The organism is Carnobacterium iners (assembly GCF_900177385.1).
Lineage (GTDB): Bacteria > Bacillota > Bacilli > Lactobacillales > Carnobacteriaceae > Carnobacterium_A > Carnobacterium_A iners.
On record NZ_FXBJ01000002.1, the window covers coordinates 500001 to 557671 of the forward strand.

The 57671-nt window shown below is 34.4% G+C and carries 55 protein-coding genes, 2 pseudogenes and 1 other annotated feature (2 of these 58 cut by a window edge); of the genes and pseudogenes, 17 read left to right on the forward strand and 40 right to left on the reverse strand.

What is annotated here, in order from left to right; all coding sequences use genetic code 11:
- The 14 genes from lysS to pth form a co-directional block, all read right to left on the reverse strand.
- On the reverse strand, positions 1-799 hold the 5' portion of the coding sequence (lysS, locus tag B9Y54_RS02635; RefSeq protein WP_085558836.1) for a lysine--tRNA ligase. 698 nt of this gene lie to the left of the window's left edge; 799 of the gene's 1497 nt are visible here — the first part of the coding sequence; its start codon is at positions 797-799; its stop codon lies off the left edge, out of view.
- A gap of 222 nt (positions 800-1021) precedes the next feature.
- A complete protein-coding gene (cysK, locus tag B9Y54_RS02640; protein WP_085558837.1) occupies positions 1022-1954 on the reverse strand; it encodes a cysteine synthase A in 933 nt (310 codons plus the stop codon).
- Positions 1955-2166: 212 nt separating this feature from the next.
- Entirely contained in the window at positions 2167-3048 is an 882-nt protein-coding gene (gene hslO / locus B9Y54_RS02645) for an Hsp33 family molecular chaperone HslO (protein WP_085558838.1), read from the reverse strand.
- Positions 3049-3192: 144 nt separating this feature from the next.
- Positions 3193-5346 carry an ATP-dependent zinc metalloprotease FtsH gene (gene ftsH, locus B9Y54_RS02650; protein ID WP_085558839.1) on the reverse strand — a complete coding sequence of 718 codons (2154 nt, stop codon included), beginning with the start codon at positions 5344-5346 and terminating at the stop codon, positions 3193-3195.
- Between the two features lie 112 nt (positions 5347-5458).
- The gene (gene hpt / locus B9Y54_RS02655; RefSeq protein WP_085558840.1) at positions 5459-5995 is read right to left on the reverse strand and encodes a hypoxanthine phosphoribosyltransferase; all 537 of its coding nucleotides are present in this window, start codon (positions 5993-5995) and stop codon (positions 5459-5461) included.
- Between the two features lie 34 nt (positions 5996-6029).
- The gene (tilS, locus tag B9Y54_RS12685) at positions 6030-6848 is read right to left on the reverse strand and encodes a tRNA lysidine(34) synthetase TilS (RefSeq protein ID WP_234987795.1); all 819 of its coding nucleotides are present in this window, start codon (positions 6846-6848) and stop codon (positions 6030-6032) included.
- A 32-nt stretch (positions 6849-6880) separates the two neighbouring features.
- Complete coding sequence (gene tilS, locus B9Y54_RS12690; RefSeq protein WP_234987796.1) at positions 6881-7426, reverse strand: tRNA lysidine(34) synthetase TilS; 546 nt, start codon at positions 7424-7426, stop codon at positions 6881-6883.
- A 156-nt stretch (positions 7427-7582) separates the two neighbouring features.
- The gene (locus B9Y54_RS02665) at positions 7583-8071 is read right to left on the reverse strand and encodes a S1 domain-containing RNA-binding protein (protein WP_085558841.1); all 489 of its coding nucleotides are present in this window, start codon (positions 8069-8071) and stop codon (positions 7583-7585) included.
- A 145-nt stretch (positions 8072-8216) separates the two neighbouring features.
- A complete protein-coding gene (locus tag B9Y54_RS02670) occupies positions 8217-8651 on the reverse strand; it encodes an FtsB family cell division protein (RefSeq protein ID WP_085558842.1) in 435 nt (144 codons plus the stop codon).
- 96 nt (positions 8652-8747) lie between these two features.
- On the reverse strand, positions 8748-9017 hold the full coding sequence (locus B9Y54_RS02675; protein WP_085558843.1) for an RNA-binding S4 domain-containing protein: 270 nt from the start codon (positions 9015-9017) through the stop codon (positions 8748-8750).
- Positions 9014-10069, reverse strand: a complete 1056-nt coding sequence (locus B9Y54_RS02680; RefSeq protein ID WP_085558844.1) for a MazG nucleotide pyrophosphohydrolase domain-containing protein — start codon at positions 10067-10069, stop codon at positions 9014-9016. The genes B9Y54_RS02675 and B9Y54_RS02680 overlap by 4 nt, the downstream gene beginning before the upstream one ends.
- On the reverse strand, positions 10070-11665 hold the full coding sequence (locus tag B9Y54_RS02685) for a putative polysaccharide biosynthesis protein (RefSeq protein WP_085558845.1): 1596 nt from the start codon (positions 11663-11665) through the stop codon (positions 10070-10072). It abuts the gene before it with no gap.
- A 44-nt stretch (positions 11666-11709) separates the two neighbouring features.
- Entirely contained in the window at positions 11710-15234 is a 3525-nt protein-coding gene (gene mfd, locus B9Y54_RS02690) for a transcription-repair coupling factor (protein WP_085558846.1), read from the reverse strand.
- Positions 15235-15310: 76 nt separating this feature from the next.
- The gene (gene pth / locus B9Y54_RS02695; RefSeq protein ID WP_085558847.1) at positions 15311-15877 is read right to left on the reverse strand and encodes an aminoacyl-tRNA hydrolase; all 567 of its coding nucleotides are present in this window, start codon (positions 15875-15877) and stop codon (positions 15311-15313) included.
- Between the two features lie 1120 nt (positions 15878-16997).
- On the opposite strand from pth, the gene B9Y54_RS02700 reads away from it, so the two are divergent.
- Complete coding sequence (locus B9Y54_RS02700; RefSeq protein ID WP_085558848.1) at positions 16998-17975, forward strand: L-lactate dehydrogenase; 978 nt, start codon at positions 16998-17000, stop codon at positions 17973-17975.
- 102 nt (positions 17976-18077) lie between these two features.
- Here B9Y54_RS02700 and B9Y54_RS02705 read toward each other — a convergent pair whose 3' ends face one another.
- The 5 genes from B9Y54_RS02705 to glmU form a co-directional block, all read right to left on the reverse strand.
- Complete coding sequence (locus B9Y54_RS02705; RefSeq protein ID WP_085558849.1) at positions 18078-19415, reverse strand: M20 family metallopeptidase; 1338 nt, start codon at positions 19413-19415, stop codon at positions 18078-18080.
- 28 nt (positions 19416-19443) lie between these two features.
- Positions 19444-21093 (reverse strand): peptide ABC transporter substrate-binding protein, encoded by a 1650-nt coding sequence (locus tag B9Y54_RS02710; RefSeq protein WP_085558850.1) that lies wholly within the window; start codon positions 21091-21093, stop codon positions 19444-19446.
- A gap of 213 nt (positions 21094-21306) precedes the next feature.
- Positions 21307-21738 (reverse strand): NusG domain II-containing protein, encoded by a 432-nt coding sequence (locus tag B9Y54_RS02715; protein WP_085558851.1) that lies wholly within the window; start codon positions 21736-21738, stop codon positions 21307-21309.
- A gap of 171 nt (positions 21739-21909) precedes the next feature.
- On the reverse strand, positions 21910-22893 hold the full coding sequence (locus B9Y54_RS02720) for a ribose-phosphate diphosphokinase (RefSeq protein ID WP_085558852.1): 984 nt from the start codon (positions 22891-22893) through the stop codon (positions 21910-21912).
- 121 nt (positions 22894-23014) lie between these two features.
- Positions 23015-24382, reverse strand: a complete 1368-nt coding sequence (glmU, locus tag B9Y54_RS02725; protein ID WP_085558853.1) for a bifunctional UDP-N-acetylglucosamine diphosphorylase/glucosamine-1-phosphate N-acetyltransferase GlmU — start codon at positions 24380-24382, stop codon at positions 23015-23017.
- 275 nt (positions 24383-24657) lie between these two features.
- On the opposite strand from glmU, the gene B9Y54_RS02730 reads away from it, so the two are divergent.
- Positions 24658-25164 (forward strand): cupin domain-containing protein, encoded by a 507-nt coding sequence (locus tag B9Y54_RS02730; protein WP_085558854.1) that lies wholly within the window; start codon positions 24658-24660, stop codon positions 25162-25164.
- Positions 25165-25661: 497 nt separating this feature from the next.
- Here B9Y54_RS02730 and purR read toward each other — a convergent pair whose 3' ends face one another.
- The 10 genes and pseudogenes from purR to metG form a co-directional block, all read right to left on the reverse strand.
- Positions 25662-26492: a pur operon repressor gene (gene purR / locus B9Y54_RS02735; RefSeq protein ID WP_085558855.1), complete on the reverse strand. Its 831-nt coding sequence runs from the start codon at positions 26490-26492 to the stop codon at positions 25662-25664.
- A gap of 180 nt (positions 26493-26672) precedes the next feature.
- Positions 26673-27506, reverse strand: coding sequence for a metal ABC transporter permease (locus B9Y54_RS02740; protein WP_085558856.1), 834 nt, complete (start codon positions 27504-27506; stop codon positions 26673-26675).
- A complete protein-coding gene (locus B9Y54_RS02745; RefSeq protein WP_085558857.1) occupies positions 27452-28159 on the reverse strand; it encodes a metal ABC transporter ATP-binding protein in 708 nt (235 codons plus the stop codon). Before B9Y54_RS02745 ends, B9Y54_RS02740 begins: the two co-directional genes overlap by 55 nt.
- Before the next feature lie 216 nt (positions 28160-28375).
- Positions 28376-28714: pseudogene (locus tag B9Y54_RS13120) on the reverse strand (transposase); the annotation flags it as partial.
- A gap of 591 nt (positions 28715-29305) precedes the next feature.
- Entirely contained in the window at positions 29306-30163 is an 858-nt protein-coding gene (ispE, locus tag B9Y54_RS02755) for a 4-(cytidine 5'-diphospho)-2-C-methyl-D-erythritol kinase (protein ID WP_085558858.1), read from the reverse strand.
- A gap of 160 nt (positions 30164-30323) precedes the next feature.
- On the reverse strand, positions 30324-30581 hold the full coding sequence (locus tag B9Y54_RS02760; protein WP_085558859.1) for a Veg family protein: 258 nt from the start codon (positions 30579-30581) through the stop codon (positions 30324-30326).
- A gap of 159 nt (positions 30582-30740) precedes the next feature.
- A complete protein-coding gene (gene rsmA / locus B9Y54_RS02765) occupies positions 30741-31634 on the reverse strand; it encodes a 16S rRNA (adenine(1518)-N(6)/adenine(1519)-N(6))-dimethyltransferase RsmA (RefSeq protein WP_085558860.1) in 894 nt (297 codons plus the stop codon).
- Entirely contained in the window at positions 31621-32187 is a 567-nt protein-coding gene (gene rnmV / locus B9Y54_RS02770; protein ID WP_085558861.1) for a ribonuclease M5, read from the reverse strand. Before rnmV ends, rsmA begins: the two co-directional genes overlap by 14 nt.
- Positions 32175-32954 (reverse strand): TatD family hydrolase, encoded by a 780-nt coding sequence (locus B9Y54_RS02775; RefSeq protein WP_085560487.1) that lies wholly within the window; start codon positions 32952-32954, stop codon positions 32175-32177. The genes rnmV and B9Y54_RS02775 overlap by 13 nt, the downstream gene beginning before the upstream one ends.
- 91 nt (positions 32955-33045) lie before the next feature.
- Positions 33046-35070: a methionine--tRNA ligase gene (gene metG / locus B9Y54_RS02780; protein WP_085558862.1), complete on the reverse strand. Its 2025-nt coding sequence runs from the start codon at positions 35068-35070 to the stop codon at positions 33046-33048.
- Positions 35071-35438: 368 nt separating this feature from the next.
- On the opposite strand from metG, the gene B9Y54_RS02785 reads away from it, so the two are divergent.
- On the forward strand, positions 35439-36278 hold the full coding sequence (locus tag B9Y54_RS02785; RefSeq protein ID WP_085558863.1) for a DUF72 domain-containing protein: 840 nt from the start codon (positions 35439-35441) through the stop codon (positions 36276-36278).
- A 43-nt stretch (positions 36279-36321) separates the two neighbouring features.
- On the opposite strand, the gene B9Y54_RS02790 is transcribed toward B9Y54_RS02785, so the two are convergent.
- Both B9Y54_RS02790 and B9Y54_RS02795 read right to left on the reverse strand, forming a co-directional pair.
- Positions 36322-37314 (reverse strand): LLM class flavin-dependent oxidoreductase, encoded by a 993-nt coding sequence (locus B9Y54_RS02790; protein ID WP_085558864.1) that lies wholly within the window; start codon positions 37312-37314, stop codon positions 36322-36324.
- A gap of 313 nt (positions 37315-37627) precedes the next feature.
- Positions 37628-38734 (reverse strand): IS4 family transposase, encoded by a 1107-nt coding sequence (locus B9Y54_RS02795; protein ID WP_085558865.1) that lies wholly within the window; start codon positions 38732-38734, stop codon positions 37628-37630.
- 170 nt (positions 38735-38904) lie between these two features.
- On the opposite strand from B9Y54_RS02795, the gene B9Y54_RS02800 reads away from it, so the two are divergent.
- Positions 38905-39234: a hypothetical protein gene (locus B9Y54_RS02800; protein ID WP_085558866.1), complete on the forward strand. Its 330-nt coding sequence runs from the start codon at positions 38905-38907 to the stop codon at positions 39232-39234.
- Positions 39235-39380: 146 nt separating this feature from the next.
- Here the strand turns inward: B9Y54_RS02800 and B9Y54_RS13030 are convergent.
- The 4 genes and pseudogenes from B9Y54_RS13030 to B9Y54_RS02815 form a co-directional block, all read right to left on the reverse strand.
- Positions 39381-39476, reverse strand: a pseudogene (locus B9Y54_RS13030) (tyrosine-type recombinase/integrase); the annotation flags it as partial.
- 149 nt (positions 39477-39625) lie between these two features.
- The gene (locus tag B9Y54_RS02805) at positions 39626-39829 is read right to left on the reverse strand and encodes a hypothetical protein (RefSeq protein ID WP_085558867.1); all 204 of its coding nucleotides are present in this window, start codon (positions 39827-39829) and stop codon (positions 39626-39628) included.
- An 87-nt stretch (positions 39830-39916) separates the two neighbouring features.
- The gene (locus tag B9Y54_RS02810) at positions 39917-41092 is read right to left on the reverse strand and encodes a cation:proton antiporter domain-containing protein (RefSeq protein WP_085558868.1); all 1176 of its coding nucleotides are present in this window, start codon (positions 41090-41092) and stop codon (positions 39917-39919) included.
- A gap of 387 nt (positions 41093-41479) precedes the next feature.
- Positions 41480-41806, reverse strand: a complete 327-nt coding sequence (locus tag B9Y54_RS02815) for a hypothetical protein (protein WP_085558715.1) — start codon at positions 41804-41806, stop codon at positions 41480-41482.
- 468 nt (positions 41807-42274) lie between these two features.
- On the opposite strand from B9Y54_RS02815, the gene B9Y54_RS02820 reads away from it, so the two are divergent.
- The 3 genes from B9Y54_RS02820 to B9Y54_RS02825 all read left to right on the forward strand — a co-directional run bounded on the left by B9Y54_RS02820 (position 42275) and on the right by B9Y54_RS02825 (position 43481).
- Entirely contained in the window at positions 42275-42688 is a 414-nt protein-coding gene (locus B9Y54_RS02820) for a hypothetical protein (RefSeq protein WP_090005207.1), read from the forward strand.
- Positions 42689-42742: 54 nt separating this feature from the next.
- Complete coding sequence (locus B9Y54_RS12890) at positions 42743-42877, forward strand: hypothetical protein (RefSeq protein WP_256205887.1); 135 nt, start codon at positions 42743-42745, stop codon at positions 42875-42877.
- A 322-nt stretch (positions 42878-43199) separates the two neighbouring features.
- Positions 43200-43481 (forward strand): PepSY domain-containing protein, encoded by a 282-nt coding sequence (locus tag B9Y54_RS02825; RefSeq protein ID WP_085558869.1) that lies wholly within the window; start codon positions 43200-43202, stop codon positions 43479-43481.
- Positions 43482-43835: 354 nt separating this feature from the next.
- Here B9Y54_RS02825 and B9Y54_RS02830 read toward each other — a convergent pair whose 3' ends face one another.
- Positions 43836-44324 (reverse strand): transposase, encoded by a 489-nt coding sequence (locus tag B9Y54_RS02830; RefSeq protein ID WP_085558870.1) that lies wholly within the window; start codon positions 44322-44324, stop codon positions 43836-43838.
- 369 nt (positions 44325-44693) lie between these two features.
- Between B9Y54_RS02830 and B9Y54_RS12135 the strand changes: the two genes are divergently transcribed.
- Together B9Y54_RS12135 and B9Y54_RS02835 are read left to right on the forward strand one after the other, a co-directional pair.
- Positions 44694-44831, forward strand: a complete 138-nt coding sequence (locus tag B9Y54_RS12135) for a type II toxin-antitoxin system Phd/YefM family antitoxin (protein WP_143062528.1) — start codon at positions 44694-44696, stop codon at positions 44829-44831.
- A gap of 101 nt (positions 44832-44932) precedes the next feature.
- Complete coding sequence (locus B9Y54_RS02835; RefSeq protein WP_085558871.1) at positions 44933-45190, forward strand: Txe/YoeB family addiction module toxin; 258 nt, start codon at positions 44933-44935, stop codon at positions 45188-45190.
- A gap of 108 nt (positions 45191-45298) precedes the next feature.
- Here the strand turns inward: B9Y54_RS02835 and B9Y54_RS02840 are convergent, their stop codons facing one another.
- The gene (locus B9Y54_RS02840) at positions 45299-45628 is read right to left on the reverse strand and encodes a hypothetical protein (protein WP_085558872.1); all 330 of its coding nucleotides are present in this window, start codon (positions 45626-45628) and stop codon (positions 45299-45301) included.
- Positions 45629-45841: 213 nt separating this feature from the next.
- Here B9Y54_RS02840 and B9Y54_RS02845 point away from each other — a divergent pair, with 213 nt between their 5' ends.
- The 3 genes from B9Y54_RS02845 to B9Y54_RS02855 all read left to right on the forward strand — a co-directional run bounded on the left by B9Y54_RS02845 (position 45842) and on the right by B9Y54_RS02855 (position 49378).
- Positions 45842-47251, forward strand: a complete 1410-nt coding sequence (locus B9Y54_RS02845; protein ID WP_085558873.1) for an ISLre2 family transposase — start codon at positions 45842-45844, stop codon at positions 47249-47251.
- 240 nt (positions 47252-47491) lie between these two features.
- Positions 47492-48571 carry an IS30 family transposase gene (locus tag B9Y54_RS02850; RefSeq protein ID WP_085558874.1) on the forward strand — a complete coding sequence of 360 codons (1080 nt, stop codon included), beginning with the start codon at positions 47492-47494 and terminating at the stop codon, positions 48569-48571.
- A 453-nt stretch (positions 48572-49024) separates the two neighbouring features.
- Positions 49025-49378 carry a hypothetical protein gene (locus B9Y54_RS02855; RefSeq protein ID WP_085558875.1) on the forward strand — a complete coding sequence of 118 codons (354 nt, stop codon included), beginning with the start codon at positions 49025-49027 and terminating at the stop codon, positions 49376-49378.
- Positions 49379-49981: 603 nt separating this feature from the next.
- On the opposite strand, the gene B9Y54_RS12895 is transcribed toward B9Y54_RS02855, so the two are convergent.
- Together B9Y54_RS12895 and B9Y54_RS02870 are read right to left on the reverse strand one after the other, a co-directional pair.
- A complete protein-coding gene (locus tag B9Y54_RS12895) occupies positions 49982-50254 on the reverse strand; it encodes an RraA family protein (RefSeq protein WP_085558876.1) in 273 nt (90 codons plus the stop codon).
- A 463-nt stretch (positions 50255-50717) separates the two neighbouring features.
- Positions 50718-50963, reverse strand: coding sequence for a hypothetical protein (locus tag B9Y54_RS02870; protein WP_085558878.1), 246 nt, complete (start codon positions 50961-50963; stop codon positions 50718-50720).
- A gap of 280 nt (positions 50964-51243) precedes the next feature.
- Between B9Y54_RS02870 and B9Y54_RS02875 the strand changes: the two genes are divergently transcribed.
- Complete coding sequence (locus tag B9Y54_RS02875; protein ID WP_085558879.1) at positions 51244-52563, forward strand: IS1380 family transposase; 1320 nt, start codon at positions 51244-51246, stop codon at positions 52561-52563.
- 199 nt (positions 52564-52762) lie between these two features.
- Here B9Y54_RS02875 and B9Y54_RS12445 read toward each other — a convergent pair whose 3' ends face one another.
- A complete protein-coding gene (locus B9Y54_RS12445; protein ID WP_085558880.1) occupies positions 52763-52939 on the reverse strand; it encodes a carboxymuconolactone decarboxylase family protein in 177 nt (58 codons plus the stop codon).
- A 327-nt stretch (positions 52940-53266) separates the two neighbouring features.
- Between B9Y54_RS12445 and B9Y54_RS02885 the strand changes: the two genes are divergently transcribed.
- From B9Y54_RS02885 to B9Y54_RS02905, 4 genes are all read left to right on the forward strand, one after another.
- Positions 53267-53509 carry a hypothetical protein gene (locus B9Y54_RS02885; protein WP_085558881.1) on the forward strand — a complete coding sequence of 81 codons (243 nt, stop codon included), beginning with the start codon at positions 53267-53269 and terminating at the stop codon, positions 53507-53509.
- 734 nt (positions 53510-54243) lie between these two features.
- Positions 54244-54462, forward strand: a binding site (T-box leader).
- A 73-nt stretch (positions 54463-54535) separates the two neighbouring features.
- Positions 54536-55798 (forward strand): tyrosine--tRNA ligase, encoded by a 1263-nt coding sequence (gene tyrS, locus B9Y54_RS02895; protein WP_085558883.1) that lies wholly within the window; start codon positions 54536-54538, stop codon positions 55796-55798.
- Between the two features lie 89 nt (positions 55799-55887).
- Positions 55888-56379 (forward strand): GNAT family N-acetyltransferase, encoded by a 492-nt coding sequence (locus B9Y54_RS02900; RefSeq protein ID WP_085558884.1) that lies wholly within the window; start codon positions 55888-55890, stop codon positions 56377-56379.
- Between the two features lie 48 nt (positions 56380-56427).
- On the forward strand, positions 56428-57671 hold the 5' portion of the coding sequence (locus B9Y54_RS02905) for an amidase (RefSeq protein ID WP_085558885.1). 217 nt of this gene lie beyond the right edge of the window; 1244 of the gene's 1461 nt are visible here — the first part of the coding sequence; it begins with the start codon at positions 56428-56430; its stop codon lies off the right edge, out of view.

The following is a 57671-nucleotide window of genomic DNA, read 5'->3' on the forward strand; positions in this document are numbered from 1 at the left end:
TATGGGTTGTGTCTATCCCTTCGTTACGGAATACTCTACCAATTTCATAAACTTTTTCCATACCACCGACTATTAAACGTTTTAAATGTAATTCTAACGCAATACGGAGATACAATTCCATGTCCAAAGCATTGTGGTGCGTAATAAATGGTCGTGCAGCAGCTCCACCAGCAAGATTATGCAAAGTTGGTGTTTCTACTTCTAAGTAATCTTTTGCATTTAAAAAAGTACGAATTTCTCTAATAATCTCACTACGTTTAGTAAAGCGATCGAAACTTTCTTGATTGCTAATCAAATCTAAGTAACGTTGTCTGTAACGTTGTTCGATATTAGTTAATCCGTGATACTTATCTGGCAAAGGTCTTAAAGCTTTCGACAGTTGTACAATAGTCGTTGGTTTAATGGTTACTTCACCTGTATTTGTTTTCATAACTGTTCCTGTAACTCCAATAAAGTCACCTAAATCAGCACTATCAAATGTTTGATAGTCTTCGTCACCGACAGTATCTTTACGCACGTAAACCTGAATAGTCCCCTTGCAATCTTTCAGGTGTGCAAAACCAACTTTTCCTTTTCCACGCTTGGTCATTATCCGACCAGCAACCGTTACAACATCTTCTTTTTCGGCAATTTCTTCTTTTGTAAATTTATCATAGTTAGCATGTACTTCATTCGATAAATGTGTTCGATCAAAACGTCCACCAAAAGGATCAATTCCACGTTCACGTAGATGGGTCATCTTTTCTCGTCGGACTTGTAATTGATCATTCATTTCTTCATGTATTTCTTCGTGACTCATGTTTCCCACTCCATTTCTCTTATTCATCCATTTGTTACGTTGTCTCCTTAATAATGCCAAGACCGTACAAAAAAAGCAAGTGAATTAAAGAAGTTCTTATCTATTCTCTCACTTGCTTTCTTATCTATTTATATTTTCATGATTTTTCACGCTATTTTTTAGTTAATCTTTTTTCCACTTAAATTAGGGCGTGTTTGAAAACTATTTCTTTTTATCTTGTTCTCAATCTTCATTAGGAAATAAGGCTGTTGAAAGATAACGTTCTCCATTATCAGGAGCAATTGTAACAACTTTTTTACCTGAGCCTAATTTAATGGCTACATCTATCGCACCTTTAATAGCTGCACCTGAGGAAATACCAACTAATAATCCCTCCATTAAAGCTACTTTACGAGTCATTTCAAAAGCTTCTTCACTTGTAACGTGTAAAACTTCATCATAGACGAGCGTATCTAATACTATGGGTACGAATCCTGTTCCGATTCCTTGGATTTTATGAGGACTAGGTTTTCCGCCACTCAAAACGGGTGACTCCGTAGGCTCTAAGGCATATATTTTCGTATTCGGATTTGCCTGTTTTAAAACTTTCCCAACACCTGTTAATGTACCACCTGTTCCAACAGTAGCGACAAATGCATCTAACGATTCGCCATCGAAAGCTGCTAAGATTTCAGGACCTGTAGTTGCTACATGAACAGCAGGATTAGCCATATTTTCAAATTGTAGTGGCATAAAATAACCCGGTTGACTAGCTATCTCTCTAGCTTTTACGATAGATTCTTTAATTCCACCTACACCAGGTGTTAATACTAGTTCTGCACCATAAGCTTTTAATAATTTACGACGTTCAATGCTCATAGTATCAGGCATAACAAAGACAGCTTTATAACCTTTTGCTGCGGCAATCATCGCTATTCCGATACCTGTATTTCCACTAGTTGGTTCAATAATAGTATCTCCTACTTTTAACTTACCTTCTTGTTCGGCGACTTCAATCATATTCATTGCTATCCGATCTTTGATACTTCCACCGATGTTTGAAGATTCTATCTTAACATAAACATCTGCTGCACCCATTGGCACAATCTTGTTCGATAGCTTTAATAAAGGTGTATCTCCAATTAAATCTGTGACGCTTGTAACAACTTTTACCATTGGCTTATTCCTCCTCAATAGTTTCTTTATTAAATGATTTTAGAGTTTCTTGGGCTTAATAGCAAGTATAATCTATTTATCTACTGCTTTAGCAAGTATAAGAAAAAAGTTACTAAGCAACGGTAAAAAAGCGAATAAGTTCAGTCTAATTTAAACTATTCTGTACTTATTCCCTTTTTCTATATCTTTTATTTACTTTTCTAAATCTTTCCTTAACTAACGGCTTCCACTTTTAAACTTTCTAGGTCCGCAACATCAAAATGGTATTGATTACCACAAAAATGGCAACTCGCTTCAGCGCCTTGATCTTCTTCAATCATGCTAGTAATTTCTTCTACGCCAAGAGTAATTATTGCCGTTGCAAAACGTTCTTTTGAGCATTCACATTTAAAGGATACTGGTAATTTTTCTAAAATTTTAACATTTCCTTCGCCTACTAGACGATTTAAAATAGATTCTGGACTTTCTCCTTCTTCCATTAATTGAGAAATCATTGGAATAGAAGCTAAGCGGTTTTCAAGAGCTGTGATTGTTTCATCTGTAGCGCCTGGCATCACTTGAATCATAAAACCTCCAGCTGCCTTAATAGAATCATCGGTATCAACTAATACACTTAACCCAATTGCAGATGGAGTTTGTTCTGAGGTCGCCATATAATAGGTGAAATCTTCACCTAACTCTCCACTTACTAACGGAACTTGTCCAGAAAAAGCTTCTTTCATTCCTAAATCCTTAGTCACCGTTAACGTACCTTGCGTCCCTACTGCTGCACGAACATCAATTTTTCCAGCTTCATTTAATGCAAGACTAATTTTTGGATTAGCGATATAGCCTTTCACTTCGCCTTTTCCATTGCTATCAACAATAATGTGGCCTGCTGGACCGTCACCTTCAACTTTTATCGTCATTTTCTCTTCACCTTTTAAGGTAGCTCCAAGTAAAATCCCACCTATCATTGTTCGGCCTAAAGCTGCAGAAGCTGCACTCCAAGTTCCATGTCTACGTTGAGCCTCTGCAACAGTTTCTGTAGCATCAACAGCATACACACGGACCTCACCATTATAACCTAAACTTTTCAATAAATAGTCTGACATTTATTTAACTCCTTCGTCAATCGTTTTTAGTTTATTCTTACTTTAATTCAGAAAATTACTAAAGTAAAGTAAGTGTTCTTATTATTTAATAGTGAATAAAAAGAAGGAGCGCTAATACACGCATCCTTCTTTTTATAGTATGAATTAATGACTAGTTAAATCATCATCATTTTTATCTGGTGCATTTCTTTGTTTGTGATTATCTTCATCGACGCCTAATTCTTTTTTTACATCTTCTGCAATTTCTTCAGCGTCTTTTTGTGGTGTACGTTTTTTAAATTCGTTCTTTAAACGATCTGCTTCTTTTTTTTCTCTTGCACGTTTAATTTCTTCGAATGTTTTTCCTTCAGTTTCTTCATGAGGAAATTCATCTTGCGAAGAGTTTACTGGTTCAGGCATTTCGCCTGTTTCAAATAAGCTCTTGATAGTACGCTCGTCTAGAGTTTCTAGTTCAAGTAATTTTTCAGCAATCAGTTTATGCGCATCTTTATGCTCTTCAAGAATCTGACGAGCTTGATCGTGCGCTGCGACAACAATACTGCGAACTTCTTGATCGATTTCAAATGCTACTTGCTCAGAGTACGCTTTAGTTTGACCGAAATCGCGTCCAACAAAGACTTGATGATTTCCCTCATATTGAACTGGGCCTAATTTATCACTCATTCCATATTCGGTTACCATACTTCTAGCTATAGCAGTAGCTTGTTGGAAGTCGTTACTTGCACCTGATGATTGTGAGTCAAAAACTAATTCTTCTGCTACACGTCCACCTAGCAAGCCTACAATCTGTTCAGTCATTTCTTTTTTAGTCATTAAGAAACGATCTTCTTTAGGAAGCATAATGGCGTATCCGCCAGCTCTCCCACGAGGAACAATCGTTACTTTATGAACAACACGGGCATCACTTAAAACCATTCCACAAATTGTGTGACCTGCTTCATGATAGGCGATCATTGCTCGTTCAACTTTACTAATCACACGATTTCTCTTAGCTGGACCTGCAATTACTCGGTCTTGAGCTTCATCTAAATCTAATGCATCAATCGTTTTCTTATTGCGTCTTGCTGCTACTAGAGCTGCTTCATTCAATAGGTTTTCTAAATCGGCACCCGAAAAACCTGGTGTTTGAGTTGCAATAACTTTTAAGTCTACATTTTTACTAATCGGTTTATTTTTAGCGTGGACCTTCAAGATAGCTTCGCGTCCCTTAACATCTGGATGTCCCACTAAAATTTGACGGTCAAAACGACCTGGACGTAACAAAGCAGGATCTAAAACATCAGAGCGGTTTGTTGCAGCAATAACGATAACTCCTTCATTACCAGAGAAACCATCTAATTCAACCAATAATTGGTTCAACGTTTGCTCGCGCTCATCATGTCCGCCACCCATTCCTGCGCCACGTTGACGACCTACTGCATCAATTTCGTCGATAAAGATAATCGATGGTGCAGTTTTCTTCGCATTTTCAAATAAATCACGCACACGACTTGCTCCTACTCCGACAAACATCTCAACGAAATCTGAACCGGAAATAGAATAAAATGGTACGCCAGCTTCACCAGCAACAGCCTTAGCAAGCAATGTTTTACCCGTACCAGGAGGTCCTTCTAATAAAACACCTGCTGGGATACGTGCGCCAAGTTCAGAAAAACGTCTTGGATCCTTTAAGAATTCAACAACTTCAACAAGTTCTTCTTTTTCTTCATCTGCACCAGCAACGTCAGAAAAACGAACTTTATTAGCTTTATTATCAGATTCTTTTGCTTTTGATTTGCCAAAATTCATGACACCGCGTCCACCTTTACCGCCACCGCCGGCTTGTCCACTTTGCCCCATCATCATATAGATGAAGAATACAAAAATGACTAAAGGTAAAACAGAAACTAACAATGTTACCCAGATGCCTGTAGATTCCTCAGGAAGTGGTGCTACTTCTATTTTATTTTCTTTTGCAAGAGAATTAATTTCACTTACGGTTGAGTCATTTTGTAAAACAGATGTTGTGAAATTTTTGCTAGATGTTTCTGTTGAACCAAAAATACTGATTGCTGAATCAGACTCTTTTTTCAAAGGTTGAGCTTCGCGATATTCTCCAGTGATTTTATATACACCAGCATTAGGTTGGATTGTGTATTTTTTGATTTCATTTTCTTCTAATTGCGTTACGAATTCACTAGCTGGAATTTCAGTAGTTTGTTCACCAGATGAGCCACCTGTTGCCCAGGTCACGATTCCAATAATTCCTAGAAATACGATTGCATAGAAGACTCCATTTTTTAAGAGTCCTTTTTTCATTGTTGCCCTCCTTCTACAAATAAACCTTCATAGTTTTTTTCTGTATTTTTTATTTTCAACATATTAAATCCATGTCATCATATCACATTTGACCATCATTGACCATTTATTTCTACTGATAAATTTCCGGTTTTAAGATACCAATGTAAGGTAGGTTACGATACTTTTCATCATAATCTAAACCATAACCAACTACAAATTCATTGGGAACTAAGAAACCAACATAATCAGCTTTCATATCAACTACTCGTCCTTCAGGTTTGTCTAGCAACGTAACAATTTTAATTGATTTTGCTTTACGGTAACGAAACATTTCTATTAGGTAATTCAACGTTCGTCCACTATCAATGATATCTTCAACAATCAATAAATCTTTTCCTTCAACATTTGTATCTAAATCTTTAAGAATCTTTACTTCACCTGAAGAAGTGATACCCCCTCCATAACTTGAAACATCCATGAAGTCCATCTCAAGATAAATATCCATTTCTTTTATCAAGTCTGACAAGAAAGGTGTTGCCCCTTTTAAAATTCCAACAACTAACGGAGTCTTCCCTTTATAATCAATCGTCAGTTGTTTACCTAGTTCACTTGTTCTTTCTGCCAGTACTTCTCTTGAGAAAAGCACACGTTCAATATCATTTTTCATAGTTTTTAAGTTCTCCCTTTCAATACGGCCTCTTTTATCTTTGGTAAACGAGTATGTATTGTATTTTATCAGTTTCGCGTTGAATAGACAATCTAGATTCCTTATATTTTAACAACCAGATAATTTCATCTAAAGAATCGGTTAATATAAGCATTTCTTCTCGTGCTTTTAAAGGTATTTTTTGATCAATTAAAATAGTTTTAATTTTTTTATGGCCTATATCCATTCCTTTTAATGTCATTCGATCTCCAGGCTTACGATGTCGAATGAGTAGAGGTAAACTAACTTTACTTGGTTCAATCCAAATGTGCTCGTCTTTTTCAAAAGGTGAAGTAGTATTGGCTTCTATCTGAAATAAGCCAATACGCGCACCGTTCGTTATAGAAACCCATTGACCAAGCAAAAGCTTTCTTTCTTTTCGAAGAAGAAGGGATTCACTAAATTTATTTTTTTCTAAATAAAAGTGCTGATATTCACGTCTAGCCTTCCAGCCATCTGGCAAATCTAGTTGAGCATTAGACTTAGTCCCAGTCATTAAACCCAGTAATTCTTCTACTTGTTTTCTAAGCATTTCAACTGGATAAGCATGATAAACCTTTTCTATTAAAATATGCTTTAAGACTTGTCTTTGAGTTTCAGGTTCACAACTCAGTAATACACTTCTATCTAGTTCATAAAAATCAGATTTACTTTCCAATAATATCTGTTCAGATTTTTGTTGAATGACTTGGTTAGCTAAAAATAAGACATCCGATAAATCAGCTGAAAAATCTTTAAAATGAGTTAAAACTTGTCTGTTTTCAAGTTTTAACAGAGGGGCAATTTTTTGGCGGTAACGATTACGGGTATACAACAAATCTACGTTTGTCTCATCTTCGTAATAATCTAGATGACGAGCTTGCTATATGCGTAAATTTGTTCTTTAGAATAATGCAACAATGGTCGAACAAGTAAACCTATTCCAAAAGGACGTTGTGCCTGAATACCCGTCATACCTTCTAATTGTCCACCGCGTACTAATCGCATTAAAATGGTTTCTAATTGATCATCTGCGTGATGAGCTGTTAAAAGATGTGTGGCTTTAACTACTTGCATTGTCTCTTTGAAAAAAGCATACCTGAAATTACGAGCTGCTAGCTCTACTCCTGTTTCAGGATGTTTTTTACTATCCCAATGACGACTAAAATAAGGAACGTTTTTTAAACGACACTGCTCTTTCAAAAAACGTTCTTCTTCCATAGATACAGCGCGTAATTCATGATTTACATGAACAACACCGTACCAAGGACGCAAAGTATCTGGTAACCGCTGAATTAAATCTAATAAAACCATTGAATCAACTCCACCAGAAACAGCAATCAATAGTCGATCCGAGGACTTCCAAAGAAGATGTTGTTGACATTTTTCCGTAAAATCAGAAGACACTTCCATTTCCCTCTCACCCCGTATAATAAGTTTAATTCTCTTATACTTAACTATTTACCATTTTCCAGTTGCTTTTTCTATTATTTATTTAACTTCTTCCTATAATAACAAAGAACGATAAATATAAAAAAGGATAAGTCTCCTTATCCTTGGTTTTTCTTTTTAATTACGACGTCCGCCTCGACCGCCGCGTTTCCCTTCAGTACTTCGTTTTAATATAGTTAAGCGATCATCACTATCTTTTAAAAATGATGACATCAATGAATCAAAATCATCTTTTTTAGGTTCTACACTCTTCATTCCACGAGCGTTACCACGTTGGCTTTGGTATCCACCACTACGAGGAGCAGCACTTTCGCGACGTCCTTGGTAACCACCTGTTTTTTCTTGAGGACTTGAAGCAGGTTCAACTGGTTTATCGACTGCACGCCTAATAGAAAGACCGATTTTACCATCGTCTCCGATAGACATAACTTTTACAGTGACTTCTTCTCCAATTTTTAATACATCTTTGATATCTTTGATAAAACTATCGGATACTTCACTAATATGAACTAATCCAGTTTTTCTGTCTCCTAGATCGATGAATGCACCAAAATTTGTAATACCTGATACTTTTCCTGTAACTTTATTTCCCACTTCAATTGACATATAAAATTGTTTCCTCCTTAGAACTTGTATGCTTATTATAGCATGCTATCTGGTGACTTCAAACAGTTTATTGTTAATTAATCATTTCTTTAGAAATAATCGTATTTTTTCCAAAAAACTGTCTGTAGTTCTACTTTTAATGGCATTATGAATCACTTTTTTGTACTCTTTTTTCTTTTTCTTTTATTTCTTCTATAACTTTTGCAGCATTATCTTCCGGAAAACTAAAAATTATCTCGTTATCCTTAGATAAATAATATTGGCTCCTAGCCAACTTAGCAACATAATCTTCATCTTCTAAGCGTTTAACTTGGATTCGCAACAATTCTTGTTCTTTTTTGGTCCCTTTTAACGTAATTTTTTCTTGCTGTTTTTCAATTTCCATTTTTGAAATAGATTGCACATTCAAAAAGATTTTTAAGGAGAAAAAAATAATAACAAACGAACCTATCAATAAAATAATTGTCACTCTCATAAGCATCTTACGCTTTTTTTTCTGTTCACGATGAGCTTGAAGGGTCTTGGATTTTGTATAATCATTTTGTAGCCTAGCAATATTTTTCGGCTCTTTTTTCTTCATAAACTCCCCATCCTTTTGCTACACTATTAGCCTTTTTATTATAGCAAGAAAGCGGATGCGTTGTCTAATATATTGATAAATAGAGACCTTACTTACTTACTTGCTTTCATCACTTTTCGATTCTTCACTGATAACTGTATACATTTCTTTGGTTTCTTCTTTTTTGGTTGATTCAACAATTTTTTCTATTTTCACAACCATTGTTTTGTTTCCAAAACTAATCGTTAATTCATCTCCAACTTTGACATCAGATGAAGATTTAGCTATTAGCCCATTTATTTGAATCCGACCTTTATCTGCAACTTCCTTGGCGATCGTACGACGTTTAATGATACGTGAAATTTTTAAGAATTTATCTAATCTCATTCTTTTCTCCTCATTTCTTCTGATTTTATTTTTTGCCAAAGTATCTCTACTTCTTCAATACTTGCTGCTTCAACCTCATCAAATACATGCGGATGTCGTCTGCGTAACTTTTTGTTAAGCGTTTCTAGCACTTCTTCTAGAGAAAAATAGCCAGAGCGCTCTCCTAAATTAGTGTGGTATAAGACTTGCATTAGGATATCTCCTAATTCTTCGACCATATTTATGTCATCTTCTTTTTCAATCGCTTCGATAAATTCGGCTGTTTCTTCTTTTAGATAAGGAATTAAGCTTTCGTGTGTCTGTTTTTTAATCCAACTATCGCCAGTTTCTCCAGTGATTAAATCAATATAGTATTGGGCTGTTTGGAAAGACTTCGTTTGATCATCTCTTGCTAAAGGAGGGATATACATTGACGTTAAATTGTGAACACCTTGCATGCGATCGATTTCAACTAGAGGAAGCCATTCAACTTCTTCTGTTTTGCTCCCAGCCGCATGGACAAATGCTACAACATGATCATCTGGGTATTTCTCCGTTAAGATTAGTTTAACATCACTAGCAATATATTGATTAAATACTTGCATGATAATTATGTGTTGTCCCAATTCTAGTTCATCTTTTTTTAAATCTAACGCGTCAACTAATTGAAAACCTTCTATTGGATCAATTTGAACGGCTTGAAATAAATCATCTAAAAAGCTTTTCCCGCCTTTGATGTTAATCTCAATTCCTTGTTTGCTTGCTAATAATAGTTGAACAGATTTTTCTGCAACCATCGGATGTCCCGGAACAGCATAGATAATATCTTGGTTGTTTGCTAACTCAAGCAATTCTTTTGAAATTGTCTCATAGACTCCTTCAAATTGCCCATTGTTTTCGTATACCGCATCAAAAGAATGAAATTCAAATCCTTCTTCTTCTAATTCTGAAACAGCTGGATGCAACTTTGTACGCAAATAAACAGGCTGATCACTTTTCAACAAACGATAAACACCCATCGGTAGTTGTTCCAAGTCTCCTGGTCCTAAACCTACTACACTAATTCTCCCCATTCACTTCACCTGCTTTCTTAACATTTTTTTACCAAAAGGCAACGATAGCCATTCGCGAATAGTTAAAACATCTAAACGAAATAAGCCATAAGAGAATACGCCAATTCCTATCGTCACACCTATTATTGTTAGAGTAAAAGCCTCTAACCGGTTCCCACCATTTAAAAGCCAATTTTCCGCTACTTGCGTTGCTACTCCTACTACTATTGCCATCAGCAGACTGAGTAAAACTAATTTTAGAACTATCCTATTTTTAGCAGCTTCTTTTTTCAAAGTATGCGGCAAACCTAATTGAATAACAAATAAAATAAGTCCTAACGATAATACAGTCGCTAAACTTGCTCCTATTGTACCAAATTTTACAATCAGCCAATTATTTACGAACCATTTAGTCAACAAACCAACTAATAAAGCTCCTATCGTTAAATAATGATGGTTTTGACTTTGTAAAATAGCATTATACGTACCTATCAACGAAGCGAACAAAATTGCGACCATATAAATTCTTAAAACTCCGACTCCAGAACGATCTCCGAATAATAATTGATTGATATAAGGCATTAAAACAATGAGACCGGTTGTTGCAGCTAGTGAAAAAGTAGCTGTTATACGGACCATTGAACTAGCTGAGCGGATAAACTCTTTTTCTTTTTTTTCACTAAATGCTCGACTTAATACCGGAAGAAGTGTAGTTGAAAAAGCTGTTGCAACAATCATTCCTAGTTGAATCAAGGGTTGTCCTCGGTCATAAATCCCTTTTGCATTCTTAGCTAGTTGGGATGACATTCCTGAATACGTTAAACCTTTATATAGTGTAAAAGAATCAACTAATTGCAACAAAATCAATAACGCACTTAACAAACAAATAGCTATGCCTTCTGTCATAAAACGCTTGGTTAAAGTAGTGTAGGAGATGAGTTCTAGCGGAGCTTCTAGTCGAGAAGAGAACTTTTCATCTGTCTTCTTTTTTCTTAAAAAAGCTATTACTAAAATTAAACTAGCTGCTAGTCCAGCAATCCATGCACTACTCATGGCCACTGTCCCCATTTGATAGATATCCCATTCCAAAAATTGATACATCAACGCCGCAATTAAAATAACAGCCACACGAACAACTTGTTCCACAACTTGTGAGACAGCTGTCGGCATCATACGAAACGTTCCTTGAAAATAACCTCGCGTTGTCGTTAATAGCGGTATCAATAAAAACAACCACGAGACTGACTGGATAATCGGAATAAGTTGTACATCCCCCATCCCTTTTGCAATCCAGCCTGATCCAAAAAAGATTAAAGAAAATAAAAAGAGCGAAAAAATAGATAACAAGATAAAAACTTTTTTTATTGTATTCACTTGCTGTTCTTTATTTTTTTGTTCCGCAATGAGTTTAGATAAAAAAACCGGTAAACCGGTTAAAGCTATCGTCATCCCAACGCCATAGATAGGATAAACTTGTTGATAAACATAAAAACCGGTATTTCCTACGATATTTTGGAATGGTACCCGATAGACAGCACTCAGAATTTTTGCAATCAAAGCTGCTAAAGAAAGTAGGACTGCGCTATTCATCGTTTTTTTCATTTGTTGATTATCCAAATAGAAACCTCACCTTTCAAACTACAGTGTTTAGATTACTCTCATTAGTCTTCAGATTTTTTTCTTCGATATGTTGCAATAACTTTTGCAAACTTTTGAAGATAATCTAACCACTGGTAAGTGTGAATTTTTTCAATTTGTATCGTTACATGGAATTTATTCTTTTTCATTGTCATATTGGCTCCTAATGGTACTTCACCAAGCGCTCTAAAGATTTCTTCTGCTGGTAAAGCAGTTGAACCAGACTCAGAGAATGTTATCTCGAGCTCTTGTTCCAAGCGTCTGATTGTCTCAATCAATGCACGTTCGCTATACAACTTAATTAAACCAATTACTAACAGATCCGAAACTTCGTCTGGATACTCGCCAAAGCGATCGATAACTTCATCTTGTAACTGCACGTATGTTTCTTCATCACGTAATTCACGTATTCGTTTGTACACTTCAATTTTTTGACGCTCATCTTCAATATACGTACCAGGCAGATACGCATTGATGCCTAAATCAATTTCTACTTGTGTCGTTTCTTCTTTTTCTCCTAAACCGCGCTTGCGGGCAACTGCTTCACTTAGCATCTCTGAATACAAATCGAATCCAACAGAATCAATAAAGCCATGTTGTTGAGACCCTAACAGATTACCGGCTCCACGAATAGACAAATCACGCATAGCAATTTTAAATCCTGATCCTAATTCTGTAAAGTCTTTAATCGCTTGTAATCTTTTTTCACTGATTTCATTCAAGACTTTATCGGCTTTATACAAGAAATAAGCATAAGCTACACGATTGCTCCGCCCAACTCGACCTCTTAATTGATAGAGTTGAGATAGTCCCATATGATCAGCATTTTCTACAAATAAAGTATTCACATTGGGAATATCCACACCTGTTTCAATAATAGTCGTCGTAACAAGTACATCGTATTCTCCTTCGATAAATTGGAAAAGCATATTTTCCAATTGATTTTCAGTCATCTGTCCATGGGCAAATCCAATACGAGCTTCAGGAATCAATTGCTTTAATTCTTCAACTTTTTTTTCAATCGTAGCTACACGATTGTGTAAATAAAATACTTGCCCACCTCTTGCCATTTCTCGCTCAACAGCTTCGCGAACAGCCCCGAGATTTTGCTCCATAACATAAGTTTGAACCGGATAACGGTTAGCTGGCGGCGTTTCAATAATGGATAAATCACGAACACCTAGCATCGACATGTGCAACGTCCTCGGTATTGGTGTTGCTGTCAAGGTCAAGACGTCCACTTGGGATTTTAACTGTTTTAATTTTTCTTTGTGTTTTACACCAAATCGTTGTTCTTCATCTACAATCAATAATCCGATATCTTGAAATTCAATGTCCTTAGATAAAATTCGATGGGTTCCTATTACGATATCAACTTGCCCTTTTTTTATTCCTTCAATCGTTGCAATTTGTTGTTTTTTTGTTCTGAATCGACTTAATAAACCGATCTCAATAGGAAATTCTGCAAAGCGTTGCTTAAGTGTTTCATAATGTTGTTGAGCTAAAATAGTAGTGGGTACTAAGAATGCCGCTTGTTTGCCTTCTTGAATAGCTTTAAAAATAGCACGCATCGCGACTTCCGTTTTCCCATAACCAACATCACCTACTAACAAACGATCCATGGGCTTTTTACCTTCCATATCATGCTTGATTTCAATTGTACTACGTAATTGATCAGGTGTTTCTGTATAAGGGAAAGCATCTTCAAATTCTTGTTGATAATCATTGTCTGCAGGGTACGCGTAACCGACTTCTTGCTCACGAGCAGCATATAGTTCGATTAATTCATCTGCGATGTCTTCAATTTTACTCGCTACTTTGCTCTTAGTTTTAGCCCATTCAGTCCCACCTAATTTATTAATTTTAGGTGTTTTAGCTTCTGAAGAAACATATTTTTGCAGTAAGTTTAATTGAGTTACAGGAATAAATAACTTTGCATCATTTTTATAAATAATAGACAGATAATCTTGATGAATACCATCTATCGTCAAGGTTTCCATTCCTGTATATTTACCAATCCCATGATTTACATGGACGACAAAATCACCCGGATTGAGTTCGCTGTAACTCTTTAACCGTTCAGCATTAGATAAAGATTGGCGTCTGGGTATTTTCTTTGTTACTTTATTGAACAACTCACGTTCAGTTAACAGCACTAACTTATCCGTTGGCAGTTCAAAACCATTTTGAATGGTACCTTTTAAAATCTGAACTTTTCCTACTTCAATTTTCTTTGGTTTAACAACTTTACTGGTGATTTCAAAATCCTTAAAGATTTGCTGAACTTTATTTGCTCGCTCATCACTAGGCACTATAACGATAACCGTATTATTTTGCTTGATCCACCTATCCAATTCTGTTTTTAACAGGGGCATTTGCCCAAAGAATTGTTGCATATTTCGATAGGAAAAAGGATGGATTTCTGAAAAACGTAAATTCCCCATCCCTTTTTGGAAAAGTGAAAAGTATAAAATATCTTGTTTAATTGTTTTTATTTTATTACGAAAATCATTAGAAAAAACTTGTTTTTGTAAAATACGATGCTCTGAAAGTTTTTCTATGACCCACTCAGATTCCTCTTTTATCAATTGGCGATCTGTTTCCATAATTCGTGGATATTCATCTAGAATAACGATGCTTTTTTTACTAATGTAGTCTAAAATACTGACAGGTTCAGGATAAACGTAATCTGTAAACATCGCCAGTTGATCCATTGGCTCTCCCTTATCAAAAGCATCTATAATTGGAGTAATGTATTGTGTGAAAGTTTGTTTTGCGTCAGCTTCTTTTAACAATGCTAAGTTATGTTCTACAGCTTTTGAAAATCGTGGGGCAGCACTTTGAAGCAAACCATGTGTGTAGAGTGTATCAATAGCCGGCAAGATGGTTATCGATTCGATAGTTTCAATTGAACGCTGATTATCTGCATTAAAATAGCGTAAAGAATCAACTTCTACATCGAATAAATCAATGCGAATAGGATGTTTTTCTGTTAAAGGATAGATATCGATAATCCCGCCACGTATACTGAATTCCCCTGGACTGCCAACTAGTTGTTGTCTGACATAGCCCATATCTACTAGTCTGCGAGCCATTCCTGTTGCATCTAACTCGCCTCCTTGTTGCACTTCGAAACGAGCATTCTCCCATATTTTCTTAGGCGGCAATAATTTACGAACTCCGGCTAGCGGAACAACAATAATTCCTGGTTTTCCAGAAAGTAAAAAATCTAAAGTCGCTACTCTCTCAGTTCTAGCTTCTGGGGATGAGATAGACATTTCAGCATGAAGCATTTCTTCAACTGGAAATAAATGCAAGTTTTCTTCAGCAACAAAACCTGAAAAATCTTCTACTAATTGTCGAGCATGAAATAAATTATGCGTGATTAAAACAATTGGTCGTTTCTTTTTTTCTAAAATCGCATTTGTTACTAAAGTTCTAGCTGAACCAGCTAATCCTGTAACCAATTGAACCTTTTGCTCGCCAATTCCTGCTAATAAACCTTTTACATCAGGCGAATCAGCTAATATTTTATTGATATCTCCCACTAGATAAGCTCCTTTTTTTGTTTTTTCAGATGATAAAAGAAGCTCATTTTCTTACTGAGCTTCCTTTTGAGCTACTTTATTTTTTGTTGTATTGATTCATTGCGTCGCTAAATGGATGCCCACTGACCCAATAGTCAATCGCAGATGCGCCGTCTTTAACAGCAAACGAAATTATTTCTTCTTTCTCTTTTGAAAATCCACCTAAGACATGGTTTACTACAGTTTGATCGAAAAATGGACGGTCAATACCGATACGAATGCGGTTAAAATTAGCTGTTCCTAGGTGTTGAATCAAACTTTTTATTCCGTTATGGCCTCCAGCGCTTCCTTTTTGTCGAAGACGAATTTTTCCAGCAGGTAAATCTAAGTCATCGTAAACAATAAGAATATCATCGATCGTTACATTAAAATAATCCATTAGAGGTCTTACTGCTCGTCCGGAATCATTCATAAATGTTTGTGGTTTTACCAATATGATTTTTTCTTTTCCTATAAAAGTTTCTGTATACAGAGCTTCAAATTTACTTTTATTGAACGTTAAATCGTGTTGTGCAGCGTACTCATCCAATACCATAAATCCTATATTATGCTTAGTATGTGCATATTTCGTGCCGGGATTTCCCAGGCCAATAATCATTTTCATATCAGTTATTCTCCAATTTCAGTTATTTCTTTTCCAATAATTTTTATTTAGTATAAGCCTATCGAGAACTGCACGCAAAAAAATGCCGCACGAAATTCTCTTCGTCCAGTAGTATTTTTTACAGTATACCATATTTTAAATTACAATAGAAAAAACTTGCTTTTTTCTATTTTTTTAGTCTGTTTTTTCAGTAGTTTAATTGATATTTTTGCTATTCCAAGCATTTTTTTCTTTTATCATAGGAGAGACTAACCATATTTTTATCCTTCATGCCTTAGAGCTATACCTTTAACTAGAATAAGTTCTTGGATTGATTACGTAATTTTGATCAAAACAATGTCTTTAAAAAAGTATCCACAATAATCTTCAACTTGTTTTGAAGTCATCAGGATAAAGCATAAACAGGTAAAAATATAGTTTCTCTTCATTCGAACAACCCTTTACTTACCCTTTCAATTCTACTACAAAGGGTTTTCTATTTGGAACTCCAGCAAGTTAATCTGTATTAGATAGTTTAATGAACTATTCATTCACTTTCAATAGTCCTTGCTGTTTGTTCTTTATTTCTTAATAGACACCTCCTAGTTTTATTAGTATTGCTTCTTTTTCTAGATAAGCTTCTGCGATTTGAATGCTTGTATTTCTTGATTTTAAAGCATAACCTACTCATTACTCACTGGAAAAAGAATATAAGCAATCAGTTTATTTTCTTCAAACTTACGTATACTTATTAAAGACAGAATTTTTATTCTGTTCTTAGTTTTTTATTAAGTTAACTTTTATTTATTCGCTTTAAATTATTCGTTATTTCTACCATTCTAGTATGTTACATCATTTCTTGCTCCATTAATCAATTTTCTATCTGTTTTATGAATTTATTATTTAATTACTTAAATTAAAATTACGTTCATTTTCATTGGTTTATTATTCTATTTTAGTTGATAATTTTTTTAAAAATGACCATAAGGTTAGAAAAAGAGCAAACTCAGTGAAAATTTACTGCTAAATCAAATGAATGTGTTTTCATTTTCAATAAATTGTCTTCGTTCTATTTCAACTTCTTATCTTTGAGTGTTATAATTGAAGGGTAACTTAAAGCTTATGAGGAGGACTAGACATTATGTATAATATTAAAATAAAAAGTCACCAAAAAGTTATCATCGTAGGGGACGGCGCAGTAGGTTCTAGCTATGCTTTTTCTTTAGTAACACAAAATATCGCTCAAGAAATCGGTATTATTGACATCGATACGAAAAAGGCAGAAGGCGATGCAATGGATCTCTCACACGCATTAGCTTTTACCTCTCCTAAAAAAATTTATGCGGCTACCTATGAAGATTGCAGCGATGCAGATATCGTTGTTATCACTGCTGGAGCAGCTCAAAAACCAGGTGAAACTCGCTTAGACTTAGTTCAAAAGAATTTAAAAATATTTAAAGGTATTGTTGGGAGTATTATGGGAAATGGTTTTGATGGTATTATTATTGTTGCAACTAACCCAGTAGATATTTTAACTTATGCCACTTGGAAATTCTCAGGCCTTCCTCAGCATCGGATTATCGGCTCAGGTACTTCTTTAGATAGTGCTCGTTTCCGTCAAGCTATTGCTGATTTGACAGGCGTAGACTCACGTAATGTTCACGGGTATATTTTAGGTGAACATGGAGATACAGAATTCCCTGTATGGTCACACGCTAACGTAGCAGGTCTTCAAATTTATGAATGGATCAAAGATAACCCTGGCGTAGATGAGCAAGCTTTAGTTGATATGTTCTTTAAAGTTCGTGATGCTGCCTATGATATCATCGAACGAAAAGGAGCTACTTTTTACGGTATCGCTGTTTCATTAACGCGCATTACTAAAGCAATCTTATCTGATGAGAATGCTATCTTGCCTCTTTCAGTTTACCTGGATGGCGAATACAATCAAAAAGATATTTTTATTGGAGCACCTGCGATTATAAACCGTCAAGGTGTCAAAAGTGTTATTCAAATTCCTCTAAACGATTCTGAACAAGAAAAAATGAATCATTCTGCTGATACACTCAGAAAAATTACACTAGAAGCAATGAGAACACTAGAAGAAGAATCAAACTAATTTAAAATTGCTAGAAAAGAAACGCGTCTTTATTATGAAATAAACTAAAAAAACACATTTTTACTTATTACGTAATAAGCAAAAATGTGTTTTTTGGTTTGATTATTCACAACACAATTGAAAAATTGTTTCTGCATAGATATCCATTGCTTGAAATAGTTCATCCAAGGATATCCCCTCATTGCTTTGATGAGCTAAACTTTCTGATGTTGGAAAACGGGACCCAAAGGCAACCATATTTTGCATAGTTCTTGCATAAGTAGCTCCACCCGATGTGAGTGGCTGAGTTAAATCATTTGTTTTGCTTTGATAAATAGCCATTAGCGTCTGAACTAACTCATCTTCTTTTGGAACATATAAACCAGCTACACGATCAAACTCACAGTACTCTAAACCATAAGGCTCTATTACTTCTTTAAGTATTTTCACTAAATCTTCTATTGGAAAGCTAACTGGGATGCGTAAGTCTAACTCTATCTCTGATTTTTTTTCATTAATAGAAAGAGAAGCCACATTAAAGGTTAATTCTCCGGTCATCTCATCTTTTATTTCACCAAATATACTCAATCCATTGGTTTCATCACCTACCTTTTCAGCTAAAAAATTCACCGTTGGATGTGGATGAATATGAACTAATCCTTTTGCTAATTGATTAATTGCGTTGACTCCTTGGTCTGCTACACTCGCATGAACGGCCTTACCGTTTACCGTAATTAGATTTCCGTCAAATGTCTGAGCAACTCCTATTTTGGTCAATTTTTCATGTACTAAGTTTGCATCTTTACCTTGAAACTCAGCACGACCAGGAACGATATTAAATGCATCGCCACAAGCTAATGTGATATCTGAGCTTCCTGGACCAATTAATTTCACCTGTAATAATCCTTTTTCGGCATAGGTTACAGGAAAAGAACTATCTGGAACAAACCCCATAGTTGGCTGCTCTTCTTTAGCGTTATAATGCTCCATGCACCGCCAAAGTGTTTCTTCGTCTGTTCCAAAAACGAAGCGAATGCGTTTCTTAAAAATAGCTCCTTCATCAACTACTGCCTTAAACCCATATAAAGCTGCAATGGTTGGTCCTTTGTCATCTTGCGAACCACGTCCTATCAACTTTTCGTCTTTAATAACTGCACCAAATGGAGGAGTATCCCATAGATTCACATCTCCCTCAGGTACAACGTCTAAATGGCATAATACGGCTACTAACTCTTCACCTTGTCCGTAATCAGCATAGCCATAAAATCCTTCTGGGTCCGAATAAGTTTTCATTCCCAGTGTTTCGCAAATACTCAGTGCTTCTGCTAGACAATCAGCAATAGCTTGTCCAAAAGGCGGATAAGTTTTTCCATTCCCAGTATTAATAGAAGGAATACTGACTAATTTTTTTAATGCGGTTATACTTTCATCTTGGTGTGCTTCCGTTACCCAATTTTTCATAAAATAACTACATCTCCCTTTTAAAATTTTACTCTCTAATAGAAACATATTTTAGATTGACACTATTAATTTGGCTCAAGTAATAGTCTTCTACGTTCTCCCTCAATAACATTGCTTGGGCTTGTTGGTAAAGTGGCACAATTGCTACGTCATCCATCAGAATTTTTTCAGCAGCTAAATTATTTGCCCATTTTTTTTCTGGATTGTTACTATCTACATCCATAGATGCTTGAACGAATTTATCGTATTCTTCGCTTGAATATTTCCCACCATTAAAAACAGAACCAGATAGAAATAAACTCAAGAAATTATTTGTATCGTTCGTATCTGCACCCCAACCGGATAATAATAAATCAAAATCACCATTATCGCCTAATTCAATTCTATTTTTGAAAGGGACATTTTTTATAGTCACCATTACACCGGGTAAATTTTTCTCGATTTTGTTTTGTAAATATTGGCTTACTTTTTTTGTTACCTCATCATCATCAGCAACTAACTCTAACTCAACATCCGTTAGGCCCAATTCTTTTTGTGCTATCGCCCATAACTGGGAAGCTTTTTCTGGTTGATACTCTAGATAATCTCCAGCTGCTTTTCTAAAATCTTCGCCTGTTTCAGGATTTTCTACTAAACCACTTGTTACCAAACCACCTAAAGCTTTAGAGCCGTTAGCCATAATGTTATCTGCTAGTTCCTCACGTGATATTGCCAATGCTAAGGCTGTCCTCATATTTTTATTTTTTAATGCTGGGTTATTTAGGTGATTTAGTTCTAAATAAACAGATTTTGCCATCAAAGGTGCCATAAATTCAGAATCTTGATTATATTGTTGAGCAAATTCTCCAGTCAACGCAATCGAATCAATTTCGCCATTATTGTATAAATTTAGACCCGTAGATGTTTCTTTAATCACTTGATTCGTAACTTTTGTTAAAGCAACATTCTCTTTATCCCAGTATTGCTCATTTTTTTCATACGTCCACGATAAACCTGTTCCATCCCATTCTTTTAAGATAAACGGACCATTATACAATGCTGCTTCACTACTCGTTCCAAATTTTGAACCTTGAGTACTGATAAATGATTCCTTTTGAGGAAAGAACGTTGGTTTAGTAATCAACTTCAAAAAGTTTTCTACTGGTCTTTCCAAAGTAATTGCTAACTCTAATTCATTTAGCGCTTTTATCCCCAGTTCATCAACCTTAGTTTCTCCCGCTAAAATAGCTTCAGCATTTTTTATATCTGTCATTACAAATGAATAGTTAGCAGCTGTTTCAGGATTAACAATTCGCTGCCAACCATATTCAAAATCCGCTGCCGTCAAAGGTTCACCATTAGACCATTTTAAATCAGGTTTCAATGTAAACAGATACGTTAACTGGTCCTCACTTACTTCGGGTGCTCCTTCAACTAAAGCTGGAATGGCTTTTTCGTTAGTATCTAAGCGGTAAAGACCTTCCATCACTTGGTTTAAAGTACTAAAACTAATGGTGTCTTGTGATAAAGCTGGGTCAATTGTCGGCAATTCCGAGGCAACACTTAGATTAAGTAATTGTTCTGTCTTATCTTTTTCTGAAGCATTCGAAGCAGAATTTCCATTAGCTGCTTGACTATCAGACAATCCACATCCACTCATAACGACCATTCCTATAGCAAAGTAAATAAGTTTTTTCATTTTCATATCTCTCCTTTTTTTTATAGTTTATTTTCTTATCATATTCTAACCTGTTAAAGCTTTTTCCTATCATACAAGATTAAACATAATTATACAACATTAATCCCCATTTTTAACAAAAAAAGATAAAATATGCATTATAAATGCATATATCAGCTATAGATTTTTTTGTGTACAAAAAATAAAGCTGAAAGAAAACATTTCAGCTTTATTCTAAAGAGGTATAATGAGATCATCTTCAGAATCTTTATTTGAATTGATTGCTTTTATTTCAATAATTAATTTGTGAGGCAAACAGATACTCGTCTCACCAGGTCTACTTATCCAACCCGTTTTCACAGCAATTTGGTCAGGACTATTGTCTTCTTTGTTTCGGATTTTTTTTCCATCTACTTCAATAATATTGTATTGTCCATCTGCTGGATAGAAAGTAAACTTCTCGTTTTTTGTTTGATCCGATAGCTCTACTTGTTTAACTTCTTTGCCATTGATTGAAACAATTGCAATGATTGTGCTATTTTGGTCTATCAAGAAATTCTGTCGATTAAATACAATATATGGAATAAATGAACCAATTAGTAATAAAATAATAATAGCCACATCAAGTGGTTTAACTAATTTCTTATACTGTTTAAATTTAGTCATAAAAATTGGCTCCGTCCATTCTAATCTGTTAAGTAAATTTTCTACTAGCCTTATTGTAACAAGCAATAGCTAACTCAACAAGAGCAACATTACTTCTTAATCATTATTTTAGCTTACAAAAAAACACAAGAAAAGCTCATGAGCTTCTCTTGTGTTTTTTTAATTTTAGGATTATTTACGACTTTCCTTAAATTTTCTTTCAAAAAGTGGACTAACAGACTTATTTTCATGAATCCGTTTGATCGCATCTGCCATTAATGCACTAACGCTTATTCCGATAATTTTATCAATTTTTTTATCTTCAGGAAGATAGATAGAATCCGTTACAATCAATTGTTTGATTCCAGAATTTTGAATACGTTCAATTGCAGGGCCGGATAAAACTGGATGTGTGCAACAAGCATAAACTTCAGTAGCACCCGCTTCTTCTAAAGCTTTTGCAGCTAAAGTAATGGTTCCTGCTGTATCAATCATGTCATCGATTAAAATACACGTTTTACCTTCAACAGACCCGATAATATTCATTACTTCTGCTACATTAGCTTTTGGACGACGTTTATCAATGATTGCAATTGGCGACTTTAAGAATTCAGCTAATTTACGGGCACGGGTAACTCCGCCATGATCAGGTGAAACAACTACAACACCTTCACCTTCAAGACCACAGTCTAAAAAATGATTTGCTAAAAGAGAAGCTCCTAATAAATGATCCACTGGCATATCAAAGAATCCTTGAATTTGTGAAGCATGTAAATCTAATGTCAGAATACGGTCTGCTCCTGCAGCTGTAATCATATTAGCAACTAATTTTGCAGTAATAGGCTCTCTTGAGCGTGCTTTACGGTCTTGTCTAGCATATCCATAATAAGGAATAACTAAGTTTACTGTTTTTGCACTAGCTCGCTTTAATGCATCAATCATAATCAACATTTCCATTATATTATCATTTACTGGACTAGAAGTTGATTGGATAATATAAACATGATCTCCACGAATACTTTCTTCAATATTGATTCGAATTTCTCCATCGCTGAACTGATCCACTGAGAGTTTCCCTAATTCTACTCCTACATCATTAGCAATTTTCTCTGCTAATGGCTTGTTAGAGTTTAACGCAAAAATCTTTAACTTTGGATCAAAATAGTGTCCTGACATAGTGACCTCCACTTTCTTTATTTTCAAGAATATCCTTTGTTTACCATTCAACTCAATACTAGTCATTTTAACCATATAAATCAAGATAATTCTTACCATTACTTAAATTTCACGAGTTATCTTAATGTGGCAAATTGTTATAATAGCCTAGTTTATTTTCTTGGCGTGCTCTAGCGATTGCCAAAGCTTCTGTCGGAACATCTTTCGTAATAGTCGACCCTGCAGCAATATAAACATTCTCTTCAATCGTTAATGGTGCAACTAAGTTTGCATTACAACCCACAAAAACATTATTTCCTATTGTTGTGCGGAATTTATTTTTGCCATCATAGTTTACAAAAATTGTGCCACAGCCAATATTAATGTTCTCGCCTAAGTCGGCATCGCCAATATAAGTCAGATGACCAACCTTTGTTGTCGCTCCAATACTAGCATTCTTGATTTCAACAAAATTCCCAATATGCACGGCTTCACCAATTTTACTATTTGGGCGAAGATGACTATAAGGTCCAATATTGCTATTTTTCCCCATTATGGAATCCTTAATGGTTGAGTTAGCAACACGTACACCATCAGCGATAGTACTATTTGACAGTTCAGAATGTGCTCCAATAAAGCAATCTTCTCCTATCGTAGTGTTGCCCTTCAATAAAACATTAGGCTCAATCACTGTATCTGATCCAATAACAACACCGCTATCAATGTAAGTTGTTGCTGGGTCAATCATTGTTACGCCGTTTTTCATATGCATTTTATTGATTCGTTCACGCATTAATTGTGAAGCCTCAGATAATGCAACGCGATCATTGACTCCTAGTCCATCATGTTCGCTTACCATCTTATAAGCGTCAACAATTTCATTTTGCTTCTTAAGTATTTCGATAACATCTGGTAAGTAGTACTCACCTTGGGAATTTTGATTCCCTACTTGTGAGAGAGTTTCAAATAGTAAGCGATTATCAAAGCAGTAAGTTCCAGTGTTCACTTCCTGAACAAGTTGCTCGGCTTCATTCGCATCTTTTTGTTCAACGATTTTCTCTACAGAATTTTTATCATTGCGAATAATACGACCATAGCCTGTTGGATTTTGAGCATGCGCAGTCAAAATTGTCGCTTTTGCTCCTTTTTCCTGATGGTAATCAAATAGATTGTTTAATGTTTCTGCTGTTAATAATGGTGTATCTCCGCAGATAACCAAGGTAATTCCTTCTCTATCTTTCAAATGGGTTTCAGCTTGTATGACTGCATGACCTGTACCTAGTTGTTCTTCTTGTACAGCGTAACTTGTTCGATTACCTAAGTATTCTTTAACCTTCTCAGCACCAAATCCAACGATTGTTACAATTTCATTTACACCTGTCGCTTCTACTTGGTCAATGACATGACCCACCATTGGTTTGCCTGCAACGAGATGTAAGACCTTATATAATTTCGACTTCATACGTGAGCCTTGTCCTGCCGCTAATACGACTGCGTATCTTTGCATCATTTCAGTAACCTCCATTCATTATTTTAATCATCAACTGTTTTTATTTTGTTTACTCTAATTTTATAGGTTTATTTATTTCTTGTTTTTAGCTCCAACTATTCAATAATAGCTTAAAAAACGTTAATTTTCAAGGAAAACTCCTATTCTTTAGGGTCCTTTTAGAATTTTATTCCAAACTATTTAGGTAAGTTGAATCATTCTTACTTTTAAAACTATTGTCTTAGTATCTATTCTTGTATACTTAGAGAAATCATACTAAAAGGAGGATTATAAATATGAATCAAAAATCAGAACATTATTGGGTAGAACAACTAGAATTGATTCCTCACCCTGAAGGAGGTTTCTTCAAATCTGTTTCTCAACCCGCTGAAATCTATCACATTAAAGAAGGTTATGAAAGGCCTTTGTATACGAGTATTTACTTTTTGTTAAACGATGAAAGTCCCTCGCACTTTCATCGTTTAAAATCAGATGAGGTCTGGTATTTCCATGCTGGTGATCCTTTGACTGTCCATATGCTTCATCATAATGGGCATTACAATCAAGTAAAATTAGGTGATACACTTGAAAACAATGAAACTTTGCAATTTACTGTTCCTAAAGGTGTTATTTTTGGCTCAAGTGTTGAAGATCAAGGTAGCTACTCCTTAGTTAGTTGTATGGTTTCTCCAGGTTTCGATTACGAAGATTTCGAATTATTTACACAAGCAGAATTGCTTAAAGACTACCCACAGCACGAATTGATCATTAAAAAATTAGCTTTTGAAATCTTACCTGACTAGACATAGAAGTAGCGGCTGAGACTTTTGTCATAGACGCTATTTCTATGTTATTTAATCTACTTAAAGTTTCATTTTAGAACGTACCACAAAAAAACCAACATCTACTATTTTTCAAATAATTTAATTAGTAAACTTTTTATACTTCTTTTATTTCTTTTGTTTTTCTTTTATTTTAAACTTAGCCACCTAGTAATCTAACGTTAAATGATGAACAGGGTGTCTATAATTTATTTTTCTTTTTTTGAATCTCTCTTTGGCTATATTTTAATACTGCTGTAGAACTCCAAGAAGCTTATTATTTTTATCTTTCGGGATCAACTGAAATACGAAGTGCTCCTATCAGCCATAGAACTAGGATACAACAGGCTAGAATAATTTATATAGATAAAAAAACAAGTTAAAAAAACGCAGATTTGCATTTTTAGATGCAAATCTGCGTTTCTTAACAGTCATTTAATAAAGCAATAGGAATCCTTTTCAAGTTACCTGTTGCTTTATCAGTCTATCTCTTTTTTATTAAAATAATTTCCAGGAGTTACATGAATTGTTTTATCCCGAATATCTACTTCATCTACACATAATAAGGATGTATAATCCTCAATCATTCTATCACCATTAAAGGTTGATTCTGCAAATACTGTCACACCGACTAATTGCGCCTCAAACTCCTCAATCAAACTCTTCATTCCATTGACGGTTCCGCCGCCTTTCATGAAGTCATCTACGATTAAGACACGTGATCCCCTTTTTAAACTACGTTTAGATAACTCCATTTTTTCTATTCTTTCAGAAGATCCTGAAACATAATTAATACTAACAGTTGATCCTTCTGTAATCTTAGAATCTCGTCGCACCATTACGAACGGAACATTTAAGTAACTCGACACTGCTTGAGCAATCGGTACACCTTTTGTTGCTACCGTCATAACCGCATCAATCGAATTATGAAGATACTGAGAAGCAATAATTTTGCCAATCTGACGCAATATTTGTGGTTCTCCTAGCAAATCTGATAAATAAACATAGCCACCTGGTAATAAGCGATTAGCCTCTGACAAACGTTCGCACATGTCCTCAACGAATTCTCGCGCTTCTTCTTTACCTATCTCAGGAATGTAACGTACGCCACCTGCTGCTCCAGGTACTGTTTCTAATGTACCTGTACCACGCTCTTTAAACGTTTTTTTGACGATAGATAAATCTTCACTGATAGAAGACTTAGCAGAATCATAACGCTTTGCAAAATAAGTTAACGAAACTAACTTATGTGGTTTTTCCAATAGATAACGAGTCATATCAATTAATCGTTCACTTCTTTTTACTTTCAACCCTTTCACCTCATCATAATGTACTTTTAAATTTTATTTTTAAAATGGTTGTGTTCATTATAATCATATTTAACGAAAAAAGGTAGTCATTTCTGCTAAATATAGTGAAAATGTTCGTTTTTATTATTATTTTCTCATAAAAAAAAAGCGAACTTTCGGATTCGCAATTTTTTTATCCGATTAGATGTGTTGATTTTTTTTATATCTTAATTGATTGACTAGTTTCTTTACAATCGTCGTGACAATAAAGATAACAATAAAGACTAAAGTTATTGTCGCTCCCGGAGGTGTTCCAAACTGATAAGAAGCGGTTAAACCAGTGAACATACCCACAAGACCAACAATGATTCCTATCAAGATAACTAAGTTAAAACTTTTACTTAATCTCATCGCAATCGCGGCAGGTAATATAATAATTGCTGAGACTAGTAACGCTCCAACAATAGGCATAATAACAGCTATGGTAACACCGGTAATCACATTAAAGATAATCGACATCAGCTTTACGGGTAAGCCTGCGGTGTAAGCCGTATCTTCATCAAAAGTCAAAACATACATTGGCTTACGAAAGACTAAAAATAGTCCTACTACTAGTAGGAAAAGAAAGAACAACAAATGCACTTGAGAAAGGTTAATGGTTACAATTGAACCAAATAAGTATTGTTGAATACTTGTATTTGTTCCACCTTCATTTAAACTCATCAAAACTAAAGCAATTGCCATCCCTGCTGACATCAAAATAGCTATAGAAATTTCTGAATAAGATTTATAAAGTATTCGGATATAATCTATTGATACAGCTGCTATAACAACAACAACTAATGTCATCAGTGTTGGATTAATATTTAACAATAATCCTAAAGCAATACCCGCTAAAGAAATATGTGACAATGTATCGGCCATCAGAGATTGGCGTCTAAGGATTAAAAATAATCCTAGAATAGGAGCAATAACGGCTATTAAGAATGAGGATTGGAAGGCTCTTTGCATGAATCCATAGAAAAACATCTCCACGGTGAATCCTCCTTTCTAACAAGTTGAATATGACGGTCTGCATATTGTTTGATATCTTCGTGATCATGAGTGACCATTAAGATGCCTTTGCTGTGAACTTTACTATTGTGTTTTAGTAACTCATAGAATTCTCGACGTGAATCAAGATCCATCCCTGTTGTTGGTTCATCTAATACAAAAAGATCTGGATCTGTAGCAAAAATACGAGCTAGTGAGATACGCTGTTTTTGTCCTCCTGAAAGTTCACCAATTTTTTTGTATCTCATCTCCCACATTCCAACTGATTTTAATGCGCGTTCAACGTGTTCTTTATCTTCTACATCTAGTTTTTTAAACCATTTATTTCTTTGGTAGCGGCCAGAACGCACTAATTCCAAAACTGTACTGGGGAATCCCGCATTAAACGAAGCTACTTGTTGGGGAATGTATCCAATAGCTAACTTTTCATTTCTCTCATTTACTGGAGAGATAAAAGCTGTGCCTTTATTTGGTGTCAATAAGCCTAATATATTGCGGAGTAAAGTTGATTTGGCCGCACCATTTTCACCTGTCAGCATAACGAATTCGCCAGGATCAACTGTGAAACAAATGTTTTCTAAGACTGGTTCTTCGTCATAATAAAAGGATAAGTCTTTAACTTCAATATAATGCATCGTTATCATCCTTTCTTATCTTGAGTTCTACTACAAAATAGTATAAGTCATTAGTGTTGCATAAATATAGTCTGACTGACTTAATTTTTTATTTTTCCGGAAAAAGGCAAAAAAAGGGGGTGCTCGCGCAAAAGATGACTATTTTCCAAAAAATTTTACTTATTCGACTGATTCCATTATCTACTTCAACCCTTTCTTTAAGGGTTGAAGTAGATATCAAAAGGGTAAACCATTCTTTTGCCGATTGAGATAACGGAAAAAGCGTTTGATTTGGAAAACAGACTGTTTACTTTTTGTTTTTAACTTAATAAAATAGATTAATAAGCTGGTAATCATGGTTAAAATTAATTGATTGTCAACTCCTTTTCCACTTCTCGAAAAAAACTTTTTAATCGTCATATGTTGTTTAATAGATTTGAAGAACAGCATTATTTGCTAACGTACTTTATACGTTTCTGCAATTTCAGTAGACGAGTAGTCAAAACGATTTGTAATAAACTGGATAGTTTCCCCCTTTTTATCTTGAACGGTTACTAAACGAAATCTGGACGTTAGAGAGTTTTAAAGAGTTGGAAATGACGAATACTAGTCATTCCCATTTCTTTTTGACGTTCTTTCGAAACAAAGGCCTCATCCATCTCTATGAGACTTTCTTTTTTGTCATTGATTCCATGAAGAAAAAAGTTGAAGAGCTAAAAAGAAACTAAGTTTATTGTGGTATTTATCAAAATCAACAATCTTTTTTTGACTAGGGCTCGGTAAACAATCTAACTTAATGGAAGAAAACCCTTTATTAAAAGCAGAATTTGTTTTCTGCTTACCCATGAGTTTGGTCCTTTTTATTGGTTTTGGATGAGCCATTTAAGTTCAGTATAAAGGACTTTTTTATCTATTGAAATAATATAAATAAGTTTATAAAACATATAATGTTTCATACATTATTAGCGAATATGAGTGTAAATACACTATCAGTATCCGCTTTTTCTTACTATCTTACGCCATTTACAAGTCGTAATGATTACTTTTTAGAATCACTTTAGTAGCTTAGCACTACTCTTATTATTCGTCAAGAAAAATATCTTGAACAAATAAATAGTTGTTTTTGAAAAATAATGAGGCTAGAACTCATGTCCTAACCTCGTTTTCTTATTTTAGTGTTCTTACGAGATAAACTTCATTACAAAAACCTTTTAGACCATTATAAACTCTTTGCGCTCTAGAGTACTTACGACAAAGAGCAAAAATAGTTGGCCCACTGCCGCTCATCAAAGCAGCATCTGCTCCAAAAGAAATCATTTTTTGTTTGATTTTTTCAATCGAAGGTTGTCGAATAGTAGATGCTTCTTCCAATGAATTACCTATTAAATTTGTCATTTTTGAGTAGTCTTGCTCTTGAATAGCGGCTACCATTAATCGGGTAGAAGGGTGTATAAGTGTCTCATAAGAAAGTGCGCTAAAGACTGTTCCTGTTGAGATACCTTTTTTAGGCTTAACTAGAACAACCCAGCACTGAGGGACAGCTTCTAAGTGTTCTATCTTTTCGCCTCGTCCACTTACAAAGGCTGTCCCTCCATAAATACAATAAGGGACATCCGAACCTACCTCAGCACCCAATTCAGCTAATTCAGCTAATGATAAATTTAAATTCCATAATTGGTTTAAGCCTCTTAATGTTGCTGCTGCATCACTGCTTCCACCACCTAAACCCGCTGCGATTGGAATATTTTTTCTAATCATCATTTCTACACCTAGTTGAATATTAAATTTATCTTTTATTAATCTAGCTGCCTTATATGCATGGTTCCTTTGATCTAAAGGTAAAAAACCATTATTAGATTGAATAATAATCGTATCTTTTTTAAGTGTTTTCAATGTTATATAGTCTGCTAAATCAACAGAAGTCATAACCATCTCAAGTTCATGGTAACCATCTTCACGCTTATGCAAGACATCTAACGTCAAGTTGATTTTAGCAGGAGCTTTTTCTGTTACTTCTGTATTCATCATTTGCCTCCTTTCGTTTTTAAAAAGTCTTTTGTCTGTTAAACATACTAGCTTAAAAAAAAGGATTTGCAAATAAAGAACAAGCAATTTTAACGGAATTATTAGAAAAGTTTTTTTGTAAAAAAAAAACGAGCTCATGTTTCAGCTCGTGGTCTTACGATTAAGCATATTGTAGACTTTCTTCATCTAGAAATTGAATTTCCACCGATTGGGTCAAAACATCTGTATAACTATAAGAAACACGTTCAAAAGCATTTTCATCTTGATCTAATTCCACAACAAAAACGGAAGGATATGTTTCAGTCAAAATACCTTTGCGCTCTGTCTTTTTCTTACGACCTACTTGTGCGGTCAACATAATTTTTTTACCTAATTTGAGATCTAGTTTCTCTTTGATACTGGATAATGTAATTGGCATCAGTTTCACCTCTCTCATCTGGTGATAATTATACCACACTTAGACAAATTTTACAAGTGTAACATATGAGAAAGAAGGAATCAACTATTTTCTCTCTAATAAAACAACTACCGAAAATCCTATCTATTAAAGAGTTTCGGTAGTCATTCTTATTGTTTTCTAATTTAATTTTAATAGTTTTAAGTAGATTCCATCTGATAATTTACCAAATTCCACTAAACTCAGTGTTTCTCCTCGTCGTTTTGGATCAATTCCAGCATAGTCAAGTGCTTCAATTAATTTTTCTTTCACACCTTCATTTTTTCCATATCTACCAGAAAGATTATTCCAAAGAGTTTTTCTTCGTTGAACAAATGCAGCTCGCACAACTTCAAAGAAAATTTTCTCATTTAGTACCTCAACAGCAGGTGTTTCTCTTCTAGTTAGTTTGATAATTGCTGAATCAACATTGGGCTGTGGCACGAAAACTGTTTTAGGTACAATAAAAGCTATTTCTGCATCCATATAGTATTGAACTGCAATGGATAATGAACCATATGCTTTGCTACCGGGCGCTGATGTAACTCTTTCTGCAACTTCTTTTTGCATCATCACAACTAACGTATCAATTCGAACAGTTGATTCCAGAAAATACATAATGATTGGCGTCGTTATATAGTAAGGTAAATTTGCTACAACCATTAGTGGTTCGGTTAAATCTAGTTTATTTGATAAGATTTCTTTCAAATTTGCCTGTAAAACATCTTTGTTTATGATCGTTACATTATTATAAGGACTTAACGTATCCTCTAATACAGGCAGCAAGCGATCATCTATTTCAAACGCAATAACTTCTTTGCTCGAACGAGCTAAGTGCTCTGTTAAGGCTCCAATACCGGGTCCTACTTCAACAACATTTGTTTGTTTGTTTAGTCCTGCCGTATCAACAATTTTTGTTAAGATATTTGAATCAATGATAAAATTCTGGCCTAAACTTTTTTTAAGGGAAAACCCATGTTTTTTTAATATTTCTTTCGTTCTAATAGGTGTTGCAATATCCTTATTCGTTGTCATTTTCTTCCTCCAAAATCTGTTGCATAGCTTGAATAACTTCGTCCGGCGAGATTTGGAACATGTTTAATCTCTTTTGAAGCTGTTTTCCATTAGTATAACCAATGTTCAATCGGTCACCCAATTTTTCTCGTCTTTTTCGTGCATACGCTCCAGCAATTAAACCTGTATCTATTAATAATTGTCTAGGAATCACTGTTTTTTGCTCTAATACTTGCGTATAACTTTTTGATAACGCTCTTCGAATTGCTTCTGGACAAGCGTGCTCAATACCTAGACTGCCTTTATGCTTTGGTTTAGCCTCATCAATCGTTAAAAAAGCATGTTTTACACCTGGTACAGCTCTTGAGATTATTTTCCTTATTTTTTCTCCTGGAAAATCAGGATCAGTAAAAACAATGACACCTCTTGTTGCTTGTGCTTTTTCAATTAACTTTAGTGTCTCAGTATTGATAGCTGAACCATTAGTCTCAATCGTGTCAGCCTCAAGTGACTCTTTAATTCTTCTCGTATCATCTCGTCCTTCGACGACAATAATTTCTTTTATTTTTTCCATTCGTCTAACCTAAACAATCTGTTGGCATTCTCCAATGTTTGAGTAGCTACTGCTTCATAAGAACAGCCTCTTAACTCGGCAACTTTTTCTGCTACATATTTAACATAAGCTGGCTCATTTCGCTTGCCTCTGTAAGGAACAGGAGCTAAATAAGGAGCGTCTGTTTCAATTAATAATTTATCAAAAGGAACAACTTTTGCTATATCTTTAGGCTCTCGTGCGTTTTTAAATGTCACTACGCCGCTTAAAGAGATATGCATACCTAAGTCCAAAAAACGCTCCATCCATTGTGTATTGCCACTAAAACTATGCATGATGCCGCCTATATCTTCAACGTGCTCTTCTTTTAGAATCTGATACGTATCTTCTATCGCATCACGCATATGGATACTAACAGGCAAGTTTAATTCTTTCGAGATTTGAAGTTGTCTTCTAAAAACATCTTGTTGTTTTTGTTTGGGAGAAGTATCCCAGTGATAATCTAAGCCCATTTCACCCATAGCCACTACTTTAGGTAATTGCAATTGTTGGTAAAGTTGTTCTTCAATTTTTTCAGTATACAAATAACTTTCAGTTGGATGCCAACCGATAATACTAAAGACTTCTGGATATTTTTCGCTTAAAGTTAGTGTTTTTTCAATGGTTAATAAATCAAAACCAACCACTGCCATACGAGAAACATCGTGTTCTTTCGCACGTTGAAGCGTTTCTGGAATTTCTTCATCAAATTCTTCTGCGTTTAAATGGGTATGTGTATCGAATAACATAAGCGCCATTCATTCCTTTCTCTATTTATCCTTTTTCTAATTCAATACCCTGCCAAAGATTCTTCAGCAGGGTATTCCTTTATTTAAACCGTTAAGCTACTTCAGAACCATTTGGTGCCTCTTTAGGCGCTTCAATAATCTGTAATACTCCATCTTTTTCTGAAGATAAAATCATTCCTTGACTAATTTCGCCACGCATCTTGCGCGGTTTTAAATTAGCAACAATAATAACTTTTTTGCCAATCAAATCTGCTGGATTAAGGTACCATTCAGCAATTCCTGAAAGAATTTGACGGTGATTTTCATCGCCAGCATCTAATCGAAATTTCAATAGCTTATCTGCTCCTTCAACTTTTCCACAATCGATTACTTCAGCGACTTTCAATTCTACTTTATCAAAATCTTCATATTTGATTTGTTTTTCTTTAACAGAAACTAATTTTGTCTCTGTCGGATCCCATTCTTCTAAAACAACCTCTTCTTCGTCATTCACTGTTAAATCACCATCCATTTGGGTTTTTATATAGGCCACTTCTTCTTCCATATCTAAACGTGGGAAGATTGGTGTACCTTTTGCAACAGCTTGAGAATCTTGTGGGAATTGACCAAAACTTATACTCTCCCAGTTTTTTGATGCTTCATCTTCAATGCCTAATTGTCTGAATAATTCTTTTGGTGCTTGAGTTAAGAAAGGTTGCAGTAAAACACCAGAAATTCTCAAACTTTCTGCTAAATGAGTCATAATACTTTCTAGAGACTCTTTTTTTTCTTCATCTTTGGCTAGTTTCCAAGGCTCAGTTTCATCGATGTATTTATTTGCTCTAGAAATTAGTACCCAAATATTACTCAAAGCACTACTAAATTGCATTTTTTCCATCTCAACCTGATAATTAGCGATAACCGTTTCGGCTGTTTCTTTCATTGACCCATCAAAATCCGTCACATTACCCTTATAAGCTGGAATCTTACCATCGAAGTATTTGTTAATCATCGCAATGGTTCTATTTAAGAGATTTCCTAAATCATTCGCTAAATCATAATTTACTCTTGAAACAAAATCTTCCGGTGTAAATACGCCATCACTACCAAATGAAACTTCTCTCATTAGATAATAACGTAAAGCATCTAAACTATAGCGTTCAACTAACATCTCGGGATAAACAACATTGCCTTTTGATTTTGACATTTTGCCGTCTTTCATCAATAACCAGCCGTGACCGAATATTTTTTTCGGTAAAGGTAAGTCTAAAGCCATCAACATAATCGGCCAATAAATCGTATGGAAACGAATAATCTCTTTCCCAACCATATGCACGTCAGCTGGCCAAAACTTATCAAATAAAGTTGTGTCATCTGTACCGTAACCTAAAGCCGTAATATAATTCGCCAAAGCGTCAATCCAAACATAAATAACATGTTTTGGATTGCTTGGCACCTTAACACCCCAAGAGAACGTTGTTCGAGAGACCGCCAAATCTTCTAGGCCTGGTTTAATAAAATTATTAATCATTTCATTTTTACGTGATTCTGGTTGAATAAAGTCAGGATGCGCATTGTAATACTCTAACAACCGATCAGCATATTTACTCATCTTAAAGAAATACGATTCTTCTTTTATCAGTTCTACAGGATGACCACTATCTGGTGACTTCCCACTAATAATTTCTCCAGCAGCACTACGCTCAATATCAACTAACTGGGTCTCTGTATAAAAGGTTTCATCCGGTACAGAATACCAGCCTTCATACTCATCTAAATAAATATCTCCTTGTGCTAAAAATTGTTCGAAGATATCAGCTACTACCTTTTCATGAACCGGATCCGTTGTCCGAATAAACTTGTCGTTACTAATTTCTAATAACTTCCATAAGCTTTGCATATCATCAGCCATCTTATCCACGTATTGTTGAGGGGTAATAGCTAACTCTTCTGCCTTATTTTCAATTTTTTGGCCATGTTCATCACTACCTGTTAAATAAAATACATCAAAACCAATCATTCTTTTATAACGTGCCATTACGTCACAGGCGATGGTAGAATAAGCATTTCCTATATGTAATTTTCCGCTCGGATAGTAAATTGGGGTTGTAATATAAAATGGTTTTTTCTCAGTCAAAATAAGCGTCTCCTTTATCAGTTCCTAAATTTTTTCGTTCACACGTTTTATCCCTAGTCTTCTTCTTTGTCTTTTTCATTATTCAACTAAGACTGTCCTACAATAGTATACCACACAAAGATAGTAGAATAAGGACTTGTCTCTCTAATTTTACTTGCTTTTATTCTTTTAAACTTCTTTTTCTAGCAAGTATTTAAGTTCCTTTAATTAAAAACTTTTCTACAAATAGTTTACTGTCTTTATCTTTACTTGTAAATGTTTCATATAAAATTATTCCAAGTAAAGTCTCAGCTTTTTATTCTTTTTAATAAATAAGGTAAACTACTCATACTAGTAGAAACTAATATAGAAAAGAGGCTTTTTAATAAATGATTACAATAGGTTTAACCGGTTGGAGCGACCACGAATTATTGATGACAAACAAAGCTCACAAATTGGAGGAGTATGCTTCTCATTTTCCTTTTGTTGAGTTAGATACGAGCTTTTATGCCATTCCATCCGAAAAAAATATTTTAAGTTGGCTTGATAAAACACCTAAAAATTTCCAGTTTATTCCTAAAGCTTTTCAAGCAATGACTCAACACAAAGAATGGATTGATTTCTTCCCCTCTCAACAAGCTATGTTTCAAACCTATCTTGTAGCTTTTGGGCCCATGATAGAAGCGAATAAGATAAAAGCCTTTTTATTTCAATTTCCACCATTCTTTCACTACACGAAAGAACACTTAGTAGATTTAAAGAATATGCGAACTTGGATGGGTAATTTGCCAGTAGCCATTGAATTTCGCCACTCTAGTTGGTTTACTAAAGAAAATAGTCCCCATACACTAGCTTTTCTAGCGGAGCACCAATTTATTCATGCCGTTATTGATCAACCCCAAACTCCTGGAAATAGCATCCCATTGGTCGCAGCAGCGACTAACAAAAAATTGTCGCTCTTGCGATTGCACGGTCGTAATTACGAAGGATGGCTAAACTCAAGTGGACCAAACTGGCGTGAAAAAAGAACCTTACATGATTATAGTGAAAAAGAATTAACTCTTTTTATCCCAATTATTCAATCACTAGAAACTAAATCCGAGGAAGTTATTATTATTTTTAATAACAATTCAGGTGGTCATGCTGCTCGTAACGCAAAACACTTGCAAAAGTTATTGCGTTTAACCTTTGATCAATTAGGACCTCAACAACTCAGTCTATTTGATTAAAAGAAGCCAGGCTGCAATCATGATGATTACGGCCTGGCTTTTTTTATAGCAACTCTTTTGCCAATAAACGATAAACGTCTAAGCGCTTTTCTTGTGAGTGTGGAATACTACAAATCATTGCTTCATCAAATCCGTAATATTCTTGTTCTTCTTTCAAACGATCAGCCACTTCTTTAGCTGTGCCTACAAGATGCAATTGACGGTTATCTGCTATCATTCTTTTATCGCTTTCCGTTAATGGATACTGTCGCGCTTCTTCTGGTGATAACAAGTTACTAGGTTTACCTTGCATCAACCATAATCTGCCAATATCTTGTGGCAATGCTTCAAATTCAGCTTCTTCTTTTGTCTCAGCAACCGTAACTAAATAGGCCACACTAATTTCTGGTTTTTCCATAAAATAAGACGGCACAAAATGATTTTTATATTGGTCCATTATTTCTTTTGTCATCCCCCCCATGAAAAATTGTGCGAACGAATAACCTAAGCCCATGCGTGCTGCTTCTAAGGCACTGCTTCCGCTTGAACCTAATAACCAAGCTTGTGGCAAATTGACGTCTGAAGGTGTCGCAATTGTTTTGTCGTAGAGTCTATCATTCGGGGTTTTATCATTGATTAATTTTAATGTTGTATCTAGCTTCTCATACAGATTATCTAAGAGGGGTTGTCGACCTTCTGATAAAGCATACATCGCATTTCTATCCCCGCCTGGTGCTCTGCCAACTCCAAAATCTATTCTATCTGGCGAGAATGCACTTAATGTCTTAAATATTTCAGCCATTTTTAAAGGCGAATAATGCATCATCATAATCCCACCAGTTCCAACTCGAATGCGTTTAGTTTTCGATGCGATATGAGCAACCACAATCTCGGGAGCTGAGCTTGCATACCCATCTGTTCCATGGTGCTCCGCTAACCAAAAACGACTATATCCTAGCTCATCTGCTAGAATAGCTAATTCTTCTGATTTCCTTAAAGCTTCCACCGCAGTATTTCCATTAGTAATCGGTGCTTGATCCAATACACTTAATTTCATTTTTTATTATCTTCCTTCCTAAGTGACACTCTTTTATCTACGTAAAGTAGTATATCAGTTTCTATTTAGAATAAAAGATATCACCCTTTTGAGTTCTTTTCACCCTCATAAAAGACAAATAAAATGATAAAATCAAAAAAATAATTTATACTAAATCACTAGTGTTGCATAAACATAGCTTAATTTGACCTCATTTCTTGTTTTTCTGAAAAAAGGCAAAAAAAGGGAGTGCTTACGCAAAAGATGACTATTTCCAGAAAATTTTGCTTATTCAACTGATTCCATTACCAACGGACACCCTTTCTTTAAGGGTCTAAGTCGGTATCAAAAGATTAAACCATTCTTCTGCCGGTTGAAATAACAGATAACGAAAAAATCGTTTGATTTGGAAAACAGACTGTTTACTTTTTGTTTTTAACTTAATCAAATAGGTTAATAAACTGGCAATCATGGCTAAAATCAGCTGATTGACAACCCCTTTTTCACTTCTCGAAAAAAACTTTTTAATCGTCATATGTTGTTTAATATGCTTGAAAAACAGCTCTATTTGCCAACGTGCTTTGTACATTTCTGCAATGTCAGTAGAGGAGCAGTCAAAACGATTGGTAATAAACTGGAGAGTTTTCCCCTTTTTGTCTTGAACGGTTACTAAACGAAATCTGGACGTTAGATGGTTCTGAGCACCTAATGCGACCATTTGGTCGCTGATAACGGACTCACTCTTGAAAGCTACTAATGGTTCTAAAACATGAACTTTTGTATTCTTTTTGATTCTTGTCACAAAGAAGTAGCCCTGCGAGTGCATCGTATCTAATCGTTCAAAATCAAGGTAACCGCGATCAAACACATAAGTCGCTTCAGGTTGATTAACCAATACTTCTAACTGATTTGTATCGTGCTCGACGGCGTTAGTCAGTGTAAATTCATCTGGGTAAAGATGGTCATTATCCATAAAGCAGAGTTTTAAGTGAAGCTTAACTCCTGATTTTGTTTTACGAAAATCAGCCCATTGATAAAGGTTTTGGTTAAGTGAAAACGTCGAAGAATCAATTAGGTAGAGACTATTTCGTTTCGTTACGGGCCTTTTATTTTTAGCCTGACTAACTAGCTGACTAAAAATGGCTAAAAGAATCTCTGAATCTATTTTTGAGAGAGTTCTAGAGAGCTGAGAATAACTGATACTAGTCATACCCATTTCTTTTTGAAGTTCTTTCGAAACAAAAGCCGCATCCATCTCTCTAAGACTTTCTTTTTCGTCATTGATTCCATGAAGAAAAAGTTGAAGAGCTTGGAAGAAACTAAGTTTCTTATGGTATTTATCAAAGTCAACAATCTTTTTTTGAATAGGGCTTGGTAAAAGATTTAGCTTAATGGAAGAAAACCATTTATTAAAAGCAGAATTTGTTTTATACTTATCCATGTGTTAGGTCCTTTTTATTGGTCTTGGATGAGTCATCTGAGTTCAGTATAAAGGACTTTTTTGCATATTGGAATAATATAAACAAATTTGTGAAATACATAATGTTTCATGCAACACTAGTGATACTAAATGAATTCATCATAAATAAATAGAGTGTGAGGAGATTATCAATGAATAAAAAAAATTCTGATGCTTTAATTATTATTACTCATCTTTCTTATATCCTGTTATCTTTTGTCATTGCTATTTATACACCTTTTTACGTAGGAGCGTTGCTCATCTTTACTCATTGGTTACATGAGAAGTTTGTAGGTGATTGTATTTTAACCGTCTTGCAGAGAAAATATGGTTTTGCTAATAAAGAAGAAGATTTTTTCCACTATCTTTTTAGAAAATTAACGATTCCGGTTGATGCAAAAATAACAATTAAGATCCACTACTTGATTAAAACAATTATTTTAATCATCGTTTTAATTAAGTTCTATCTCTTTGTTAGATAAGCATGTCCCTTAAGTCAATGAAGACTCTTTTTTAAAAGGACTTTAACTATTCTACTTATTTACTCATAAAAACCTGATGCCAGTAAGTTTTTACTTACTGGCATCAGGTTTTTATAATCTAAAATACGAATTCCCTTTATTTCTTATTCGATAATTTGTAGAATTTTAGTGGAAAGAGTGTCTTTTTTTAATTTAACGATATCAGACATGTATAAACCGCTATCAATGCCAATTAAAAAGAGAATCTTCTCCAATAAAGTAGATACGTAATTTCGTTAATGTGTCGTCCATGTACCAATAACGTTTAGTGGAATCATTTGTATAGGAACTTCTCAGAATTATTCATGACCTGTTGCAAAAACTAAACTCATTCCTTTGTTTGTATTTTTATCTATTTTTTGTACATATATACAATGTCCAAATCTGCCAAAGGAAGAAAAGAAATTAAATAGACAGAACAGCTATTACTAAAATTGCTGATAAGAATAATCACTTTCCCAAATAGAGCAGCTAGCATTCCAACAACTAGCCCAATAAATACCACTATAACTGCGTATAGTCCAATTTCTTTATACTCTACTATATATTTTTCCATTTTTTACTTCTTTCATTCATTCATAATAAGAACTGATTATATTTTTCATACAACTACTTATAGCTTAGTCACTAGTGGCGTATAATACTATTTTTCTAACAATTTTTTGTAGGAAAGATCTATAAATGTTGCACCTAATGGAGCCGTCAAGATGATAGAAAGAACAGCGACCGTTAGAATGATATTACCTGCTGGCACTCCCATCGCAAGAGGAATAGAACCAATCGCAGCTTGTACTGTCGCTTTTGGTGTATAAGCACCTGCTGTAAACAATTTTTCTTTAACTGTTAAATTTGTACCGGAAACACTTAAAAAGACTGCTGTCATGCGGAAGATTAAAGAAATGAGTATTAATAGGACGACGGTTATTCCAGCTTCACTAAGTGCTGTAATATCTGTTACTGATCCTACCAAAACAAATAAGAATACTTCTGCACCTATCCAGATTTTTGAAAATTTAGTATTGATACGTTTAGCTAAAAGTGGATATAACTTCAGTATAATACCTCCTAAAGCCATAACGCCTAATAGACCAGAAATAGGAAAAAAACCTTTTAACCTTTCTTCTAAAACCACCATTAAAAAACATATGCTTAAAATTAATAACACTTTTACGGTATCGCGAATATGAAAATACTTAAATAATTTAACCAGGATGTACCCTACTAGAACTCCTAATAGAAGACCAAAAATAATTGCTACGGGAACAGATAGCAACGAAAATATTTCAAACCCATTTCCTTGAAACATGCCTAAAAATGACGTAAATAATACAATGACAAACACATCATCTACAGAAGCTCCAGCTAAAATCATCTGGGGAATTCCTTTGGCTTTTCCATAGCCACTTTCAATAAGTCTAATCATTCGCGGAACCACAATTGCTGGAGAAACAGCTCCTAAAACAGTCCCTAAAATAGCAGCTTCTAAAGTGCTAATTCCAAATAATAACGGTGCTAATATGGTTACAGTTATTATTTCAAATGTAGCCGGCAAGAAGGTCATTAAAATAGCAGGACGACCATTCTTTTTCAGATCGTTAATATTCATTGTTAATCCTGCCCTAAACAAAATAACAATCAATGCAATTTGACGTATATCAGCTGATATAGATAATATTTTGGGGTCTAAAAGATTTAAACAATACGGACCTAAAATAATTCCTGTTAAAATGAGACCCAATAAACCTGGCAAACGTAAACGACTAAAAATGGAACTAAATATAAAGCCTACAATTAATATCAACGCAAGACTCAACAGCACTATCTATTCTACCTCCAGTTTATATAACAACTAAATTTCTTATTTCATTCTTATTCACTACAAAAAAAGCTGATGACAGACTGCGACCTATGCGCAGAAGTCACCAGCTCTAATAAACGGTTTAAGCGATAACTAGAATAATAAAAAAGAACCTTAAACCTGAATAAGATTCTAAATACACGGTTTTATAATATTTCATGTATTTGAAACAAACTATTAATAATTATTGCAACTAATAAAAGTAAAAGTCACATAATAAATAATGTCAGATTAAAACAAGGGGCTGGGACTTTTTATTCCATCCTCTTTCGCATATCTAGATTTTCATTCTAGAACGTACCCCAAAAAGTAAACTAAAATCACTGTATGTCAGACTGCTTATTTTAATTAACGTTTTTTTCCTTTTACTTTATCTTTGAACTTGTTTGTTACCTTTTTTAAGTGACTCGTATGAGGTCCAACTCGTCCTTTTAAATCACTAACTTTATCAACAACTTTTGATAAGTTTGTTATCTGTTCATCAGATAGCTTTTCTACAACATCTAAAGCTTTTTTATTGCCTTTTAATCTATCTTTAACAAAATTCTTCGCTTTTTGACGATTAGCAGATACTTCTATTTTAGCCATAGCTTTATTTGATATAGATAAAACAACAGATCCAACTACTACTGCAGCACCTAAACCGACTAATAAATTGCGTGAGCTTCTTTCCATAAACGACACATCTCCTTTTTATTATTTCTCTATTAAAAATAACAGAAAATAAATAAAAACACGAATAAAACACCTGATATTATTGTTTGAATTCATTATTTCATTTTGTTTAATAAAAGGAAATAAAATATAAGAAATTTCAAGGCTTAAAAGCGCTTCATAAGCACGCTTCCAAATGCCTATATTCCTATAAATAAGTGAACATATAAATGTGTCAAAGTATTCGCAAATAAACACATTAATATTAGAAAATGATAAATATGAACTGAACAAATGAAACAAATTTATAAATGGAATAAGAAAAGAATGAATAACAAAAACACGAAATTATAAAATCACTTTTTCTCACTAATGTTGCATGAAACATTACATGTTTTATAAACTTATTTATATTATTCTAATAGGCAAAAAAGTCCTTTATACTAAACTCAGATGAATCATCCAAGACCAATAAAAAGGACCAAACTCATGGATAAGCATAAAAAAAATTCCACTTTTAATAAAGGGTTTTCTTCCATTAAGCTAGATCGTTTACCAAGCCCTATTCAAAAAAAGATTGTTGACTTTGATAAATACCATAAGAAACTTAGTTTCTTTCAAACTCTTCAACTTTTTCTTCATGGAATCAATGACGAAAAAGAAAGTCTCGAAGAGGTGGATGCGGCCTTTGTTTCAAAAGAACTTCAAAAAGAAATGGGTATGACTAGTTTCAGTTATTCCCAGCTCTCTAGAACTCTCTTAAAAATAGATTCAAAGATTTTGTTAGCTATTTTTAGTCAGCTGGTCAATCAGATTAAAAATAAAAGGCCTATAACGAAGCGAAATAGTCTCAATCTAATTGATTCTTCGACGTTTTCACTTAACCAAAATCTTTATCAATAGGATGATTTTCGTAAAACAAAATCAGGAGTTAAGCTTCATTTAAAACTCTGCTTTATGGATAATAAGCATCTTTATCCAGATGAGTTTGCGCTGACTAAAGCCGTCGAGCACGATACAAATCAGTTAGAAGTACTAGTTAATCAACCTCAAGCGACTTACGTGTTTGATCGTGGATACCTTGATTTTTAAACGGTTAGATACGATGCATTGGCAGGGCTACTTCTTTGTGACAAGAAGCAAAAAAATACAAAAGTTCCTGTTTCAGAAATTACTGCTAGCCATTAAGGGGCCTCGCTTTACTTATTGAGACATCATAGGTTACAATTAAAATGAAAGCGGTACTAAAAAAACAAAAATAAGAACGTTGTTTTATCTATCGATGACTTAATCGCTGCTCGGATACAAAAATTAAAACTGAAAATTAAAATAGAATTACAAATCATAAATAATTAGACGCAGAAGATTACTTAAATTCAAATAGGACTAAACTAAAAACAAGGAGCTGAAAATGATGAAGAAAAAAACAAGAAACATATTGATAATTATAGTTGGGATTGCTATTATTTTAGGGGTTGGTGCATATAGTTTTGCAACCGCAAACATAAATTATAATAAAGAACAATCTCAAGAAATCGCTCTACAAAGAATTCCTGGTGAAGTAACAGATATTGAAACGGAGTTTGAAATTGAAGATATTACGTTGGAGTATACTTTTCTTATAATAGATGAAGAAAACGTCATGCAAGAAGTTACCGTAAATTCAAAAAGTGGTGCGATTACTGGTATCAATTAATACTTGTCAGGCCTGATACAAGCTACTTTCTAAAAATAGTGCCTTGCTTTTTATTTCTAAATTTACGATAAGAGCACATTTATCGTTTCTATCTTCAAGAAAATCCCCCTCCAAAAAGGCGAGGGGGATTTTTTGTTTTGCTTGAAGAAAACAGGCGGAAAATCCGACGTTTTTCGGGCCTGTTCGCAGAAATCTTTTTTAGCTCAAAGGTGAAAAAAAGAGCCGAGAGAACGATGCTGCTGAAACATAACGGAAATTTCAGCAGCATCCTTCACGGACGATAAGATATAGAATAAAAAAATAAGATCACTGACAATTCACTTCGTGAATGAGGCAGTAATTCCTATTTTTTTATTATTTTTTATTTATTAGTGTTATTATTCTCTTTGTGTTTACCATAAATATTATAATTGCTGCTTGAATATACATGCCAATTAGACCCAACGATGACGCTATACCATAACCGTGTCGTTGTTTTAATTCACTGTTTTTTGCTTCAATTTTATAGTGTTTCTTTGTTTTCTCTTTAAAATAGTCGCTAGTTTGAAATTTCTTTTGCTGGCCGTGTAAATCACTTAGAATTGAAACACTATAAGATTTACTTTTAGCCCCTGTTTTATAACAACTTTCATTTATTGGACAACATTTGCATCTTTCGATATCAAAATAGTAAGTCATTGTCTGATTATTATTTATGTTTTTTGCTCCTCTCTTTGCTTTTCGGAGTGCTTGATACCCTTGCGGACAACAATACATACCAGAATCTTTATTGAAATTGAATTTGTCTTCCTCACGACGTGCTCCATTACTAATTTTGGGATGAAGCTTTGCAATAAGATGCATTTTATTCAATCTTGCGTAGTTAATGTTTTATTTTCCAGAATATGTAGTGTAGCCGATAATAGCCTCAACATCTATTCCATTTGCAACTGATTTTTCATATAATTTTTTTAGGTATAAGCCATCAGATTTATGTCCAATAGTTGCCTCGATATTCCCAAGGGAATACAGCTAGTTTTTACCTCGCAGAGCCTGTCCAAAATTTTTTGGTCTAACAAGCTGTACCAGATGTTTAATGGCGCTCGCTTTATATTACGAGAGTTGTATAAAAGACGCACGTTTTTATGCTATTTCATATATCTGGAATAGCTGAGTTTTTATTAACGTACGTTTTCGAGTACGTTAGTAAAAATAAAAAGAGAGGAATAATCTATGTCAATTATAAACCCTAACCAAGCTAGAAAAGTCTTTTATCAATTACTAAAAGACGTCAACGAAACCAATGAGCCTATTTATATCTCAGGTAAAAATGAAGTTAGCAAAACTGTTATGATTAGCAAAAAAGATTGAGATTCTATTCAAGAAACACTATATCTTCAATCTTCTGGAGTATCTGATGTGATCCAACAGTGTAAACAAAAAAATGGGGTTATTGCATTGGAGGATATCGATTGGAATGCTCTATAAAATTAGCAAAATCCGCTACAAAAGATTTAAAGAATTTAAAATCTGCTCATTTAGGCAAAAAATTAATGGTTGTCTCACAAAATAATTCTTTTCAAAATCCACCTCCGTATGAGAAGTTAATTGAAAATCTAAAGGATAAATATTCAAGACGCTTAACTATTCAGCATCGAATTGTTTATTCTGTCGATAGTAATGCAAAAGAAATCATTATCTGGTCAGCTTGGACACGCTATGAAAAATAAAATTTCACTTTGAAAAAGATGAGATTCTATCTTTTTCTGACTAAAAAGAACCTTGATTAATCAAGGTTCAAGATACATAATTCTATGTCACTTCATATATTGGTAATTTTATAAAACAGCGGTTTTTTCTTTAGGTGTAATCCTATATTTTGAAATTAAGAGAACTAATAGCAATAGAAAACAAGCAATAGCTGTATTGTTACTTGTAAGGTTAGTTGACGGAAATAATTGCAGGAATATTAATACATTTAATATAAATGCTAGTAAAAATCCAGCCATTGAAAAAGTTGCTAGGTAACTGCCTATCAACGATCTTTTAGAAATGTCTAACTTTCTCTTTTTCTGTATTGATACTGTTTGTTTTACTTGTCTTATTAAAATATAAAAAAGACTACTAATAAATAAAGCAACAACAGCATTAGAAATCAAACTGTTCATTTTATCAACTCCTTTATTGAATAATTATTTTAACTTTTTTATATGCTTAGTATCAAAAAGAATTGTATGCTGGATTGTAGAATGAAGTTAGCCACTGCGTATGTGTAAAATAGTTCTCGAGATACTATTATTTTTTACTAGCAAAAAGAAAGAAGGCGTTCTATCATAAATGTATGCTTGAGCGGCAAATACATAAATGAAAGAGGCCTTCTTATGAATAAGATTATATCAAAGATTTACCAAATAATAAAGGATTCAAGCAATTTAATAGAGACAGAAGAAGCTATTCAAGTCTGTATGTATGAAGTATTCGCTGAATTAGTAGGAGATGTCTTCACTCATCTCAATCAGGTAATCAAAGAGCAGAAACAAGAGGAAGGTTGGAAAGTGAAACGAGAAGATTGGAAAACCGTTCAGTTTATTTTTGGGTCTGTTCGTTATTGTCGTACCTTGATGATAGATCAAGAGAGTCAAAATCATTATCCGCTAGATGACTGGCTAGGTATTCGGAAATATCAACGCCATAGTCCACTAGTAGAAGTAAAAGTGGCAGAGTTGGCGAGTAACGTTACTTATAGAGATACTGCAGATATGTTAAATGAATGGACAGCTGTTACGATTAGTCATCAAACAGTCGGTAGTCTTCTCAAACGCGTTGGATCCGCACAAGCACGTGAAGATGAAGAGAGCGTATTGGAACTAGAAGAATCAGCTGAGTTGCCGGAAGGAAAAAAGGTAGACTATCTTTATGCCGAGGCTGATGGAGTTTTTGTCCGTGGGACAAAAAAGAAAAAGAGCTTAGAAGTTCGTCATGCCATCCTTTATGAAGGCTGGAATAAAAATGGAAAACGCGTCTCTTTAAAGGAACCCAAAGCCATTATGACGACTAAAAAAACCGCTGGTTTTTGGGCAGAGATTCAAGCCTTTACAGCGAATCATTATGCCTTACAACAAGCTCAAATCATTACAAATAGTGACGGCGGACAAGGGTATACCGCAGACAAATTCCAAGAAGCTTTTTCTCAATCGAACTACCCTGTTTTAAATCAGCTAGACTCTTATCATGTTTTTCAAGGGTTAAACCGTGCATTTGGCGTGAAAACTACCATTTTTAAACAGCAGGTCAAGCAAGCATTAAAGACGCATGATTTAGATCATTTAACTATTTGGTTGGATACGTATGAAAGTACGCTAGATGAAACTTCTGCAGTGGAAAAACTGACTACATTTCGAACCTATGTAGTACGAAATTGGGATCGAATTTTCGATTGGTGCGAAAAAGTAGAACAAGCGCCGAAGGACGCAAGAGGTTTAGGCGCAATGGAGTCCAATCAACGACGTATCTCTTTTCGCATGAAAAAGCGAGGAATGCATTGGAGCGCAGAAGGTTGCGAAGCTATGGTAAAGGTAAAACAAGGGATGTTTAATCACACCTTGCGTGAAGCCTATCTTCACCAACAAAATAGAAGTGCGAGAAATCAACGTAAGTTAAACCAAACGGTTCGTTTATCGTCGTTATTGCATGAGAAAACACGGCAGTCAATCGGGGCAAAAAATGGGACTATTCCGTTATATGCCTCCCGTTCATCAGCAATAGGACAATTAATTAAAAGTTTTCGTTAATTCCTGTCTTTTGGGAGAAGGTTCCTGGTTTTAGGAACCTTCTCCCAAAAGATGGGCCAGCAAGCGGCGTAGCCGTGCGGTAGCTGATGAGTGTACAAGAATAAAACGTCTAAACTAGCATGGTAATAGGACGCTCGAGAAAAACTTGACACAAACAGCCACTGCTAACTAAAAAAAGCGCCACGTGAATTCATGTTATATTGAAGTTACCACACTCTCAATAGAAAAGGATGAATTCACATGACGCAAATCAAGAATAACATAGATTCACAAAAGGGAAAACACCTTTCATATGCAGAGCGTTGTCAAATTGCCGTTCTCAAAAAAGAAAAGTACACCAACCGTCAGGTTGCTAACATCTTAAATCGAGCACCACAAACGATTAATAATGAAATCAATCGTGGATCGATTACACAATTGAAACGCCAAGCACAGAAAGAAAAAACGTATAACTATTACACTCTAATTTATGACGCTGATGCTGGACAAACTTTTTATGAAGAACAACGAATGAACTGTGGTAGACGCCCGAAATGGGCAGATACAGATACTTTTATTGATTGGGCTGATGACAAGATGTTAAAAGAAAAATGGTCGCCAGACGTTGTTATTGGCTTTGCTTTAAAACAAGAGTTGTTTGATCCATCTATTATTCCATGTACCTCTACTCTCTATCAGTGGATAGATCGAGGAGTTATGAGAACAAAAAATATGGATTTACTTGAAAAATTGTCTCGAAAAACAAAAGAAAAAGCACACGGAAAACTGCCGAATAAGAGAATACTAGGAGTATCTATCGAAAAACGTCCAGAGATAATCGATTCAAGAGAAACCTTCGGTCACTGGGAAATTGATACCGTTGTAGGGAGTAAAACAAAATGCGATGCTGTGTTATTGACTTTAGCAGAACGACAAACTCGTTTTGAAGTCATCTTCAAACTAAATGGCAAGGATGCTAAGTCAGTCGATCGAGCTATCCAAGACTTACGTAATCGGTCAGGCGAGTACTTTGATCGTCTTTTTAAGACCATAACTTCAGACAATGGTTCAGAGTTTTCAGGGCTGCACGAAGCCTTACAAGATGTAATAGATGTGTACTTCAGTCATCCCTATGCCTCTTGGGAACGAGGAACCAGTGAAAATCAACATAAACTAATTAGACGATTTATCCCTAAGGGAAGTCCGATTAGCGATGTGAGTGAAGCTCAGCTGATACGAATACAACAATGGATGAATGACTATCCGAGAAGAATTTTGGATTATCAAACGCCACATGACTGTTTAGCAAGGGCGTTTAAGGAAGAATGCTTGGCTGCATGACCCACTGAAAACAGTCCCTACCCGTAATTGAACGATAGTTAGTTCTAGGAAATAAGCCATTAGAGCCCGTAGGGAATTAATTCCACACCAACAAATTCAACTGGTTCATTAATTAATAACATCTGGCAATAAACAGTTGCATAGGGTGGCTAACTTAAACTTGAAATTTACGAAAAGAATTGTATGAAAAAGCTATGTTTAATAATTATAGTACCATAAACTAACTGCCGATTTAGAGTCTACCCAAAATGTATAGTTGCAAGGTATTGGATTCATGCAGTTTACTAACTAGAAAAATCGAAAAGTACTCTTAATTTAATAAGGTTATATATGCATAATTCTATGTCCTTTCTTAATTTCAAATAATACGTAAAATAATATACTGATATACTAATTTAAAAATATTTATTTAGAATAAATTGTTCAGTTACTAGAGAAAGTTGGATGATATATATGGACCGTCTTACCAAAAGAAAAATTATGTTTAACGGAGTAATGAAAAAGCGAGAAAAAAATGTACTTGAAGTTGGAACTAAAAAATATTTGATTACTAATTTTCTAGCCAAAAGATTACGACTTAAGAATTGGTTACTAGGATTAATGACACTCGTATTCTCTTTAATTTACTTATTTTCTATTGAAAAATATTCTAACGTTCCATTAGATGGAGCAAACAGCTATTTATTAATAGAAGGATTGACAACTACCTTTTTATTTCTATTTTCTATTGTGATTGGTTTTATAGCTATTTCAGTTATGCTTATTCCAAAAGAATTAGAAAAGTATATAAAAAACGAATTGTTTTAAGTCATTTTAGAAAAGCATGTCTTTAATTGTCTAAATTATTAACTATTATTATTTATACCAATTATGAAAATAACTAGGCCACTTGCTGTTGCTGAATAGAGTTCACTTGAACATCCTCCGGTAAGTCTTCGCTTATCAGTAGGATTCAAAGGACTATCATAATACCCGTTTTCTTCACTTATACTGTGACAAAGTTCATCGCAAATAGTCTTTCCTATCAAATCAACACGAGCATCTAATAATTTCATGATTAAACTGGCTGTAAAGTCGTTTGGCTCACTGTAGAAAAACCAATCAGGATAACCGTTTCACCAAGAAAAGTGCTGCCTTTAATTTTAAAATATCTTTTACACCAAATACGTAATTTGAAAGACTCTCTCCTTTTAAATCTTTTACCGCGAGATGATTATCCGGGACAAAAGATTGTAGTGGATTGTAGGGGGGATAGTTGAAACAGAAAGCTTTTCTAGATTTTTCATAGCGCACCTACTCATACCTCAATCTACTCACTTAATTAGTTATTTTTCACTTCACTCTAAGTCAATCCGGCATGTAACTGTTTTATAACCTTTTCATCTTTCTTCTTTAGTTTTTTAGCTTCTATTAGTATTTTTTTACTCGTCCAAACGGTATAATCATTACATCAAATTCATCACCAAAAATTAAATTATCCGGTTCAATTAAACTATCATCTACTAGAATTGCTACATTAATTGCATCGACGCTAACTAAATCTTTTCCGCTTCTGCTAGAGTAACTTTTTGAAAAAAAAGGAAAACCAAGTTCTTGTATTGGTCTTACATCACGGTAAACACCGTTTATAACTACACCACTGACACCTTTTTTTGTGCATAAAGGACCGTAATATTGCCCCAAATACTTTCATCCATGCAACCCTAGTTGTCAATAACAACAACTCTGCCTTCCGGAATCTCTTCTAAGAATGTTCCGAAATTTCTTTGATTCTCTTGTATAGGCAAGTACTTTAGAGTAAAAAATTGACCACAAATTTTCGTATTTCCACTCATTTGTTTAGGAAGAATATACCCTTCTTGTCCAATCTTTGACTCATCAAAAGCATCTGAAATTGTACACGAATCTAACCTTTTAAATTCTTATACTATTTCCTCTTTTATTATCTTATTCATAACCGTATTCGTCTCCTTTCTAAACTATTTTTATTTTCCATTGCTTTTAGTAAAACTCTTCTAGCTAACTTTGCTACGAATAATCGCTATACATCTACTTTTAAAACAAATCACAATTGTTGGAAAATTGCTTACAATTCAAATTTTATAAAAACAGATCTCTTATCCAGTGGATTAAGAGATTCGATTAATTAAATCGTTTGCATTTTTTCAAACTCGATTGCTGGCTGTTTGAATAGCTTCGCTAAGAGCGCATGTACCAAGGCAATAGGGATAAATAGAAACGTACGTAAAATCATACTTATTTCATACAGTAAATTGCTTCTCTCATCAGGTTTGCCTTTTATTCTATTAGTAAAAGAACTCCAAGGAATGCCAATAACATTTCCAAGCATCATTACTCTTATAGATGCAAGAATACCTTTTGCTTTTGGCAATCCATACGTCCCCTTCACTTGTTCCCAAGTTTTTTGAGAGGGATTGCCTCTAGAATCAGCATAATGCTGGCTAAATAAGAGGGTAGATTGTTCTTATTCAGGAATATCATCGTTTATTCCTACTACCTGAATAATTCATAGCTTTTCTAAAAATACTAATCGATGTTGATTTTACAGCGCTTAAACTAATTTGTTTTATCATCCATTAGGTGATGAAAAAAGAACCCCTTTCTGCTATGGTTATATCATCACAACCAACCAATAGAAAGGGGTTCTCTTAATGATTACTTTACAAGAAAAAGCAATGAAATTCAATAACCATTTATATGTCTCTCATACAGGTGGTCGTTTATCGAGTGATTCAGGATTAATTTTAGTTGATGAATTAATGGGTACTTTTCATTTTGAAGAATTGTCAAAAAAACTCATTTCATATAATGAAAATCGTCGCTATTGGAAACACACTAACCATAAAATTTTAAAACAACTAATTCTTCAACTAATTGCTGGCTATAAAGCTGATTCGTCTGCGACTATCTTACAGTATGATCCAGTATTACAAACTCTATCACAAGAAGAGTGTTTGGCTTCTCAACCGACTATCTCTCGGTTTCTTGATCGCATTACAGACCAAACGATTAATGATTTACAAACCTTTAATCAAACATTAATTGACCAAGCGAGATTTGTTCGCAATGATATGAATATGATTATTGATTTGGATTCTACACACTCTGATACCTTCGGTATTCAGGAACAAACAGATTATAATGCCCACTATCGAACAAACGGTTATCATCCATTAGTCGCATTCGATGGATTAACGGGCGATTTTTTAAAAGCTAAACTTCGTTCAGGAAATCAATACACGTCTAAAGGAGTTAAAGAGTTTCTTGAACCGTTATTAGATCATTATAATCAAGCAGTCCCTACGGCAGATATTTTAGTGCGTGGAGATAGTGGATTTGCAACACCTGATATTTATGAGTTATGCGAAGAATATGGGTCAAACTTTGTCATTCGCCTAAAACATAATAATAATTTATACCGATTAGCAGAAGAGTTTGTGTATTACGACGATAATTATCCTTGGAATGAAAAAGAAGAATACTATTATTCCGTTTCCTATCAAGCAGCGTCTTGGTCTAAACCGCGTAGAGTATGCATTCAATCCATTCGAGAAATGGGTGAATTACTTTTCAAGCATACGTTTATTGTCACAAATTTTTCAGAAAACATTTCATCAAAACAAGTTTTTAAGACGTATAAAAAGCGTGGTGCTATGGAAAACTACATTAAAGAAGCAAAAAATGGTTTCTATTTTGATAAGACAGATAGCCCTAAATTTATTGAAAATCATGCACGTATGATGATAAGTGTCCTTGCATACAACCTAATCAATTTTTTGCGTACAACTTGTTTTGATAAAAATTATAAAGGACTTCAAATTAATACGATTCGTCTTCGCTTATTCAAAGTAGCTGGCAAACTAGTGAGTACTGCGAGAGAAATGTATCTAAAAATTTCTAGTTCGCATGTTTATCAAGCGGAGTTTTATGCCGTCTTTAATCGAATCCAAAGGATTCGGCATTATATTTAAAAACTCCTTAATTTTTTTAAAAAAAACCAATCAAAACCAAGGACCAACTATGCCCAAAATTCGTACTTTCTTAATGAGAAACCAATAAATAAATGAATTAAGTACCAAAAAGTAAAACTATTAAACGTTAATTTGAAAAAAATTTGAAAAAAGTGTGTTAATTGATTAAAAACAACAAAAAATTAAAAGTATGAATCATTCAGGCTACTAATATATTTTTAATTTTTTCACTTTTCATACCTACTTCAAGCGCCATTTTTGTATGAGTATAAGAACAGACGCTACATCCATTTACTTGCGTCACAGCAAGCATAATACGCTCCATGAAATGTGGACTTGAAAGTTCTTTTTTCTTAACCTGTACTAAATCACACATTAAAAAAAGTTAAATATATTGTTCAGTAAAACTCTGTTAAAGAGTATAATTTTTTCCCAAAGCTTTTTTTCATATCCTTACGTTTCTAACATTTTGTGTTTAATCGTCGTATCGCTTGTCTAGTATAACAAATCTTATTTTTTAAAGATAACGGACAGCACTTTCTAGTCTATCTAAACATGGTATTAACTATAATCATTCTGTATAATAAAGAAAACTACTTGAAAACGTTTTTCCAAAAAATAGATAATTTTCATTCGTTTTATAAAATCATTCTTAAGTTATCGAAAAATAGTTCTATTTACTAATATTAAGGGGGTGAGATAAATGTCTCTAGAAACAACTCTACATTTTGATGTCATTCATTATAAGGCAATTGATTTTTGCACCATTGTATTTGAGGTAGAAAAAGATGAATCAACCAATTATAGCGAAAAGACACTTGATCCTGATATCATTATTTTTAATAATCAAAAAAATCGGTTTGATAAATTAAAAGAAAATGGCCAAGTAGAAATAGAAAAAATAACTAAAGATATTTCTCAACCTAAAATACATGAACTCCTGTGAAAAGGACTAACTAAATATTAGTTAATAACTCTTAATTTTTAGATTTAACGATTATTCTGACTGTCTTTTTGATTCTTTAATGATTTTACTTATCTTAACGATAGTAGATTTTTCAAAAAAATTATTCTATCACTAAAAAAGGAAGGATAGCATGAATTTTATCCAAAGATCAATCGAACTTAAATGGCCTCTCTTGTTGTTTGAAGTTATTTTTTTAATTGCAGGGGTTGTGCTTATCGTTAGCGGAATCAAAATACGAAAAAAAAGTACCATTGTCACTATTATTAGTATCACTATAGGTATCCTTACCGCTCTACTCTTTTCCTATAGTTTACTTTGGACCCTCATATTTGGATACAATTCTTGACATCTTAGCAACAAATTACTACTGTAAAAAGTATTTTTAAATCCTATCTCTAGTCCTTGATAATACCGGTATGAGCATTGAAAACAACTTGAAAATAGATGAATCAACTGTTTCTGCATCTGATTTATCTTACAAGTCACACGAATATTGTGCCGTGCTTTTCGTTACCATGAAAGAAAAATAGGCCTAGACTTATATTATTTCCTAATTGATCTTGTCCTAAATCTATTAAAATGGTCTCTCGGATAATAATAAAACTATTCTCCAGATATCCAATAAAGTTAGTTTTCAGATAAATTAACTCACTTATAAAAATAGAATTGACAAGCCAGAATGGGTTGATTATACTAAAATCAATCTAACAGCACTATTTACATTGATTGAGCACAGTAGTAAAAAGAATGTTGTCCCCAGAAAGCTAGTGGCTGATGAAAACTAGTACAATTCTTTTTTGCGAATTACACTCATGAGTACCTTGATTAACCTCAAGCGTTTAACTGGCGTTAACAGTTTACGAGTGGTCAGCAATTATGTCTTTATAATTGTCGGCAAATTGGGTGGTAACACGAAATGATTCGTCCCGATGAAAAGGTTTATTTGACTTTTTCATTGGGATTTTTTTTATTTTTAATACTATTTTTTATAAAGGGGAGTACAACATGACAATTATCGATGAATTAATCTGGCGTGATGCCATTAACCAACAAACAGATGAAGAGGGCCTAACTAATCTAGTTAAAAACAAGAAAATTTCTTTATACTGTGGTGTTGATCCCACTGGTGACAGTATGCATATTGGTCACCTGATTCCGTTTATGATTTTAAAGAGATTCCAACTTGCTGGGCATCGTCCTGTTATTTTAATTGGCGGCGCAACGGGCACGATTGGTGATCCAAGTGGAAAGTCTGAAGAACGTGTTTTACAGACAATGGAACAAGTCCAAGAAAATGTTAGGAAACTTAGCACACAAATGGTTCGTCTTTTCGATGCTGGTGGCAGCAATGGTATTAAAATGGTAAACAATTATGACTGGACTAAAGATTTGAGTCTACTTGACTTCTTACGTGATTACGGTAAAAGTTTCAACGTCAATACGATGTTAGCTAAAGATATCGTCGCTAGTCGCTTAGAAACGGGTATTTCTTTTACAGAATTTACCTATCAAATTTTACAATCAATGGATTTTTTACACTTATATCAACATGAAGATGTGCAATTACAAATTGGTGGAGCAGATCAATGGGGAAATATTACTGCTGGTTTAGAATTCATTCGTAAACAAGAAGGTTCAAAGGCCCAAGCATATGGCCTAACAATCCCACTTATGTTAAAAGCTGATGGAACAAAATTTGGAAAAACAGCCGGTGGAGCAGTCTGGTTAGATTCTGAAAAAACAACACCTTATGAATTCTATCAATTTTGGCTAAACCAAGATGATCGTGACGTAGTAAAATATTTGAACTATTTCACGTTCTTGTCAAAAGAAGAAATTGATCACTTAGCTGAAAAAGTAGCCTCTGAGCCACACATGCGTGAAGCTCAAAAAACACTCGCACGTGAAATGACGTTATTTGTTCATGGCGAAAATACTCTAAATGATGCTGAAAAAATTACAGCAGCTCTTTTCTCTGGCGATGTAAGAACGCTAACCGCCAACCAAATTGAAGAAGGTTTTAAAAATATGCCAACTTTTGAAGCTCCTAAAGAAGAGCGAAATATTGTTGAGTGGCTGGTTGATGTTGTCGGTATTGAGCCTTCAAGACGTCAAGCACGTGAGGACATCACTAATGGTGCTCTTTCAATGAATGGTGAAAAAATTCTAAGTGTCGATACGATTGTTACCCCTGAAAATTCATTCGATGAACGCTTTATCCTAATACGCCGCGGAAAGAAAAAGTATTTCCTTGTAAAATTAGTTTAATAATAAGATGTGCTTATTATAGGCACTGCTAAAAAGGATGTAGGTGTTTTAAACTACAGTCCTTTTTGGTCTATTTAGGAGGAAAAATCATGATTCAACTCAAAGCTGTTACTCTACTAGAAGATGTTAAACTCATAGTTTTGTTGGCTAAAGAGATTTGGTATGAACATTATACGGCGATCATCGGCGCCAAACAAGTTCAGTATATGCTAGCTAACTTACAGTCTGAGATAGCTATCTTAAATGATTTAAAACAAGGAAAAGAATATGTACTTGTTGAGTCAAATCAACTCGCTATTGGATATGTTAGCTATGAATTAACAACTAACCAGCTTTTTCTTAGTAAACTGTATTTGAAAAAAAGTGAACGCGGCAAAGGCACTGGCCGTTTTGTTCTAGCTCAATTAAAAGATATTGCCAAAAAAAATAAAAAAGATGGGATTGTTTTAACTGTTAATAAAAATAATCAGGCTAGTATTTCTGTCTATAAAGCATTCGGCTTTATTTTAATAAAGGAACAACTCGTCGATATTGGAAATGGTTATGTCATGGATGATTATATTTTTTATTATTCTCTCTAACTAAAACTATTTATTAAAAAATAATCAGCAAGAAATGAGGTTTTTAGTATGAAAATAAATCGAAAAAATGATGGGTTAGCTTTAGCTAAAAAACTTCACGACAAGAAAGTTACACCGTTTGAATTGGTAGAAGAAGCTTTCAAAAAACTTGAAATTGAAAATTCAAAATGGAATGCCGTCATCCATACTCGTAAAGAAAAAGCTTTGAAAGAAGCGCTAAATAACGACTTTTCTAATACACTGTTTGGTGGGTTACCAATTTTAGTCAAAGGACTGGGTCAAGATATCGCTGAGGAGCCTAGCACATCTGGCTCACGGCTTTTAAAAAATTATTGCGCTAAACAGACTGGTAACTTCACAAAAGCGTTAGAAAAAGCAGGATTCATTGTTATTGGTCAAACCAATACCCCTGAATTTGGTTTCAAAAATATTACAGATCCTAGTTTATACGGTCCAACGCGTAATCCTTGGAATGGCGATTACTCACCAGGAGGATCAAGTGGAGGTGCTGCTGCTAGCATTGTTTCAGATATGGTTCAAATCTCGGGCGCTAGTGATGGTGGTGGGTCTATTCGAATACCAGCAGCTTTTTCTGGTCTTATTGGTTTAAAACCTACTCGTGGTAGGACACCTATTGGACCAGGTTCTGGCCGCGGTTGGCAAGGAGCGTCGATTAGTTTTGCTTTAACCAAATCTATTCGAGACACAGCTGCTATGCTAGACGTATTACAAACTGTTCAAGAATTGGCTGCTTTTCAAACCCCACTTTTTGAGCCAGGTTATTTAAATTCATTACAACAATCGCCTTCTAAGAAGTTTAAAATTGCTTATTCCTTAGCTTCACCTGTTCACAGTCCTGTCAGTTTGGATGCTAAAAAAAGTGTCTTAAAAACAGTTGAATGGTTGCGTCAAAAAGGTTACGAAGTTGTTGAATCCACTCCTAATATAGACGGCGTTTCTTTGATGCAAAGCTACTACACAATGAATGCTGGAGAAACAGCAGCTATGATGGCTAACTTAGAAAAAACTTTTCAAAGAGCTTTAACCATAGACGATATGGAATTAATGACTTGGACATTATACAATACAGGAAAATCTATTTCTGCTGCTACCTATTCTAATAGCCTCGCTGCTTGGGATACTGCTGCTGAGACGATGGCACACTTTCATGAGACGTATGACTTATACTTGACGCCTACTACTGCAGATAGCGCTCCTTTGATTGATGCTAACTTACAAACAGATGAACAAATCGAACGCATGAAGCAAGTGACGAAATTGACAGAACAGGA

Excerpts from the sequence above, each read along its gene's own strand:
- cysK (WP_085558837.1), bottom strand. The coding sequence starts at position 1,954 with ATGGTAAAAGTTGTTACAAGCGTCACAGATTTAATTGGAGATACACCT.
- hslO (WP_085558838.1), bottom strand. The coding sequence starts at position 3,048 with ATGTCAGACTATTTATTGAAAAGTTTAGGTTATAATGGTGAGGTCCGT.
- ftsH (WP_085558839.1), bottom strand. The coding sequence starts at position 5,346 with ATGAAAAAAGGACTCTTAAAAAATGGAGTCTTCTATGCAATCGTATTT.
- hpt (WP_085558840.1), bottom strand. The coding sequence starts at position 5,995 with ATGAAAAATGATATTGAACGTGTGCTTTTCTCAAGAGAAGTACTGGCA.
- tilS (WP_234987796.1), bottom strand. The coding sequence starts at position 7,426 with ATGGAAGTGTCTTCTGATTTTACGGAAAAATGTCAACAACATCTTCTT.
- B9Y54_RS02665 (WP_085558841.1), bottom strand. The coding sequence starts at position 8,071 with ATGTCAATTGAAGTGGGAAATAAAGTTACAGGAAAAGTATCAGGTATT.
- B9Y54_RS02670 (WP_085558842.1), bottom strand. The coding sequence starts at position 8,651 with ATGAAGAAAAAAGAGCCGAAAAATATTGCTAGGCTACAAAATGATTAT.
- B9Y54_RS02675 (WP_085558843.1), bottom strand. The coding sequence starts at position 9,017 with ATGAGATTAGATAAATTCTTAAAAATTTCACGTATCATTAAACGTCGT.
- B9Y54_RS02680 (WP_085558844.1), bottom strand. The coding sequence starts at position 10,069 with ATGGGGAGAATTAGTGTAGTAGGTTTAGGACCAGGAGACTTGGAACAA.
- pth (WP_085558847.1), bottom strand. The coding sequence starts at position 15,877 with ATGAAAATGATTATTGGCCTGGGAAATCCCGGCACGAAATATGCACAT.
- B9Y54_RS02700 (WP_085558848.1), top strand. The coding sequence starts at position 16,998 with ATGTATAATATTAAAATAAAAAGTCACCAAAAAGTTATCATCGTAGGG.
- B9Y54_RS02705 (WP_085558849.1), bottom strand. The coding sequence starts at position 19,415 with ATGAAAAATTGGGTAACGGAAGCACACCAAGATGAAAGTATAACCGCA.
- B9Y54_RS02710 (WP_085558850.1), bottom strand. The coding sequence starts at position 21,093 with ATGAAAAAACTTATTTACTTTGCTATAGGAATGGTCGTTATGAGTGGA.
- B9Y54_RS02715 (WP_085558851.1), bottom strand. The coding sequence starts at position 21,738 with ATGACTAAATTTAAACAGTATAAGAAATTAGTTAAACCACTTGATGTG.
- B9Y54_RS02720 (WP_085558852.1), bottom strand. The coding sequence starts at position 22,893 with ATGTCAGGACACTATTTTGATCCAAAGTTAAAGATTTTTGCGTTAAAC.
- glmU (WP_085558853.1), bottom strand. The coding sequence starts at position 24,382 with ATGATGCAAAGATACGCAGTCGTATTAGCGGCAGGACAAGGCTCACGT.
- B9Y54_RS02730 (WP_085558854.1), top strand. The coding sequence starts at position 24,658 with ATGAATCAAAAATCAGAACATTATTGGGTAGAACAACTAGAATTGATT.
- B9Y54_RS02745 (WP_085558857.1), bottom strand. The coding sequence starts at position 28,159 with ATGCATTATATTGAAGTTAAAGACTTATCCTTTTATTATGACGAAGAA.
- ispE (WP_085558858.1), bottom strand. The coding sequence starts at position 30,163 with ATGAATACAGAAGTAACAGAAAAAGCTCCTGCTAAAATCAACTTGACG.
- B9Y54_RS02760 (WP_085558859.1), bottom strand. The coding sequence starts at position 30,581 with ATGCCAATTACATTATCCAGTATCAAAGAGAAACTAGATCTCAAATTA.
- rsmA (WP_085558860.1), bottom strand. The coding sequence starts at position 31,634 with ATGACAACGAATAAGGATATTGCAACACCTATTAGAACGAAAGAAATA.
- rnmV (WP_085558861.1), bottom strand. The coding sequence starts at position 32,187 with ATGGAAAAAATAAAAGAAATTATTGTCGTCGAAGGACGAGATGATACG.
- B9Y54_RS02775 (WP_085560487.1), bottom strand. The coding sequence starts at position 32,954 with ATGTTATTCGATACACATACCCATTTAAACGCAGAAGAATTTGATGAA.
- B9Y54_RS02785 (WP_085558863.1), top strand. The coding sequence starts at position 35,439 with ATGATTACAATAGGTTTAACCGGTTGGAGCGACCACGAATTATTGATG.
- B9Y54_RS02790 (WP_085558864.1), bottom strand. The coding sequence starts at position 37,314 with ATGAAATTAAGTGTATTGGATCAAGCACCGATTACTAATGGAAATACT.
- B9Y54_RS02795 (WP_085558865.1), bottom strand. The coding sequence starts at position 38,734 with ATGGATAAGTATAAAACAAATTCTGCTTTTAATAAATGGTTTTCTTCC.
- B9Y54_RS02800 (WP_085558866.1), top strand. The coding sequence starts at position 38,905 with ATGAATAAAAAAAATTCTGATGCTTTAATTATTATTACTCATCTTTCT.
- B9Y54_RS02805 (WP_085558867.1), bottom strand. The coding sequence starts at position 39,829 with ATGGAAAAATATATAGTAGAGTATAAAGAAATTGGACTATACGCAGTT.
- B9Y54_RS02815 (WP_085558715.1), bottom strand. The coding sequence starts at position 41,806 with ATGGAAAGAAGCTCACGCAATTTATTAGTCGGTTTAGGTGCTGCAGTA.
- B9Y54_RS02820 (WP_090005207.1), top strand. The coding sequence starts at position 42,275 with ATGGATAAGCATAAAAAAAATTCCACTTTTAATAAAGGGTTTTCTTCC.
- B9Y54_RS12890 (WP_256205887.1), top strand. The coding sequence starts at position 42,743 with ATGGATAATAAGCATCTTTATCCAGATGAGTTTGCGCTGACTAAAGCC.
- B9Y54_RS02825 (WP_085558869.1), top strand. The coding sequence starts at position 43,200 with ATGAAGAAAAAAACAAGAAACATATTGATAATTATAGTTGGGATTGCT.
- B9Y54_RS02830 (WP_085558870.1), bottom strand. The coding sequence starts at position 44,324 with ATGCATCTTATTGCAAAGCTTCATCCCAAAATTAGTAATGGAGCACGT.
- B9Y54_RS12135 (WP_143062528.1), top strand. The coding sequence starts at position 44,694 with ATGTCAATTATAAACCCTAACCAAGCTAGAAAAGTCTTTTATCAATTA.
- B9Y54_RS02840 (WP_085558872.1), bottom strand. The coding sequence starts at position 45,628 with ATGAACAGTTTGATTTCTAATGCTGTTGTTGCTTTATTTATTAGTAGT.
- B9Y54_RS02845 (WP_085558873.1), top strand. The coding sequence starts at position 45,842 with ATGAATAAGATTATATCAAAGATTTACCAAATAATAAAGGATTCAAGC.
- B9Y54_RS02850 (WP_085558874.1), top strand. The coding sequence starts at position 47,492 with ATGACGCAAATCAAGAATAACATAGATTCACAAAAGGGAAAACACCTT.
- B9Y54_RS02855 (WP_085558875.1), top strand. The coding sequence starts at position 49,025 with ATGGACCGTCTTACCAAAAGAAAAATTATGTTTAACGGAGTAATGAAA.
- B9Y54_RS02875 (WP_085558879.1), top strand. The coding sequence starts at position 51,244 with ATGATTACTTTACAAGAAAAAGCAATGAAATTCAATAACCATTTATAT.
- B9Y54_RS12445 (WP_085558880.1), bottom strand. The coding sequence starts at position 52,939 with ATGTGTGATTTAGTACAGGTTAAGAAAAAAGAACTTTCAAGTCCACAT.
- B9Y54_RS02885 (WP_085558881.1), top strand. The coding sequence starts at position 53,267 with ATGTCTCTAGAAACAACTCTACATTTTGATGTCATTCATTATAAGGCA.
- tyrS (WP_085558883.1), top strand. The coding sequence starts at position 54,536 with ATGACAATTATCGATGAATTAATCTGGCGTGATGCCATTAACCAACAA.
- B9Y54_RS02900 (WP_085558884.1), top strand. The coding sequence starts at position 55,888 with ATGATTCAACTCAAAGCTGTTACTCTACTAGAAGATGTTAAACTCATA.